The organism is Rhodococcus sp. 4CII, from assembly GCF_014256275.1.
GTDB lineage: Bacteria > Actinomycetota > Actinomycetes > Mycobacteriales > Mycobacteriaceae > Rhodococcus_F > Rhodococcus_F wratislaviensis_A.
Genome location: NZ_JACCFE010000002.1, coordinates 115,344 through 172,147, shown reverse-complemented (window position 1 = coordinate 172,147; position 56,804 = coordinate 115,344). Strand labels below are relative to the sequence as shown.

At 66.1% G+C, this 56,804-nt stretch carries 50 protein-coding genes and 4 pseudogenes (2 of these 54 cut by a window edge); 26 read left to right on the top strand and 28 right to left on the bottom strand.

Annotated features, from left to right (window positions below; genetic code table 11):
- Nucleotides 1-1,202 carry the 5' portion of a PP2C family protein-serine/threonine phosphatase gene (locus H0B43_RS01635; RefSeq protein ID WP_185729584.1) on the bottom strand. The gene continues 22 nt to the left of window position 1, outside the view, so 1,202 of the gene's 1,224 nt are visible here — the first part of the coding sequence; the start codon lies at nucleotides 1,200-1,202; its stop codon lies off the left edge, out of view.
- A 1-nt stretch (nucleotide 1,203) separates the two neighbouring features.
- Entirely contained in the window at nucleotides 1,204-2,082 is an 879-nt protein-coding gene (locus H0B43_RS01630; protein WP_185729585.1) for a glycoside hydrolase family 26 protein, read from the bottom strand.
- A gap of 548 nt (nucleotides 2,083-2,630) precedes the next feature.
- Between H0B43_RS01630 and H0B43_RS01625 the strand changes: the two genes are divergently transcribed.
- The 4 genes from H0B43_RS01625 to H0B43_RS01610 all read left to right on the top strand — a co-directional run bounded on the left by H0B43_RS01625 (nucleotide 2,631) and on the right by H0B43_RS01610 (nucleotide 6,310).
- On the top strand, nucleotides 2,631-2,963 hold the full coding sequence (locus tag H0B43_RS01625; RefSeq protein WP_185730145.1) for a hypothetical protein: 333 nt from the start codon (nucleotides 2,631-2,633) through the stop codon (nucleotides 2,961-2,963).
- Nucleotides 2,960-4,828, top strand: a complete 1,869-nt coding sequence (locus H0B43_RS01620; protein ID WP_185729586.1) for a hypothetical protein — start codon at nucleotides 2,960-2,962, stop codon at nucleotides 4,826-4,828. Before H0B43_RS01625 ends, H0B43_RS01620 begins: the two co-directional genes overlap by 4 nt.
- A complete protein-coding gene (locus H0B43_RS01615) occupies nucleotides 4,828-5,625 on the top strand; it encodes a hypothetical protein (RefSeq protein ID WP_185729587.1) in 798 nt (265 codons plus the stop codon). The genes H0B43_RS01620 and H0B43_RS01615 overlap by 1 nt, the downstream gene beginning before the upstream one ends.
- A 310-nt stretch (nucleotides 5,626-5,935) precedes the next feature.
- Complete coding sequence (locus tag H0B43_RS01610; RefSeq protein WP_252189879.1) at nucleotides 5,936-6,310, top strand: hypothetical protein; 375 nt, start codon at nucleotides 5,936-5,938, stop codon at nucleotides 6,308-6,310.
- 60 nt (nucleotides 6,311-6,370) lie between these two features.
- Here H0B43_RS01610 and H0B43_RS01605 read toward each other — a convergent pair whose 3' ends face one another.
- From H0B43_RS01605 to H0B43_RS01595, 3 genes are all read right to left on the bottom strand, one after another.
- Complete coding sequence (locus tag H0B43_RS01605) at nucleotides 6,371-7,489, bottom strand: NDMA-dependent alcohol dehydrogenase (RefSeq protein WP_185729588.1); 1,119 nt, start codon at nucleotides 7,487-7,489, stop codon at nucleotides 6,371-6,373.
- A gap of 37 nt (nucleotides 7,490-7,526) precedes the next feature.
- Nucleotides 7,527-9,011 carry an aldehyde dehydrogenase gene (locus H0B43_RS01600; protein WP_185729589.1) on the bottom strand — a complete coding sequence of 495 codons (1,485 nt, stop codon included), beginning with the start codon at nucleotides 9,009-9,011 and terminating at the stop codon, nucleotides 7,527-7,529.
- Between the two features lie 836 nt (nucleotides 9,012-9,847).
- Nucleotides 9,848-10,651 carry an SDR family oxidoreductase gene (locus H0B43_RS01595; protein ID WP_185729590.1) on the bottom strand — a complete coding sequence of 268 codons (804 nt, stop codon included), beginning with the start codon at nucleotides 10,649-10,651 and terminating at the stop codon, nucleotides 9,848-9,850.
- Nucleotides 10,652-10,901: 250 nt separating this feature from the next.
- On the opposite strand from H0B43_RS01595, the gene H0B43_RS01590 reads away from it, so the two are divergent.
- Complete coding sequence (locus tag H0B43_RS01590; RefSeq protein ID WP_213015028.1) at nucleotides 10,902-11,891, top strand: alpha/beta hydrolase; 990 nt, start codon at nucleotides 10,902-10,904, stop codon at nucleotides 11,889-11,891.
- Here H0B43_RS01590 and H0B43_RS41245 read toward each other — a convergent pair.
- Nucleotides 11,877-12,151, bottom strand: a pseudogene (locus tag H0B43_RS41245) (hypothetical protein); the annotation flags it as partial. The gene H0B43_RS01590 and the pseudogene H0B43_RS41245 sit on opposite strands and share 15 nt — an antisense overlap.
- 475 nt (nucleotides 12,152-12,626) lie before the next feature.
- Here H0B43_RS41245 and H0B43_RS01585 point away from each other — a divergent pair.
- A complete protein-coding gene (locus H0B43_RS01585) occupies nucleotides 12,627-12,776 on the top strand; it encodes a hypothetical protein (RefSeq protein WP_185729591.1) in 150 nt (49 codons plus the stop codon).
- A gap of 343 nt (nucleotides 12,777-13,119) precedes the next feature.
- A pseudogene (locus H0B43_RS01580) lies at nucleotides 13,120-13,567 on the top strand (Tn3 family transposase); the annotation flags it as partial.
- Here the strand turns inward: H0B43_RS01580 and H0B43_RS41240 are convergent.
- The 12 genes and pseudogenes from H0B43_RS41240 to H0B43_RS01525 form a co-directional block, all read right to left on the bottom strand.
- A pseudogene (locus H0B43_RS41240) lies at nucleotides 13,567-13,683 on the bottom strand (twin-arginine translocase subunit TatC); the annotation flags it as partial. The pseudogenes H0B43_RS01580 and H0B43_RS41240 sit on opposite strands and share 1 nt — an antisense overlap.
- A 70-nt stretch (nucleotides 13,684-13,753) precedes the next feature.
- A complete protein-coding gene (gene tatA / locus H0B43_RS01575) occupies nucleotides 13,754-14,020 on the bottom strand; it encodes a Sec-independent protein translocase subunit TatA (RefSeq protein ID WP_185729592.1) in 267 nt (88 codons plus the stop codon).
- 69 nt (nucleotides 14,021-14,089) lie between these two features.
- Nucleotides 14,090-14,665, bottom strand: a complete 576-nt coding sequence (gene tatB / locus H0B43_RS01570) for a Sec-independent protein translocase protein TatB (RefSeq protein ID WP_185729593.1) — start codon at nucleotides 14,663-14,665, stop codon at nucleotides 14,090-14,092.
- Entirely contained in the window at nucleotides 14,662-15,057 is a 396-nt protein-coding gene (locus H0B43_RS01565; protein WP_213015357.1) for a hypothetical protein, read from the bottom strand. The genes tatB and H0B43_RS01565 overlap by 4 nt, the downstream gene beginning before the upstream one ends.
- A 101-nt stretch (nucleotides 15,058-15,158) precedes the next feature.
- Nucleotides 15,159-16,076, bottom strand: coding sequence for a metallophosphoesterase (locus H0B43_RS01560; RefSeq protein ID WP_185730147.1), 918 nt, complete (start codon nucleotides 16,074-16,076; stop codon nucleotides 15,159-15,161).
- Between the two features lie 44 nt (nucleotides 16,077-16,120).
- Entirely contained in the window at nucleotides 16,121-16,627 is a 507-nt protein-coding gene (locus H0B43_RS01555) for a cupredoxin family copper-binding protein (RefSeq protein WP_185729595.1), read from the bottom strand.
- A 201-nt stretch (nucleotides 16,628-16,828) separates the two neighbouring features.
- The gene (locus tag H0B43_RS01550; protein WP_185729596.1) at nucleotides 16,829-17,035 is read right to left on the bottom strand and encodes a hypothetical protein; all 207 of its coding nucleotides are present in this window, start codon (nucleotides 17,033-17,035) and stop codon (nucleotides 16,829-16,831) included.
- A gap of 86 nt (nucleotides 17,036-17,121) precedes the next feature.
- A complete protein-coding gene (locus tag H0B43_RS01545) occupies nucleotides 17,122-17,823 on the bottom strand; it encodes a Rieske (2Fe-2S) protein (protein ID WP_185729597.1) in 702 nt (233 codons plus the stop codon).
- Nucleotides 17,820-18,398, bottom strand: a complete 579-nt coding sequence (locus H0B43_RS01540) for an RNA polymerase sigma factor (protein ID WP_185729598.1) — start codon at nucleotides 18,396-18,398, stop codon at nucleotides 17,820-17,822. The genes H0B43_RS01545 and H0B43_RS01540 overlap by 4 nt, the downstream gene beginning before the upstream one ends.
- A 159-nt stretch (nucleotides 18,399-18,557) precedes the next feature.
- A complete protein-coding gene (locus tag H0B43_RS01535) occupies nucleotides 18,558-18,920 on the bottom strand; it encodes a Tn3 family transposase (protein ID WP_185729599.1) in 363 nt (120 codons plus the stop codon).
- A gap of 508 nt (nucleotides 18,921-19,428) precedes the next feature.
- Nucleotides 19,429-19,935 carry a hypothetical protein gene (locus H0B43_RS01530; protein ID WP_185729600.1) on the bottom strand — a complete coding sequence of 169 codons (507 nt, stop codon included), beginning with the start codon at nucleotides 19,933-19,935 and terminating at the stop codon, nucleotides 19,429-19,431.
- A 292-nt stretch (nucleotides 19,936-20,227) separates the two neighbouring features.
- Nucleotides 20,228-21,280 (bottom strand): hypothetical protein, encoded by a 1,053-nt coding sequence (locus tag H0B43_RS01525; protein ID WP_185729601.1) that lies wholly within the window; start codon nucleotides 21,278-21,280, stop codon nucleotides 20,228-20,230.
- Nucleotides 21,281-21,953: 673 nt separating this feature from the next.
- Here H0B43_RS01525 and H0B43_RS01520 point away from each other — a divergent pair.
- The 7 genes from H0B43_RS01520 to H0B43_RS01490 all read left to right on the top strand — a co-directional run bounded on the left by H0B43_RS01520 (nucleotide 21,954) and on the right by H0B43_RS01490 (nucleotide 31,056).
- The gene (locus H0B43_RS01520) at nucleotides 21,954-22,877 is read left to right on the top strand and encodes a LysR substrate-binding domain-containing protein (protein WP_185729602.1); all 924 of its coding nucleotides are present in this window, start codon (nucleotides 21,954-21,956) and stop codon (nucleotides 22,875-22,877) included.
- A 208-nt stretch (nucleotides 22,878-23,085) separates the two neighbouring features.
- The gene (locus H0B43_RS01515; protein WP_185729603.1) at nucleotides 23,086-24,273 is read left to right on the top strand and encodes an acyl-CoA dehydrogenase family protein; all 1,188 of its coding nucleotides are present in this window, start codon (nucleotides 23,086-23,088) and stop codon (nucleotides 24,271-24,273) included.
- Nucleotides 24,270-25,526, top strand: a complete 1,257-nt coding sequence (locus tag H0B43_RS01510; protein WP_185729604.1) for a CaiB/BaiF CoA-transferase family protein — start codon at nucleotides 24,270-24,272, stop codon at nucleotides 25,524-25,526. Before H0B43_RS01515 ends, H0B43_RS01510 begins: the two co-directional genes overlap by 4 nt.
- Complete coding sequence (locus tag H0B43_RS01505) at nucleotides 25,523-26,704, top strand: mandelate racemase/muconate lactonizing enzyme family protein (protein WP_185729605.1); 1,182 nt, start codon at nucleotides 25,523-25,525, stop codon at nucleotides 26,702-26,704. Before H0B43_RS01510 ends, H0B43_RS01505 begins: the two co-directional genes overlap by 4 nt.
- A gap of 85 nt (nucleotides 26,705-26,789) precedes the next feature.
- Nucleotides 26,790-27,977, top strand: coding sequence for a CaiB/BaiF CoA-transferase family protein (locus H0B43_RS01500; protein ID WP_185729606.1), 1,188 nt, complete (start codon nucleotides 26,790-26,792; stop codon nucleotides 27,975-27,977).
- 239 nt (nucleotides 27,978-28,216) lie between these two features.
- Nucleotides 28,217-29,677, top strand: coding sequence for a benzaldehyde dehydrogenase (locus tag H0B43_RS01495; protein WP_185729607.1), 1,461 nt, complete (start codon nucleotides 28,217-28,219; stop codon nucleotides 29,675-29,677).
- Between the two features lie 53 nt (nucleotides 29,678-29,730).
- Entirely contained in the window at nucleotides 29,731-31,056 is a 1,326-nt protein-coding gene (locus H0B43_RS01490; RefSeq protein ID WP_185729608.1) for an MFS transporter, read from the top strand.
- Between the two features lie 562 nt (nucleotides 31,057-31,618).
- On the opposite strand, the pseudogene H0B43_RS41235 reads toward H0B43_RS01490, so the two are convergent.
- Nucleotides 31,619-32,057 (bottom strand): annotated as a pseudogene (locus H0B43_RS41235) (amidohydrolase); the annotation flags it as partial.
- A gap of 295 nt (nucleotides 32,058-32,352) precedes the next feature.
- Complete coding sequence (gene ygiD / locus H0B43_RS01480) at nucleotides 32,353-33,198, bottom strand: 4,5-DOPA dioxygenase extradiol (protein WP_185730148.1); 846 nt, start codon at nucleotides 33,196-33,198, stop codon at nucleotides 32,353-32,355.
- Between the two features lie 74 nt (nucleotides 33,199-33,272).
- Between ygiD and H0B43_RS42765 the strand changes: the two genes are divergently transcribed.
- The 3 genes from H0B43_RS42765 (at nucleotide 33,273) to H0B43_RS01465 (ending at nucleotide 37,590) form a co-directional block, all read left to right on the top strand.
- Nucleotides 33,273-33,542 (top strand): hypothetical protein, encoded by a 270-nt coding sequence (locus tag H0B43_RS42765; protein ID WP_185729610.1) that lies wholly within the window; start codon nucleotides 33,273-33,275, stop codon nucleotides 33,540-33,542.
- 1,333 nt (nucleotides 33,543-34,875) lie between these two features.
- Nucleotides 34,876-36,501 carry a Na+/H+ antiporter gene (locus H0B43_RS01470; RefSeq protein WP_185729611.1) on the top strand — a complete coding sequence of 542 codons (1,626 nt, stop codon included), beginning with the start codon at nucleotides 34,876-34,878 and terminating at the stop codon, nucleotides 36,499-36,501.
- Nucleotides 36,502-37,209: 708 nt separating this feature from the next.
- Nucleotides 37,210-37,590 (top strand): hypothetical protein, encoded by a 381-nt coding sequence (locus H0B43_RS01465; protein ID WP_185729612.1) that lies wholly within the window; start codon nucleotides 37,210-37,212, stop codon nucleotides 37,588-37,590.
- Nucleotides 37,591-37,751: 161 nt separating this feature from the next.
- Here H0B43_RS01465 and H0B43_RS01460 read toward each other — a convergent pair whose 3' ends face one another.
- From H0B43_RS01460 to H0B43_RS01440, 5 genes are all read right to left on the bottom strand, one after another.
- The gene (locus H0B43_RS01460; RefSeq protein WP_185729613.1) at nucleotides 37,752-38,294 is read right to left on the bottom strand and encodes a DUF3887 domain-containing protein; all 543 of its coding nucleotides are present in this window, start codon (nucleotides 38,292-38,294) and stop codon (nucleotides 37,752-37,754) included.
- 52 nt (nucleotides 38,295-38,346) lie between these two features.
- Nucleotides 38,347-39,507, bottom strand: coding sequence for a glutamate--cysteine ligase (locus H0B43_RS01455; RefSeq protein WP_185729614.1), 1,161 nt, complete (start codon nucleotides 39,505-39,507; stop codon nucleotides 38,347-38,349).
- Between the two features lie 250 nt (nucleotides 39,508-39,757).
- A complete protein-coding gene (locus H0B43_RS01450; protein ID WP_185729615.1) occupies nucleotides 39,758-41,227 on the bottom strand; it encodes a class I adenylate-forming enzyme family protein in 1,470 nt (489 codons plus the stop codon).
- Between the two features lie 11 nt (nucleotides 41,228-41,238).
- Nucleotides 41,239-42,186 (bottom strand): alpha/beta hydrolase, encoded by a 948-nt coding sequence (locus tag H0B43_RS01445; protein ID WP_185729616.1) that lies wholly within the window; start codon nucleotides 42,184-42,186, stop codon nucleotides 41,239-41,241.
- A gap of 5 nt (nucleotides 42,187-42,191) precedes the next feature.
- The gene (locus H0B43_RS01440; RefSeq protein ID WP_185729617.1) at nucleotides 42,192-43,160 is read right to left on the bottom strand and encodes an enoyl-CoA hydratase/isomerase family protein; all 969 of its coding nucleotides are present in this window, start codon (nucleotides 43,158-43,160) and stop codon (nucleotides 42,192-42,194) included.
- A gap of 206 nt (nucleotides 43,161-43,366) precedes the next feature.
- Between H0B43_RS01440 and H0B43_RS01435 the strand changes: the two genes are divergently transcribed.
- The 4 genes from H0B43_RS01435 to H0B43_RS01420 all read left to right on the top strand — a co-directional run bounded on the left by H0B43_RS01435 (nucleotide 43,367) and on the right by H0B43_RS01420 (nucleotide 47,619).
- Nucleotides 43,367-44,080 carry a TetR/AcrR family transcriptional regulator gene (locus tag H0B43_RS01435; RefSeq protein WP_185729618.1) on the top strand — a complete coding sequence of 238 codons (714 nt, stop codon included), beginning with the start codon at nucleotides 43,367-43,369 and terminating at the stop codon, nucleotides 44,078-44,080.
- Nucleotides 44,081-44,180: 100 nt separating this feature from the next.
- Nucleotides 44,181-45,089, top strand: a complete 909-nt coding sequence (locus H0B43_RS01430; protein WP_185729619.1) for an SDR family oxidoreductase — start codon at nucleotides 44,181-44,183, stop codon at nucleotides 45,087-45,089.
- Between the two features lie 119 nt (nucleotides 45,090-45,208).
- Nucleotides 45,209-46,210 carry an NADP-dependent oxidoreductase gene (locus tag H0B43_RS01425; RefSeq protein ID WP_185729620.1) on the top strand — a complete coding sequence of 334 codons (1,002 nt, stop codon included), beginning with the start codon at nucleotides 45,209-45,211 and terminating at the stop codon, nucleotides 46,208-46,210.
- 797 nt (nucleotides 46,211-47,007) lie between these two features.
- Nucleotides 47,008-47,619, top strand: a complete 612-nt coding sequence (locus H0B43_RS01420; RefSeq protein WP_185729621.1) for a hypothetical protein — start codon at nucleotides 47,008-47,010, stop codon at nucleotides 47,617-47,619.
- Between the two features lie 186 nt (nucleotides 47,620-47,805).
- On the opposite strand, the gene H0B43_RS01415 is transcribed toward H0B43_RS01420, so the two are convergent.
- On the bottom strand, nucleotides 47,806-48,870 hold the full coding sequence (locus H0B43_RS01415) for an IS630 family transposase (RefSeq protein WP_185725958.1): 1,065 nt from the start codon (nucleotides 48,868-48,870) through the stop codon (nucleotides 47,806-47,808).
- Between the two features lie 227 nt (nucleotides 48,871-49,097).
- Between H0B43_RS01415 and H0B43_RS01410 the strand changes: the two genes are divergently transcribed.
- The 4 genes from H0B43_RS01410 (at nucleotide 49,098) to H0B43_RS01395 (ending at nucleotide 52,682) form a co-directional block, all read left to right on the top strand.
- On the top strand, nucleotides 49,098-49,736 hold the full coding sequence (locus H0B43_RS01410; RefSeq protein WP_213015027.1) for an SDR family NAD(P)-dependent oxidoreductase: 639 nt from the start codon (nucleotides 49,098-49,100) through the stop codon (nucleotides 49,734-49,736).
- A 167-nt stretch (nucleotides 49,737-49,903) separates the two neighbouring features.
- The gene (locus H0B43_RS01405) at nucleotides 49,904-50,932 is read left to right on the top strand and encodes an alkene reductase (protein WP_397517498.1); all 1,029 of its coding nucleotides are present in this window, start codon (nucleotides 49,904-49,906) and stop codon (nucleotides 50,930-50,932) included.
- 67 nt (nucleotides 50,933-50,999) lie between these two features.
- Nucleotides 51,000-51,851 (top strand): alpha/beta fold hydrolase, encoded by an 852-nt coding sequence (locus H0B43_RS01400; RefSeq protein WP_185729624.1) that lies wholly within the window; start codon nucleotides 51,000-51,002, stop codon nucleotides 51,849-51,851.
- A 159-nt stretch (nucleotides 51,852-52,010) separates the two neighbouring features.
- Nucleotides 52,011-52,682 carry a helix-turn-helix domain-containing protein gene (locus tag H0B43_RS01395; protein WP_185729625.1) on the top strand — a complete coding sequence of 224 codons (672 nt, stop codon included), beginning with the start codon at nucleotides 52,011-52,013 and terminating at the stop codon, nucleotides 52,680-52,682.
- A gap of 657 nt (nucleotides 52,683-53,339) precedes the next feature.
- Here H0B43_RS01395 and H0B43_RS01390 read toward each other — a convergent pair.
- Nucleotides 53,340-54,923, bottom strand: a complete 1,584-nt coding sequence (locus H0B43_RS01390; protein ID WP_185729626.1) for a long-chain fatty acid--CoA ligase — start codon at nucleotides 54,921-54,923, stop codon at nucleotides 53,340-53,342.
- Nucleotides 54,924-54,937: 14 nt separating this feature from the next.
- Nucleotides 54,938-56,179 (bottom strand): NADH:flavin oxidoreductase/NADH oxidase family protein, encoded by a 1,242-nt coding sequence (locus H0B43_RS01385; protein WP_185729627.1) that lies wholly within the window; start codon nucleotides 56,177-56,179, stop codon nucleotides 54,938-54,940.
- Nucleotides 56,180-56,743: 564 nt separating this feature from the next.
- Between H0B43_RS01385 and H0B43_RS01380 the strand changes: the two genes are divergently transcribed.
- Nucleotides 56,744-56,804, top strand: the start of a protein-coding gene (locus tag H0B43_RS01380; protein ID WP_252189881.1) for a helix-turn-helix domain-containing protein. 410 nt of this gene lie beyond the right edge of the window; the window shows 61 of its 471 coding nt (coding positions 1-61); the start codon lies at nucleotides 56,744-56,746; the stop codon falls past the right edge of the window.

Here is a 56,804-nt window from a genome sequence, read left to right as displayed (position 1 = left end):
GCAACGACGGTGATGTCGTCGAGGGGCGGGGTGACAGCGGCGAGTTCGTGAACGGCCGCCAGCAACCGTGTCGGCGACGGGTGCGCAGCGGCGAACGCGGGCACCGAGTCCCATTCGCCGTCGATGTCGCCGAGGTGGTCGAGCAGGCCGTCGGAGCAGATCACGAGCATGTCGCCGGGGTGCAGTGTGCTGTGTTGCGCCGCCCAGGAGTCGTTGTCGATCACTCCCAGCGGGAGTGCGGAGCTGCGGAGCTGTTCCACGGTGCCGTCCCGCCTGACGATCATTGCGAGACCGTGTCCGCCGTCGACGTAGTCCAGTGCGCCGGAGTCGACGTCGATCCGCGCGTGGAACAGCGTCACGAACGTGCCGGTGCGGTCGAAGTCCTCGGCGAGTTGTGCCGCGACAGCAGCCACCGTGCGTCCGAGGTCGGGGCGACCCTCACCGTACGCGGCCAGCGCGTGAGTGACACCGCGCAACGCCGACCGGACCGACGCCGTGAGGATCGCGGCGCCGAGGCCCTTTCCCATGACATCCGCGAGGCTGAACATCGCGCCGGGGCCGACCCGGTAGTAGTCATAGAAGTCACCACCGACAGCGAAGGCCTGCACGCACGCCGACTCCACTTCGTACCCCGGCAGATCGATCTCGTGCCGAGGGAGCAGTTCACGCTGAATCCTGGCGGCACGCTCGAGCTCGTCGGAGTGCTCCAGTTCCCGCTGCGCCCATTCGGCGAGTTCGACGAAAGCGGCCAACTGCGTCGAGTCCAGCGTCCGGGGTTCGGTGTCGTAGATGCAGAACGTCCCGACAGGGTGACCACCGGGCCCGTACAGCGGATAGCCCGCATAGAACCGCACCCCTCCGTCCGCCGCCACTCCGGGCAGATCCGCGAACGCCGTATCGCGACGCGCGTCCTCGAGAATCACCATCGGATCCTCCGGGTGGTGATACGCCCGGGCGATCGTCGTCTGGCACACGGTCTGCGATCGCGGAATGTTCTGCATGTCGAGGCCTTGCGTCGACTTGACCCACTGCCGATCCCGATCGAGTAGCGACACCGTTGACATCGGAACCCCGAAGAGGCGGCGCGCCATTCGGGTGATCTGGTCGAAACGCGCCTCGGGCAGTGTATCCAGGATCGTCAGCTGTTCGAGTGAACGTAGCCGCGCGATTTCGGTGTCTTCGGCAATGATCGGGATGTTCATGTCAGCGGTACTTCCTCCCCAATGCGTCCGCCAGAGCGGCAGCCGATTCCGGTGTGCTCGTCAGCCGCCAGTCGGCCTCCTTGTCGTGATCGAACCATATGAAACCGGACACGTCGTCCTGCGCTGTGAGGAAGTCGACGAGCGCGCCGATCCAATCGGCCTTCGACCCTCCGGTGTCAGTGCTTCCTACCTCGGTGACCAGGATCGGCTTACCCGGCGCCAGGTTCCGCAGTTCGTCCAGGCTCGGACCGAAGAGCTCGGCCGGTTCCACCCACGAACTCGACGGCTGCGTCGTACCCCAGTTGTATCCGTCCACACCGAGAACGTCGACGTAATTATCGCCGGGGTACAGGTGGGCTATCGGGCTGCTGCCCTCGAACCGAACGTTGGGCGCCCATACCCAGAGCACGTTGTCGGCGCCCTTCGAAGCGAACAGGTCGTGGATGTGACGCCAGGCGGTGACATAGCTGCTCGGCTGCGTTCCCTGGGCCACACTCCACGGGTACCAGGTTCCGTTCGGCTCGTGGGCGAAACGGAGGTAGACCAGTGACTTCCAGGCGATCAGTTCATCCGCCCACCGGTACAGGTAGTCGTCGTGGACACCGGCGGCGATCCCCGACATCGAGAACTCACTCGACCCGTACCGCCCCTCGTCGAACCACCGCCAGGGTTCCCAGGTGATCACCGGCACGGCGCCGAGGTCCCGCACTGCCCGCAGGCCGTCGATCGGGGGCGGCGAGGTGAAGTCGGAGTACGACAAGACCACAGTCGGTGGTTCACCGACCACGTTCGCGACACCCTCAAATTCCTCGACGGCCGTGGGACCGCCCGGTGTGCTGACGCCGAACCGCAGGCAGGCTCGTACATCCAGTGGGATCATCGGCCCACGGCACCCGGATTGATCACCCCCACAGGCGAACACCACGATCGCCATCACCACCGCAGCCAAACACAACCGAATCGGCCCCATGACGCTTATTCTCATCATCCGCCCCGCATTTGCTGCTGCAGCATTACCCCGGCACAAAGCAGAATAGTCCCACTTTCAGGGACGCAGTGCCCGATGACGTGCTCGAGTCCCTCCCTCGACTCCGCCGATGTCCACGTCGGCACCACCCATTACCGGTGGTGTCGCCCCGCCCACCATCTGCCTCGTCGTCGCTCGCCCACTCGTCCTCTACTGCTGCCAGATTGACGACGGACGAGGCAGCGAAAGCCGCTGTAGCACGGTGCAAGCAATACGACCGCGTGCTGCTCCGGCCCCGGCGTGCGGTGATGTCACCACCAGTGGTGTCGCTTCCGCCGTCGCATCTGTCCGCATGAAACTTTGCGCGCATACACGCGAGCGAATATGCGTGCACGAAGACATGCATGGGGTAAGTTGATTACCCGGGGTACATGCGCGGCAGGCTGGAACACGAGGTGGATATGGCGAAGGCAAGAGATTTCGCAGACGGTCCCCGGTCCGGGGGCGCACGCGGAGGTGCCGCTCACTCAAGGGGAAACGGTCCGGGAAGTGTCTCCGGCACGGTTACGCCGAGTCCGGAGTTGACGGCGAAGTTGGAACCGCGGAAGGGGCCGACAAAGGTGCCGCTCAATACCCGGGTATTGGCCTCGACGGAGGCCCGGTTGAACTGGCTGGTGAGAGATCGCCAGTCCACGGTTACCAACGTCGTCGACGTTGCCTTGCAGGAATTCTTCGACCGCTACAGCGTCCCGCAGGTAGATGTCGACGGTCGGATCGCCGAGCCGGAGTCATGAGCGGGGCCGGGGAGCAGATTCCTCTGTTCGGACTACCCGAGGAGACTCCGACAACGTCACCAGAGTCTGCCGATGTCGCTGTCGCCCACACCGCCGATCAGGCGGATCCGGAGCTGGTCGCTCCCGCAGAACCCGAACCGCACCACCACTCGGACGTCGCCGACGACGCCCCGATCTCGCAGTCACCCGAGACGCAGTCACCCGAGACGCAGTCACCCGACGACGCAGCTGAGGCACCCGCACCGCCGACGCCGGTGTGGGAGGCGTTGCCGGCCGGTGACGAGGCCGACGGCCATGCGTTGATCGTCACCGCTGCGGGAACGTATACGCCGTCGGGGCGGGAGCTGACTGGTCCGGTGGATTCGGTCGAGAAGCTCGACCAGCTGATTCGCTGGGCCGCCCTGACCCCGCTGGGTGCTCCTGCGCAGGTGTGGATCGTGGGCCAGGGCGCGTGCGAGGCGTTGGGGTGGGTTATCGATCCCGGCTCCGAGGACGACTTCGAGGACATGGAGACGTTGCGTACCCGGGCCGCCGAGGAGTTGACCGCGGTGCTGCAGGCCACTTTGACGCCGATGCTCAGCGCCGGGTGGGAACTGCGCGGCGACCCGGGGCATGTGGTGCGCCTGGCGCGGTCGATCGGGAAGTTCACGACGATGATCGATGTGCTGATCGAACCGTATGTCTGGACGTATTGGAACAAGGACTTCGGCTGGAACAACCGGGTCGGTGAGATGGGCATCCTCGGCTCACCGGCGGCCGGAACGTATCTCCCCGACGACGACCTGTCCGCCGCACGGGAACTCGGTCGCCGGGTCGCGTGGTCCGTGAAGCATCTCGGGGTGCTGCCGGGGCCGACACCGGCCCGGACCGGTGCCGCGGTCGTCGACAAGATCAAGCGGGAACGCACCCGAACGGGCAAGGGTCTGCTGGTCGCGACCGCGGGCCCGGTCCCGCCGCTGGACGGGGCCCCGCGCGGAGACCTCGAACCTGCCGCCGGCTGGACCCGCATCCCCCAACCCGACGACATGGACGGCACCCACCGGTTGGTGTCCCTCGACCAGCGCGCCGCCTATCTCGCCTCCGCTGGAATGCTCGAATTCGGGTACGGGCAACCCACGCATCTGACCGGTGACGGGGCGGCCGCGGCGGCGGTGGGGGACAAGGGTGCCCCGTTCGGGCTGTGGCGGATCACCCTGCCACCCGGGCAGACCGTGGCGCTGCCGGAGAAACTCCCGTTGCCGCACCCGCGGATGCTCGACGATCAGCCGGTGCAGACCTGGGTCACCTCGGTCAGCCTCGACGGATTGTGCGCACCGGTCGCCGACGGCGGGATCGGCGCCGACCTCGACGACCTCGACATCGCCGAGGCGTGGGTGTACCCGCAGCAGGGCCGGGCGCTGGACAAGTGGGCCAAAATCTTGCGCGAAGCGCGGAAGACGGCGGTCGACACCGGCGACGACGCGACGAAACGGTTCATCGGCTCCTGCTACAAGGGGTACATCGGGCGGATGGTGAACCCGGACATGTGGACCGCGACCCGGATGCAGCATCATCACCAGCCGGTGTGGCGGGCGGCGATCATCGCGCACTGCCGGTGGCGCGGCCGCCGGGTGGCGATGCGGATCGCCCGCGAGACGGGGCGGTGGCCGGTCCGCACCGTCACCGACTCCTGGGTGTACCTCCTCCAAGAGGGCGAGGACCTCGCCGACCCGAGCGAGGCGCTGGGGAAGATGTCGGTGGAAAAGGACATACTTCTCACCGACACCCAGCTGGCCGAGTTGGCGTCGGCTCAGGATGTGCACGAGGTGAATCTGGTCATCAGGTCGGCGTTCGCCGACGACGACGAGGACGAGGACGCGAACTGATGGCCCTGCACCTTCCCAAGCCGCGCACCACCAATCCGCCGCAGCAGGCTGTCGGCCTCGACGGCCTCAAGGTGTCCGTTGCCGGTGCCGCCACCAGTGGTGTGGAGAAGTCCAAGCAGGTCAAGAGCGGGGGACTGGCCGGACTGACCAGCAAGGTCTCCGTCAAGCAGCTGCGTACGGAGCTCGGCAACGATGGTCTGCGGCAGGCGGCGATCGACGCGGGCCGCACCCCGCCGTCGGACCGGACGTTGCGGCGGTGGGCGCAGCAGGGCCGCATTCCGCACCCGGACGTGCTGGAACGGGCGCAACGGCGGGCGGCGATCGAACGCCTCGGCGGTATCGATGCCGTCGCAAAGAAGATCGGGCGGTCGCGTTCCGCGGTGTCCCGGTACCGGTCCGGGGAGACGAACGAGTTGCGGGCCGACGCCAGCAAGAAACTAAAAAACGTCAAGGCGCAGGACATCATGAGACGCGCTGGGGTGTTGCGGCCGGACGGCACACCGAAGAGGGCGGTGATCCGCGTCAAGGGTGGTGTGATGGTCCGCAACGGCGCCGACGTGGGATATGACTACCGGGTCCGCACCCTGGATTTCGCGAACTCCGACACCCCGTTCAGCAGTGACGAGTCCCGCGAACTCGCCGCCGCACTGGCCAACGACGATCACGCCCGAGTCGTCGCCCTGCTCGAGCGGCACGCCACCCTCGACTACCCGGAGAACAAGGGCTTCGACACCTACAGCGACCAGTTCGGTTTCCATTTCGACCACATCGACTCCGTCCACATCGACTGGATCTGACCCCGCGGACACATGTCGAATCTGTATGTCAGCGAACGGAATCGACGCTCCCGCATCGCATGTCGACGACACGTATCGTCTCGACGAGGGAGTCGCTTGTGGTGCGGTCGCGGCTGCGATTCGGGCCGCTATAGGCTGGCTCCGAGCCGCGGCTAGCGGCGTAATGATGCGGATTGTCTGGCGCGACAGAGACAGCCTGTTTCAGTGCTGTTCGAACAGTGCCTCGACGAGCGCGGTGGCCGATGCGGTTTTCGCTGAGGTCTTGGTGGTTGCGTCGGCGGTCGCGGTGTGGCCGGCGAGGTGCACGGCCGTGTCCGCCGCGGCGATCGCCGGGTTCGCGCTCACGCTGCAGGGCCCGTTTGCGCTGGCCATGGCCGGGCTTCTCGGCGCAGGCACCTTCGCGGCCATGTCCGGGTTCACGTCCACGTCGACGACAGCGTACCCGGTGCTCGCACGTGCCAAGGGCTACGGAGCGATGATGGGCGTGGCCCGCGCGGGTGCGATTCTGTCGCCGATCGTCGCGGGGTACGCGCTCAGCGTCATGACACCGCGCGCGATGTACCTCGCGGTCATCGTCCCTATCGTGCTCGCGGCCGTCGCGGCGATGGCTCTCACCCGCATCACCCGTACCGTCGTGGTCGGTGAGCCGAGCCGGACTGCCCCGGCGTTCGCAGGTACCGAGTAGTCGCAGGACCAGGAAGGGCCGCTCGGGAGTTCCCGAGCGGCCCTTCGTGTGCGCGGGTGGTCAGTCGAACAGGATGACGCCGCGGATGTTCCTGCCGTCCTTCAGGTCCTGGTATCCCTGGTTGATCTCGTCGAGCCGGTAGGTGCGCGTGATCATGTCGTCGAGGTTGAGCTGTCCGGACCTGTACATGTTCAGCAGCCGGTTGACGTCCCACGTGCCGTTCGTCGAGCCGAAGACGCAGCCCTGCAGACGCTTCTGGGAGAGGGTGAGGTCGGCGACCGGGATCGGAAGACCGATCCGGGAGTGTTCGCCGACGGCGGTGACGACGACGGTGCCCGCCTTCCGGACCGAGGTGAGAGCCTGAGCGACGTGCTCGGGTTCGAGCACGCCGACGGTGATGACGAGGGCGTCCGCGCCCTGACCGTCGGTGTACTGCTTGGCGAGTTCGGCGCCCTCCTCGATAGTCGCGACGGCGTCAGTGGCCCCGAACGTCTTGGCGCTGTCCCGTTTGAAGGCGACGGGGTCGACGGCGATGACGTGGGTTGCGCCGGCGTGCCGGGCGCCCTGCAGCGCGGCGGAGCCGAGCCCACCGATGCCCATCACGATGACGGTCTGACCGGGCTCGACGTTGCCGAGGTTCACCGCCGATCCCCAGCCGGTGCTCACCCCGCAGCCGACGAGGCAGGCCTTGTCGAGCGGAATGTCCTCGTCGATCTTGACGACCGAGTTGATGGAGACCGTCGTCGTCTCGAGGAACGTGGAGATGCCGCACATCTGCCCGACCGGAGTTCCGTCGGTCGTGCGCACCCGGAACGTCCCGTCCGTCCAGCGCGGGCCGGCGAGGATGCCGGCGGCGAGATTGCACAGGCTCTGCAGGTTGGACGAGCACCAGCGGCAATGACCGCAGGACGGGATCGCGGAGAACACGACGTGGTCGCCGACCTCGATGCCCTTGTAGTTGGGAGACGCCTTCGTCACGATGCCTGCGCCCTCGTGGCCGAGCGCGAACGGGTACATGCCGACGGGGATGTCCCCGGTCACGTGGTGGTCGTCCGAGTGGCACATGCCGCTCGCGACGAGCTTGACCTGGACCTCGTCGTCGCGGGGATCTTCGAGTTCGAGGTCGATCACCTCCAGTTCGCCGGGGACCTGCCGGATGACTGCGCCGCGAGTTCTCATGCTTCTCCTTGGGGTTGGTGAATGGGATGTGCTGGTGTCAGTCGGCGAGCCGGGTGACCACCGACTTCGTCTCGAGGTATTCGGCGAGCGCCTCGGCACCGTTCTCGCGGCCCCAGCCGGACTGCTTGTATCCGCCGACCGGCATCTGTACACCGCCCGCACGGTGGACGTTGATGCCGATTCGGCTCGCCCGCAGCCGATGCGCGATCGAGTGGGCGCGGGCCACGTCGCGGGTCCAGACGCTGCCCGCGAGTCCGTACTCGGTGTCGTTGGCGGCGGCGACCGCGGAGTCGAGGTCGGTGAATGTCACGACGCCGAGCACCGGGCCGAAGATCTCTTCGCGGATCATCGCCATCGACGGGTCGGCGTCGACCACCACGGTCGGCTCGTAGAAGTAGCCGGTGTCACCGATTCGGTTGCCGCCGGCGATAACCCGCGCTCCGGACGCGACGCCGCTCTCGACGTATCCGTGCACCCGGTCGAGGTGCCGCTGCGAGATGAGGGGCCCGAGGTCGGCGTCCGGGTCGGTGCCGTAACCGACCTTCAGGTTGCGAGCGAACTCGGCGACCCCGTCGGCCACCTCGTCGGCGATGTCCCGATGGACGAACAGCCGGGAGCCGGAGGTGCAGATCTGTCCGGAGTTCCAGAAGATTCCGGTGGCGACGCCGGGGATCACGGTGTCCAGGTCCGCGTCCGGCAGCACGATCATCGCCGACTTGCCGCCGAGTTCGAGTGACACCTTCTTGAGGTTGCCCGCGGCGGCGTGCACGATCTGCCTGCCGACCTGGGTCGACCCGGTGAAACTCACCTTGTCGACGTCGGGGTGGGCGGCGAGTGGAGCGCCGACCCGCGGCCCGAATCCGGTGACGACGTTGACGACGCCGGGTGGCACTCCGGCATCGAGGAGCAGTCGGCCGACGGCGAGCGCGCTGAGGGACGCCTCCTCGGAGGGCTTGAGCACACACGAGCATCCGGCGGCCAGCGCCGGTGCCAGCTTCTGCGCGGTCGCGACGACGGGTGCGTTCCACGGCACGATCAACGTGGCCACCCCGACTGCCTCCTTGCGGGTGTATCCCTGGAATCGCATGTCGGCAGGGCCGATCTCGACGCTCTTGCCCTCGACCTTGTCGGCCCAGCCGGCGAAGTACCGGAACTGATTGACGGCCTCACCGACCATGAGGCGCGCCTGGGAGACCGGCATGCCGGCGTCCATGCTCTCCAGCGCTGCGAGGTCGTCGGCCCTGCTCTCCAGCAGGTCGGCGATGCGCCACAGGATCACCGACCGCTGCTGGCCCGACAGTCGGAGCCAGCGCCCGTCGTCGAACGAGCGGCGCGCGGCGACCACCGCGGCGTCGACGTCGGCCTCGGTGCCTTCGGCCACCCGGGCCACCTGTTCTCCGGTGCCGGGATCGATCGCGGGGAACGATGCGCCCTCGGCCGCGGGCACCCACGAACCGTCGATCAGCAACCGGTCCGGCTCGACGAGTTCCTTCAATGCCTGAACGCCGGTGGTCGGTGTCATCTGCTACCTCCGAGAGACTCTGCGGCCGACGGTCTTTGTGGGTGTCAGCGAATGTGCGGGAATGTAACTGAGCGCGCCCTGGACTCTATACTACATAGTACAGAATATATAGATGCGATGTGTTGCATGGCGCTTTTTATATCATGCGTGATACGGCGCATATCGACGCCGCGATTCTTCCCTTGCCCGGCCCGGAGGAGGTACGGCGTGACCGCTTGCGGCACCATCAAACATTTGTAGGTGCTCGATGCGCCCATGCTGAAGCAGTGGGTGGTCTTCGATCGACACCACCGGGCCGGACATCGACGCGCTATCGAGTTGATTCGTGCTGGTGGAGGGCACCGCAGTCAATGCCTCAAAGCCGAGATCAAGGGTAAGACAAGGGACTTGCGGACAAAGGCGCCATGATCTTGGGCGCGTGCGGGGAGCGGTGTCTCTGCCTCGCACCATCTCAGCAATCACTCCGCCAAAGAACTGTTCGATCGGGGCGCGATCCATCCCGAGTCGGAATCCAGTAGATGGACGATCGGAACGAGCGCCTCGCGTTCGGACCGCTCAGGAAGGTTCGGAGCATCTGATCGCAAACCCCGATTCGACACTGGATACCCGACACGTCAGCCCTCGCTGCCGACAGTCGGAGCTAGCCGCCTATGTTTCCCAAGTATTACTGTCTCAGCTTCGTTCGATGATGTTCCGCTTCGCGTCGTCGCCCCACTCTCAGATCAACGAGCCCTGCCGGTGCGGTTCGCTTGGGGGCGAGCGAGGGACAGCTGGATCCGAGGGGCGCTATGCTCCAGCCAGGGGCGACGGGGTCCGCAACTCTGCTGAACAGGCGCTTACAGGGTGCCGCGGGTGAGATGTTCCGAGGCTGCCCATCCGTCGAGGCGTTCGTGGTAATGCCGGCGCACATCATCGAGTCCGTGTCCCACGTACAGGCGTAGTGGCGCGCCGGGCCGAGCGGCGATTGACGCGATGGCCCTCGCCGCACCTTCGAGGTTGCCGGGGGTCCAGTCGTAGAGTCCTGGTAGTTGGTCTGCGGCTGGCGCGTACGCCTCGATGGGGTGCGCCGGCTGCACCGCCGAATCGCCGAGATCGGTGTGGAAAACCCCGGGTTCGACGATCGTGACCTGAAGGCCGAGATGGGAAACATCCCGCGACAGAGCCTCGCTGAGTCCCTCGACCGCGAACTTGGATGCGACGTAGGCATCGAGCCGCGGCACACCGACGAGGCCGCCACCGGAGGAGAAATTGATAATGTGACCGCTGCGACGCTGCCGCATCCCGGGCAGCAGGGCCTTCGTCACTGCCGCGACGCCGACGACGTTGGTCTCGAGCTGAGCTCGGACCTGATCTATCGAGAGTTCTTCGAGGGTGCCTTGGACGACATTGCCAGCAACGTTGAGCAGTACGTCGACCGGACCGAAGCACGATTCTACTGCCGCGACGGCGTCGCGGATCGACGTCTCGTCGGTGACGTCGAGGCACTGGGTGCGGACGTTCGGCAGCGCGTGCAGACTCGCCGGCATCTTGGCGGGATTGCGCATCGTCGCGGCAACGTGCCACCCCGCGTCTGCGAAAGCAGTGACCAGAGCTGCTCCGAAGCCGGACGATGCTCCGGTGATGAGGACGGTCCGGGCCATGAGATATTCCCTTCGTAGCGTGCTTGGGACGGATCTGATCGTGCTTGGTGTCGTTCACCCACGGTTCCGGGCGAACACCGCACCATCGTGCACAAACCCGGCCGGATCTGACAGATGCCGTCGAGAGGGGGGACGGACAGCCCCTGGCTCCGGCATTGCTCCAGCGTTACGTTCGATGGCAGCGGCGACAAACACTCCGTAGACGAAGGCATCAGGTTTCTCTGTCTGGTAACGACGAAGGGTGAATGAGATGACCGAGAGCAAGAAGACCGGAAGCAACCGCCACGTCGAGACCTATGATCCCGGCTATGACGGAGAGATCCGCAGCGTCCGGGTGCCGGCTCTGGCGTGGGAGATCGCAGCAAATCTCTTGCTCCCCTCCGGATTCGACGAGAACAAGAAGTACCCGGCGGTGGTGTGCGGCCATCCGATCGGCAGCTGTAAGGAACAGACCGCCGGCAACATCTATGGCGCCGCGCTGGCCAAAGAGGGTTACGTCGCGATCGCGTTCGATGCCAGCTTCCAGGGCGAATCCGGAGGTCAACCGCGCTTCATCGAGGATCCGACGCAACGCTCGGCGGACTTCAGCCACGTCGTGGACTACCTCGTCACCCAGGACTTCATCGACGCCGACCGCATCGCCGTGCTCGGCGTATGCGGCAGCGGCGGCTACTGCATCAACTCCGCGATGACCGAACGCCGCTTCAAGGCGATCGTCAGTGTGACCGGCGTCAACTTCGGGCGCCTGATGAACGAGGAATTCTCTCAGTTCGACCCGGTCGCTGCTCTCGAGCAAATGGCCGCGCAGCGCACCGCCGAGGCCCGCGGCGGAGAAGCCAAGGTCAACAACTACCTGCCGGACTCGCCCGACGATGCCGAGAAGTCCGGCGCGACCGAGGTCGACCTCTACGAAGCCACCCTGTACTACCGCACCCCACGCGGCGAACAGCCCAACGGGTGCACCCGAGCATTGTTCTCGTATCAATCCAAGGCCGTCGGTTGGGACGCGTTCCACCGCGCCGAAAAGCTCCTCACACAACCGCTGCTGGTCGCCATCGGGGATATCCCTGGTGCTTTCGGCGCCTACCGCGACGGCCGCGAGATCTACAGTCGCGCCGCGTCCAAGGACAAGGAACTGGTGGAGATTGCCGGAGGCACCCACTACGACCTCTACGACAAGAAGGAGGCCGTCACCCAGATCCTGGATCGAGCCATTCCTTTTCTTGCCAAACACGTCTGATCGACAGGGAATGACAATGTTGCGGCGCCGCAGGTCGTACTCGCTGCGGCCGGCCGCAGGTGTTGGGGGTTGGTGCAGCCGGCGAAGTCGCACTGGTGGCACAACACCGCGTCGTTGGCGCCGGACCCACCCCAGCCCGGGGGATGATCCCGTGGTCGAGTTGGTAGGGAACAGGTGCGGGCACCGTGCCGTGTTGCGAGGGTCCGGGCAGGCTGGTGGCTCTGAAGGACCCGGTGTCCGGTTGATGAAACGCCGCCGAGTCAAGGTGCGCAACGGGTTCGCGATGCCGAGTCGGCCCGCCGGGACGCGTCCGTGAAAGGTTTGAGTTCGCAGATTCCGCGATTCGATATCGGGACTGCATCAGCGCTTTGTAAACCCCCATCCGCAAGATGTCGTCGAGGGTGAGTTCGGTACCGCGCCGAACATCACATGCGTGCTGTGCGGCGGTGCGGTACACGCAGTCGCAATGTTGACCGCGGGGACGGTGATCGTCGCTAGTCCATCGATGATCGTCTCCCGGATCTGTCGTGGTGCTCGAGGTGGCAAGGGGTCGTCGCCCTGGCCATGGTGCTCATAACCCCCCGTGCCGGAACTTTGCTGGATAACAGCTTTTATGTAGCAAAATGACGTGAGCATGCGGAGCACTTCCCACTGCCACCGATAGGAGATCGACTCGTGCCGACTCCCCTCGACGTCTCCTTCGAATCATTCATGACTTGGCCCAGGGGCGGTACCATGTCCGCCCACACCGCCGAGGCATACCGGCACGACTTCACCGGTATCGCCGATGCGCTCGCGGCCGACATCATGCGCGCAAGCATCGCATATGGTGACCGCGCAGCCATGGCTAGTCGCGAAAGTCGACGCTCCCGGCGGCGTAGTTGACATAACATAAATTATCGGCACTTCGAAAAGGATTGCTTGCCAGCATCTTTGGCGTAAACCGCCGATCCGATCGCTGTGGGTCGTGGGGCGAAGCCACTTTCGGGATCAGCCCTTCGCGCAGTCAAGGGTGTTCGCGATGGGTCGTCGGGAACCGCCCGCAGGCCCGAGCCGGACCGCCGGCCCCGTCCGCTGTCGGCCACGGTGCCCGTAGCCGTTGAAGCCCACGACGGACTACCATCGGTGGTCCTTTTCGTCGGGAAGGTCCTGCTGCTCGGAGAGGTTTCGTCGAGCGCAGTGGTCAGTTTGTTGTCGGTGGGTACGACATCCCGGAGCTGGTCGGGCGCTCTACACCGCGGGCAACAAGCACTCCACCGCCGACAAGGTGCATCGGTGCTCGGCCGACGTGATCAACGCGTTCATCACCTTGGACGTGGCCGGGATGGGGGGCGACGGACAGATCGTCGCCGTCGACGGGTCGCAGATGGACACCTGGGAGAACAACCTGCTCGCCGAGTCTCACATCCGCTGCGGCGGTTATGGCGGGCTGGCGATCCGGTTCGTTCCGATTCCTACATTGCGCTGTTCAGCCACTTCGTGCCGTGCGGGGCGTGGGAAGCGTCTACATCGTCGATGGGTTGCTGCGCAACGAGTCCGACGTCCAACCGGACACCATCCACGGCGACACGCAAGGCCAGTCGCTGCCGGTGTTCGGGCTCGCCGCGCTGCTCGGGTTCGAGCTGCTGCCGCGCATCCGCAACTGGCACGATTTGAACTTCTACCGCCCCGACCCGGCGCCGAGCGAGATCAACAGCCGGATGCGCAGTTCGTGCAGATGCTCGACGAACGACATGGCGCCGTCGGGATTGGTTCTGCGCCTGCTGCGGCGTGGATCGAACGGGATGCGCATTTCGCCTCACTGCTGACAACGACATCGCCGGCCGGGTGGGACCTCCATTCCGGGACGGCGCCGGATCGTGCTACGAACGACCGAGGTCGACGTCGGGGCCCGTGGGTTCGGTCGTCGGTACGGGCTGCGTAGGCGGACGTTGCGGCGAGGATCCGGCTGTCGTCGGCGGGGTCGCCGTAGCGGCACGCGGATCGGCGTGCATCTCCTTCATCTCGCTGGTGAAGATGTGCAGCGACTGTCCCAGGCTGCGGGCCGCCGACGGCAGTCTCTTCGAACCGAACAGCACCACCAGAACCAGGATCACGATCGCCCAGTGCCACGGGCTCATTTCACCCATTTGTCTACCTCCCAGAATTTCGGCCGCCGGTCGACGGTTACGACCCTCACAGGTGAATAGGGGCGCAGGTTACAAGCGACTCGGGACGGTGCGCGGTCGACGAGGCCAACCGATCGGCGGGTCACGACGAAAGTCGCGTTCTCGGGGTTCCGCTCCGAGTCCAGGACTTGCGAGGGCACCGGCCTCATGCCGGTGTCGCTTTCGGCGGGTGTCGCCGGACGCGGGCGCTGTTGTTTCGGTCTGAGGGTCGTGGCCGCCGGCGATTCCCGTCTCGTCCTCGTCGCTGGGCGCGGTGAAAACGACGCGCGGTGCGCTATCGGGTGGTCTCCCGGAGTGCGGGAACATCTGCCCGACATCGTCGAGGGCAGGCCGGAACTCGCCGAAGGTGGGTCGGAGTTCCTCGCGCAACGCTTCGGTGGCGCCGCTGGCGTAGTCACGCGCCCGGTGCAGGAATTGCAGGCACTGGTGCAGCGCGCCGGGTAGCCGTTCCGGACCGAGTACGACCAGGGCAGCGACGAGCAGGACGAGCATCTTGTCCCAGCCGATGTTGCTGAACACAACATCAGCCTCCCCACGAATTCGGCGGATCACCGCGAGCCGGATCCCGGCCGTCGTCACGCGCCGGCGGCGATCGACACGACTCATCTCACCCACCCCCAACTCCGCCGCCGTCGCGGGCGCGACCGCCATCGTAGTAGCAGCGAGGCCGCGCACAGCACGATCGTGGCGACTTCGGCGGCGACACTGACCGCGGCCTGCGGCGCGGGTTGCCAGCCGATCTCGATGAATCCGAAGACCCCGACGGTGCGCGACAACACGAACCCCACCAGCGCGCCACCGGCGACGGCGGCCGCGGCCAGGCGCAACAGAAACGGCCCACCGAGCAGCAGCAGCACAGCGATCGCGAACGCGGCGGCGGCCTGCAGCAGAAACGACGGCCCGACGACAGGGATGTGCCGGTCGCCGTGGCGGTACAGATCGGCGTGGATGTAGCCACTGACCGCGAGGGACGCACTGATCCCGATGCGCAGCAACAGATCCGGCCAGGACCTCGATATCCACCGGCGTGGCGCGGTGTCGCCTGATTCCGCTGCCCGGTCGGGGGAGGCCGGTGCATCAGGCCCGGATGTGTGCGCGGTCATGTCAGGGCCTGGTCCTTGACCGCAAGGGTCTGTTGTCCCTGCAGGTAGCTGACTTCCCGGATGCCGAGAGCGGCGTGCAGTTGCCCGGCGGGCAGCGTGCGCGGCGTCGGTTTGGCGTCCGGGCCGCCCTCGCCCGGTTTCGGCAGCGGGTACGCGGTGGTGGTGCCGCTGTAGAAGGTGATGTTGCCGTCGGTTTTGGTGAACAGTTGGTGGACATGTCCATTGAGGCAGGTCACCGAGGAGAAGCGGCGCAGGTAGCTCAACGCCTGGGTGGCGTCGTCGGTGCCCCACCCCCATTGCGGGTACATCGCGAACAACGGGATGTGGCTGAACACGACGATCGGGGTGTCGGCCGAGAGGCTGGCGACGTCGTGTTTCACGAAGTCGAGTTGGTCCAGGCCGAGGTGGCCGAGTTGTTTCAGGTTCAGCGTGTTGACCAGCGCGATGACGTGCACGCCGGCGACGTCGAAGCTGTACCAGCCGTCGCCGCGGCTGCCCGTGCCGAACGCGTCCCGATACCGTTGACCGCCGTCGTCGGTGGAATCGTGTTCGCCGGGCACGGTGAAGATGTGCGGGGTGTTCAGACCGGTCATCATCTGCTTGACCTGATCGAACTGTTCCGGGGTCGCCAGGTGGGTGAGGTCCCCGGTGTGGACGACGAAGTCCGGCGTGTAGCCCAGCGAGTTGACCTGCCGGATCGCCTGATCGAATGTGTCGACGACGTTGCTGTTCGCGGTGCCCTGGAATCCGATATGACTGTCGCTGATCTGCGCGAACCGCAGCGTCGGGCGGGCCGGGGCGGCCGAGCCGACCGCGGTGCCGGCGACGTGGGAGATGACCTCACCGCCGACGACGGTCAACCCGACCGCGGCGCCGAACCAGGCGGTGTGCCGGAGCAGTTGGCGGCGGGTCATCGCGTGCGGGTCGCGCGGGTCGGTGTGTTCGGGCTGCTGGGTGCTCACGGTGTCACCACCACGGTGGCGTGCATGAACGGGTGGATCGAGCAGGTGTAGTCGAAGCTGCCCGCCTTGGTGAAGGTGAACGAATATGTTGCGTCGGTGCCCATCCCGGGGGAATGGAAGCTGCCGTCGCCGCTGGCGACGGTGTGCGGTTCCTCGTCCTTGTTGGTCCAGGTCACCGTGCTCCCGACCGGGACCGTGAGCGCGGCCGGCGCGAACGCGAAGTTGTCGATGTCCACCGCATTCGCCGCCGCCGGCGCGGCAGGCGCCTGCGCGGGAGCCGTCATGCCCGTCATGTCCGTCATGTCCGTCATGTTCGGGGCCGCGGCGGGTGCCGTACCGCCGGACATACCGGGAGTCTCGGCACCGGAAGCGAATACGAACGTCGGTGACGCAGTGTCGTTCGACGTGGCATCCGAGCCCGAGGTGCCGCACGCGGCCGCCGTCAGCAGCGCTGCGGCCATGGCGGCTGCTATCGCATGCCGCCGTCCAACGAAGAGTCTCATCGATCCAGGTCCTTTGCTCCGGGTGGGTCCGCCCCACGGATACGGGTCGGTCACCAACAGATACGGACCGGGGTTACACGACGAATGTGTGTCTCGACGGTGCGAGGACCGGACGGCGACGAAAACGGCGATGCCTCGCCGTTTCCCCGATCCGGGCGCGGGCGGCATGCCCCGGTCTCGACGGGTACACGTCGACGGTGCTCACGCGGCGCCGACTTCGCCTGACCCCAACAACGATCGGGCCTGCGCGTAGGCAACCGCGGCGTGCCTGGCGGTGCCGGGTGCGTCGTCGCCGAGGTGCTCGAGCAGCCGCCCCTTGGCCCGATACCATGCGGCCCGCGCCTCGACAGTCGTGTCCGGGCCAGGGCGTCGCATCGCCAGCCGAGACATCTCGATGAGTGCGTTCATCACTGGTCGCCGTTTCCCTGTTGTGCCGGTCCGTGGGTGCGGATCGTCTCACTAGCAGGTAGCGGGAGGGGTTACACGGTCGGCGGTCAGGCCGGTTCGGTCGGTGCGAATACCTCGATGGTGCCACCGTTTTCGCGGATTTGCAGGTGCGGCAACGGTGCGGGGGTGACCGGCAGCTGGTGGCTGAGCACTTGTCCGGCGATCGAGAACGAGGTCGAGTGGCACGGGCAGCGCAACCGCTCGGCGGGTGCATCCAACCACAATCGGCAGCCCTGATGCGTGCAGATCCCGGACACCGCCTGCGGTTGCCCGTCGACGCGGTGCACGAACCCGCTGATGGTGCCGACATCGAACGCGACGGTCGCGCCCTCGGGGACGTCGGCGCTCGCGGCGACCGCACGCCACGCACCGGTGGTCGGCTCCAGTGTCGCGTCTGCGGCCGTCTCGTTCCTCTCCGCCTGAACCCCGCCCACGAAGGCATGGTCGACGACAGCGCCAACGGCAGCGGCGGCCGCCGCGACCGAGGTGCCGATCAGTATCTGCCGCCGCCGCGTCGAGTGCGCGCCGATACCGGGACCGTCGGGCGCGGGTTCGTCGATCTCGGCGGCGAGGCGCTGCTGCAGATCGGTCAGGAACGACTCGCTGGGCGTGTCGGCGCCCAATCGTGCGGAACTCAGCGTGATGGCGGCACGCATCTGCTCGGCGTCGTCGTCGTCGGGCCGGAACGACCGCGGCCGACGACCGTTGAGCAGGTCGTCGACGTATCGGCGTACATCCCTGCCGGTCATCGTGCACCTCCTTCGCTGAACTGGGCGGCCATCTGCAAGGCCCGGTGCTGTAATACTTTCGCATTCGCGACGCTGACACCGAGGTCGGTGGCCGAGTCCCGCACCGACAGTCCCTGCAGAAACCGTAGCTCCAGGATCCTCCGGTACCGGTCCGGGAGCCGGTCCAGCAGTGCACGCGCCCGGGTTACCGCGATCGCGTTCTCGGTGGGTTCGTCCGCGGGGTCGTCGGCGATATCGTCGACGATGGTGGTGATTTCCCGGCCCATCCGTGTACGCCAGTAGCCTGCCAGGACGGTGCGCGCGGTGGCGCGCAGGTATGCGCGCACCTCCGCGACGCCGGCCGACATCCGCAACGGTCGCAGCGCCGCCATGAACACCTCCGCGGTCAGATCCTCCGCGTCGGCCCGGTTGCCGACCTTCGAAAACATGAGGCCGTACACCCAGCCCACGTTGTCTCGATACACCGACTCCCAGCCGCTGTATCCGTCACCGGACACGAGCTGCAGCCCCCGCCGCGGCGTCGGATCCTGGATATCGGTGGTGCGTCGGCGCTCTGATTCCGGCCGTCCTTCCATGACCTGCTGCCTTCCGAGTCTGCCGCAGACGCATCGCCACGCCTACAAGTAGATACCGCCGGTGGTTACACCACCTCCCGATCCAGCAAATCCCGGATCCACCGCGGCCCGGACGGCCCCGCCCAAACCGGAACAAACCAGACTTGCCGTTTTGCGAAGTCACCTCGGCGCCGACCTTGCCGAACGTGCGGGTTCAGCTGCCGCCGCTCCCGATCGGCACGTGACCGACACCCATGCTGTGGTGCCCACTACCTGGATCAGACTGGCCGGACCCGCCACCCCGGGTGGGGAACCGCTGCCCATCGAGGAGGACAGGGTGCCGGTGCCGAAGATCGGGGTGAGCGGCCGCAACGTCTGGTGGTAGCCGATGATCGCCAGGTTCGCGCGCGCAACCTCTCCCGCACGTACCACTCGGCGGTCCAGGACAGCACGTCGTAGGAGATGCCGCAGGCGTCGGCCATCCTTGGTCAGTCCCAGGTTGGTCGAGTGGGCGAGCAGCACCGCGATCAGGTACTGCTTCAACTCCGATGAGCTGGCCTGCTTGCCGCTGGGCGGGGACGGGCAGTCCGCCGGCCCGGTAGGCGGGATGGTCCGCCCCCGGGGGTGGAACCGCGAGTGCTGTTCGGATCACGCGCGTGAGCGCCCGACTTCGGGGCAGGGGGTAGTTGCCGGTGGTGAAGATTTCCGCGGTCACCCCGAACCGGGCGGCGGCGTTCGACGTCAGATCCGCCCCTCGGTGGTCGGTGATGACCTGCATCCGGGATAGTGCCCGCCGGGGTCGGTGCTCGGGATCACCCGCATGCCACCTCAGGTTTCGAGCAGGGTGATCTGCTCAGATTCGGCGGTGTGGCAGGTCCCGTGCGGTGGCGAGGTCGAAGCGGCCGTGACCGGTGCTGCCGAACCACCACGGTCCGAAACCGGCACCATGGCACCGGAACACCGGTATTCCGGCGGGCAGGAGCCGGGTGGGGAATCGGTCGCGGAGTTGGTCGGGGGGGTGCGAGCAGGTGCAGGGCGGAGCGGGGTGCACTCACGCGGCGAGCCGCCCGGTGGCCGCGCGGGCGACATCGACCACCGCCGGACCATCACCGTCGAGCAGGGCGTGGCGGGGGGTGCGCCCCTCCAGTTCGGGTTGCTCGGTGCTCAGCCACGACGCGGTCATCCAGCCGGTCGGGTCCGCGTCCGCCCACACCCGGAGCACGTCCTTGACCCCGAGGATCGGGCGCGCCGGGTGCTCGTCGTTCAACCCGGTGACCGAGTAGCCGGCGGAGCCGTCCTCGGCCTCCAAGCGGAGCACGCGGTGCTCGCGGACCGCCTGGCTCAGGGCCTGCTTGCTCCAGCCGGTGACCTCGAGGACCTGCTTGTGCGTGAGGATCGGCCCGATGTGGTTCTCCCACACCCGCCGCGCCTTCAGCCCGGACAGCACCCCCCGGATCCCGTTCTCGACGTACGAGGCGTCGGCCGGGTTCAGAACCTCCTGCTCGAGACCGCTCGCAGCGAGCGCGGCGGCCACGACGTCGTGCAACGGGGTGCTCATGCACCCATCGTCCACCGGTCAAGCAGGTCAAGTCAATCAGGTCAGGTAAGCCGTCTCGGTGCGGACCGCACCCGAGGCGGTTCCCGGGCGGACACGCAGCGTATTGGAGCTATCCCGGGCGGCATCGCGTCATTGGCACAGACAGTGACTGGCACCATCGGTACGTTCAGCGAGGACAACACGCGAGGGAGGGCCGCATCTCGTCAGCGGGGTACGCAAGGCTCTTGATGATCGAGGGCGAGGTCGCAGGAAATTCGCCACGAGCGGCGCGAGTTCGAGGTAACGCGCGCGCCTAGCGAGAAGAGAACAGGTTCAAAAGTGATGGGGTTAAACCCTTTCGGGATACCCGGGGCGGTCGAAGAATCCTTTCAGGATACTCGGGGCGGTCGAAACGTCGGAGAAGGTCGTTGAGAACGCGTACCTCCTTCGGCCGAAGTGCCAAAGTGCCCGGTCTCGGGTGCGCAGCTGGGAGAGTGAGATCATGGGGCCCGACATGTATCTCGACCACACACGGTTGCGATTGGGATCGGACGGTTCGGACGAGCAGATCGTGACGGCGCAGACCGAACTGTGTAAGAGTCGTTCGCACGTTCTCGTTGTTGTCGTCGGTAGCAGATATCAGGCGCAGATTGTGTTGTTGCGCCCAGGGCTCAACGAATGTGAGCGGATCTGGTTCGAGCCTGAAACATGCCACTTCGCTGTCCGAACGTCTCTGCTTGATGTCGACGAAGTCCTGCGGCACCGGGATTTTCCCGCGCCCTCTGTGATCCGGAAAGCGTATCCAGTCGGGGTCGAGAAAGTTTATGAGATCGATGAGCGCCCGCTGGATCAGTACCGTTCGCACACCGGGGCGTTTGCCTCCCATCAACGCCTCGACGTTACGATCGAGCGATGAGAACCACTCCTTGAACGTGTCGTCCGTTCTCAACCTGTATGTGAACTCGGCATATCCTGCACTATCGTTGCGACTCTGACCCGCCGCGAGTCTTTCCACGACCATTACCTCGCCAATCGCACGTTGCTCGGCGCGAAACATCCGAAAGACGGGATCGTCGAGCTCATCGCTAGCCAGGATGTCGGCGACATCGAAGAGTTGGCGCTGCAGCTCAGTCGTCTTTTGAATGTCGCCGAAGTCGATGACCTGGATCTCTCGGCGAACGATCTCAATCCACGCGAGAAACTGCCCGAACAGCCAGAGCGTGCTGCATCCGCGGTACTGCCTTGGAAGGCGTGAAGAGTGCATAAAATCCTGGCTGTAGATGTTGTACAGCCGACTTTGCAGTTCGAAGGCCGCGCGGGCCAAGGGTTCGGAATACTGCGGGTTCGGAATACTGCGCGATGACATGATCTGATCGTTGACGTGTGGCCCGGCGGGCGTCCAGCCGATCCTTCCACGCGGGACCGAAGAACACCGCCGCAAGCGTCGACACGACGCTGACTACCGCAGTGATAATGACGGTTACGAGCTGCATACTGCCACCCGTCTCACTACACGAATCGTCATCACAGGTTTCCCAATGGTATTTGCAGACTACTAAAACGGACACTGCTGGGAGGCGGAAAGCTGCGGCTCGTAGAAATAACGCTGGTCGTCGATCTGCAGGTCGTGGAAGGTCGAGACCCCGAGACTCGCGAGCGTGTCCTGGAGCCATTGGTGGACACGATCGCCTCGGTAGAGTCCGGTGCCCCGCAGCAGTGCCCACGACTGCCCGACGATCGGGATGCTCTCGAGCAGGCGCGGATCGAGAAACTCGCGATAGTTCAGATGGTGAGCTGCTTCAGCTGCTCCCCGGTCACCGGTTCCCCGCCGGCGGTGGCGGCCGCGAAGATTTGGTTATGGCCATGGAGTGTTCCGAGATGAACGCCGGACAGTCTTCGAAGGCGCGCCCGCGGTGCCGAGCATCTGTGCAGCCAGGACGAGTCCCCGGATGATGCTTCGCCAGCCGGTGATGTTGGTCGGCATCGGGTGGAGGTGAGACTGCCGAGGAGCCGCCTCGAGGCGCCCATATGATCGGACCATGAGCATTGACCGGGCGCCGGGTTTCACCATGCGGCAGCTCGTCGCCTTCGTCGCGGTCGCGGAGACCGGCACGATCAGTGCCGCAGCCGGACGGTTGCTGGTATCGCAGTCCGCGGTGTCGCTTGCGGTTACGGAGCTCGAGAAGGCGCTTTCGGCGCAGCTGTGCGTGCGTCGCCGCGCCCACGGGGTGCAGCTCACGTCGGCGGGGGAGTCGTTGCTGGCCCGGGCGCGAGCCTTGCTGCAGCAGGCGAGTGAGATCGAGAACGAGATGCTGGGAGCAGGCGGCGATCTTGCCGGCAGGCTCGCCATCGGCTGTTATGCGACCGTCGGCCCGACGATCCTGCCGCCGCTGTTGTCCGAGTTCACCGACTTACATCCGCGAGTGTCGCTTACGTTCCGGGAGGCTATGGCCGACGAGCTGGCTGCGCGGCTCGAGGGTGGTGCGCTCGATGCGGTGATCACCTATGACCTGGAACTGCCGCCGACGCTGCGTACGGCGACGTTGATGACGCGTCGACCGGCGCTCGTCGTGCCAGCCGGGCATCGGCTCGCTACAACACCAGGCCGGGTGGAACTCGCCGCGGTAAAGGATGAGCCGATGGTGTTACTCGATGCACCACCGGCATCGACGCATGCGTTACAGGTGTGCGCCCGCGCCGGGTTTACGCCGCGGATCGGGTACCGGTCGGCGAATTACGAGACGGTGCGAGCATATGTCGGACGGGGACTGGGGTGGACGATCATGCTGCACCAGCCGCAGCTCAATCGCACCTATGGGGGAATGAAGATCGTCCTGCTGCCGATCGATGACCCGGACCTGGATCCAGTCCGCCTGGTCATAGCCTGGCGGTCCGATGTGGTGCTCAGCCGGGTGGTGCGGGAATTCATATCCTTTGCAACGCACCGCGTCGCGCGTCTGTAGCGCCGGGCCGGGGGTGTGACCACGGCATATGGTCGCACCGGACTCATTCTTGAGTTTTTCTCATGATAAAGCGTCTATTCCTGTTCTTTTCTGGGGTTGTGACTGCAGACATACTCGATTGCAACGCGCTGAAGAGGCGCTGAGGTCCGGCTTCACGCCGGTTTTCAGCCCACACGGTTCAGCCGCCACAACGTCGAGGAGCCTTCATATGTCATCCCCGGATGCCAACCACCCGCCGGTTCTGTTCCGGCCGGAGCACGAGGAGTTCGCGCAGTGGGTCCGCGAGTTCGCGGCACCGCACGCCGAGAGTTACCTCGTCCGCGCGCACAGCGAGGAGTTTCCGTGGGATCTCGCCGAGAAGATGGCGGCACAGGGTTTGCTCGGCCTCGGTGTGTCGGAAGAGAACGGTGGCATGGGCCGTATCGGTGACGTACTGACCAAGACCCACCTCGGCATCGCACACGAGGAGCTCGCCTACGCGAACTTCTATGCGAGCCAACTCGCCTACACGAACAATCTCACCGGCCCACTGCTGGAGAAGTTCCTCGCCCCCGAGGTCGCGGAGGGGTGGGTGCGCGGAATCGTCGAGGGCCGCCACGTGGTGGCACTCGGCCTGACCGAACCGGGCAGCGGGTCAGACGCGATGGCCATGCGCGCCAAGGCCGACAGGGTCGACGGCGGCTGGAAACTCAACGGTGAGAAGACCTCCATCACTTTCGCTCCGCACGCCAAGGCGATGATCACGTTCGTCAAAGCCCGCGGCGCTACGCCCGAAGAGTCCGGCGTCACGGCATTCCTCGTCCCCCTCGATGCACCCGGGGTGAGTATGCAAAAGTTCCCGGACGCCGGGTGGAAACCCCTCGGCCGCGCCGGGGTGTTCCTCGATGACGTCTTCGTCCCGGACGAATACGTCATCGGTGGTGTCGGCAACGGTTTCCGGCTGGTGATGAGCGAATTCGACTACACTCGTTCGGTCATCGGCCTGATGTCCACAGGCGTGGCACGCAAGGCCCTCGACCTCACGATCGAGTACGTCAAGAGCCGCAAGGCGTTCGGCAAGCCCGTCGCCTCGTTCCAGGGCGTGTCGTTCCCGATCGCGGAGAACGCGACGAAGCTCGAGGCTGCCCGCTGGCTCACCTACCGCGCCCTCTCGCTTGCCGATGCCGACAAACCGTTCACCAAGGAGGCCGCGATGACCAAGCTGTACGCCACCGACATCTCACTGCAGACCCTCCGCGACTGCGTCATCGCACACGGACACAGCGGATTCGCCGAAGAGCTTCCCCTACAGGCGATGCTGCGCGACGTTTCCGGACTCGAGATCGGCGAGGGCACCCCGCAGATCCAGAAAGTGGTCATCGCCCGCGCCCTGCTCGGGCGGGAGGCCACCTCGTGAGCGCCGCGAAGACGGGTCGCCGCGCCCTCGACGGTGTCCGTGTCGTCGACCTCACCCAGGCGCTCGCCGGGCCGTTCTGCACGTCGCTGCTTGCGGATCAGGGGGCAGACGTGGTCAAGGTGGAGCCGCCGCGCGGTGACTTCCTCCGCTACACCGGGCCCTTCGCCTCTGCTGACGAGCCCCGCGACTACGGCGGAGTATTCCAGTCGGCCAACCGCAACAAGCGGTCGCTCGTGCTGGACCTGAAGAAACCCGAAGCCAGGGACGTGCTGCTGCGGCTGATCGACGACGCGGACGTCCTCGTCGAGAACTTCAGTGCTGGTGTCATGGAACGCTTCGGACTCGACTACGACACCCTGATTGCCCGGAACCCCCGCCTGGTGTACGCGTCGATCCGTGGCTTCGGTGACAAGGCCGGCGGCGTGAGCCCGTATCGGGACTGGCCGGCGTTCGACATCGTCGCGCAGGCGATGGGTGGGTTGATGTCCATCACCGGTGCCGATTCCGATCATCCTGTACGCGTGGGTTCCGGTGTGGGGGACACTGTTCCAGGCCTGTTCGCCGCGTTCGGGATCCTCTCCGCGCTGCGCGATGCCGAACGCACGGGCCAGGGGCAGTATGTCGACGTCGCGATGGCCGACGCGGTCCTGGCGATCTCCGAGGTTGTGGTCAACACCTACGGCCATACCGGTCAGGTTCCCGGGCCGATCGGCAACCAGTTGCAGGGCTTCGCGCCGTTCGACACCGTCCGCGCCAAGGACGGCGTCGTCGCGCTCGGCGCCCCGCACAACCCGCAATGGACCAAGCTCGCCGCGGTCATGGGACAGCCGGAACTCATCGACGACCCTCGGTTCGCGACCGACCACGACCGGTGGATCAACCGTGACGCCGTCTACGAGGTGGTCAATGCCTGGACCGAACGGCACACGGTCGCCGAACTGATCGAACTGCTCGGCGGCACGGTACCGCTGGGCCCGATCCTCGACGCCGCCGACATCTTCGCCGACCCGCATTTTCGAGCCCGGGACATGCTGCCAACGGTCACCCATCCCACCAGCGGCCGCACCGTCACAGTTCCCGGCATCGCAGCCAAGCTCTCCCACACTCCCGGCGCCATCGACCGTCGCGCCCCCCTCATCGGTGAGCACACCGTCGAGATCCTCCGCGAGTCCGGTCTCGACACCGCCGACCTCACCGTCCTGGTCGACGCCGGTGCCATCGTCATCCCTTCTTCTCAGGAGCCCGTTGCATGATCATCACCAAGATCGAACTGATCCCCGTCTCGACGCCACTAATCAAACCGTTCCTGATGCCGGGAACCAGGATCACCCACATCCACTCGGTGCTCCTGAAGTTGCACACCGACGAAGGCATCGTCGGCTACGGCGATTCCGGCGACACCTCCACCTGGTATCGCGGCGAAACACAGGAATCCATGATCGCGATGATCGCGCATCACATCGCACCGGCGTTCCTCCTCGGCCAGGATCCACTCAACATCGAGAAGATCGTCGGCCAGATGGACACCTTCGTCCGCGACAACAACCAGGCCAAAGCCCTCGTCGACTTCGCGCTGCACGACCTCAAGGGCAAGGCCTTCGGGGTGCCGGTGTATCAGCTGCTCGGCGGGAAGAATGCCGACGCGTCGGTGCAGGGCTGGGTCGCGTCGGCCGGCCCCGTCGACCAGGTCGTCGCCGAGGCCGTACAGGCCCACGAGCGGGGATTTTGCCTCATCAAGCTCAAGTCCGACGGAAACGCCGACCACGATGTCGACAACGTGCGTGAGGTCCGCGCCGCACTCGGCGACTCCGCACGGATCGTGGTGGACGCGAACGGTTTCTGGAACTATGACCAAGCACTGAAGGCAATGCGCCGACTCGACCGGTACGGCATGGAGTGCATCGAGCAGCCGGTGCCGCATTGGGACATCGAAGGAATGGCCCGCCTGCGCACCCGGATCGACACCCCCGTCTTCGCCGACGAGTCCGCGCAGGAACTGCACAACATCCGGGAGATCATCGAACGCCGCGCCGCCGACGGCCTGTTCATCAAGATGCAGAAGGCGGGTGGTCTGCTCAAGGCGCAGCGCTGGCTGACCATGGCCCGCCTGGCCGATATGGCAGTCATGAGCGGCTGCATGATCGGCTCGGGCCTCGAGGCCAGCCCGTCGGCACACCTGATGATCGCCAACAACTGGGCGTCGCAGTTCACCCACGAGAACCTCGGCCCGCTGATCATCAACAACCAGTGGGAAAACGATCAACAAACGATCACCCAGGACATCGCGCGCAACGTGCCGATCTTCAAGGACGGCAAGCTCTACCCGAACGAGGGTCCGGGCTACGGCATCGAATTGAACCAGGACTTCATCGACACGCACATCACCGCCGGCAAACAGACAGTCACCATCGGCGACCTCGCGCGCGTGTAACCCCTCTGCCCGCCCCCGGCTCGGTGTGCCGCGGGCCCGTGTGTGTCGGCGGCACACCCCGAGAATGCTGTAGGAGACGCTGACGATGACCGAGCACCGCACAGGACCCTTAGTGGGACTGAAGGTCGTGGAACTGGCCGGGCTGGGCCCGGCGCCGTTCGCCGCCATGTTCCTCGCCGACCAGGGCGCCGACGTCGTGCGCATCGAACGCACCGGCGCAGGGTTCACCATGCCGATAGACACGTCGCTGGACACTCTCCAACGCGGCAAGCGAATGATCAGCGCCGACCTCAAGGACCCCGCCGGATTGGACATGGTGCTCGACCTGATCGGTAAAGCCGATGTCCTTGTCGAGGGCTACCGGCCCGGTGTGACCGAACGACTCGGTCTCGGGCCAGACGACTGCTGGCAGCGCAACCCCACGCTCGTCTACGGCCGCATGACGGGCTGGGGTCAGACCGGGCCGCTCGCGCAGCGCGCCGGCCACGACCCCACGTACCAGGCACTGGTCGGATCGTTGCACGCCATCGGCCGGGCCGGCGGACCACCGCAGCTGCCACTGAGCCTGGTCGGTGACTTCGGCGGCGGGGCGATGTATCTCGTAGCCGGGATCCTCGCCGCGTTGTGGGAGGCCAACAGATCGGGCCGCGGCCAGGTTGTCGATGCCGCGATCGTCGACGGCGTCGCGCACCTCATGGCCAACCCGTATTCGATGCTTGCCGGTGGTGCCTGGAACGATGAACGGGGGACCAACCTCATCGACACCGGCGCCCCATTCGTCGACGTCTACTCGACCTCGGACGGCAAGCATGTGGCCGTCGCGGCGCTCGAGCCACCCTTCTACACACACCTTTTGGCCGGTCTGGGATTGGACCGATCCGGCGACCTCCCTGACCAGTGGGACCGCCGACGCTGGCCGGAGCTGCGCGAGCGTTTCGCGGCCGAGTTCGCCACCCGCACCCGCGACGAGTGGACCTCGGTCTTCCGCGACACGGACGCCTGCGTCGCACCGATACTGTCGATGACCGAGGCGCCTGCAGACGAGCACCTCGTCGCGCGCGGCACGTTCCTCGATCGAAACGGAGAGCCGGAACCTGCTCCGGCACCGAGGTTCTCACGCACACCCGCAGGAATCCCGACGCCACCGCCCGTTCCGGGACAGGACGACCGAGCCGAGATCCTGGCCGCCTGGGGTCTCGGCGGGATGCCCACGTCCTCCCCGGCGACCGGCGTCACGGTCCAGAAGCCGCCAAATCCGTCTCACCCGCGGTGACCCTCACCATCGCTGAGTAGAACCGTGGAATATCAACGACTAATAACGCTTTTCACGGCATTGTGATGTGCCCCATACTTCGTGGGCCCCATCCGATCGACCTTCTGCGCCCGGAATGATCGCCCCCTCATGCCCGGCCGACGCCCACGCACGGTTCCCTCGCCCGACAACGGCGGCGACCCGCCCGCGCGACCATCACTTCGCTTCCCCTCATCCCAAGCCCCACACAAGGAGTTCTGATGGCACTTCTCGACGAATCCATCTGGCAAGGAAAGATCTTCGCCGGCGACTGGCTCCCCGGCGGGGCGGGAGAACTCAAGGTGGTCGAACCCGCCACCGGTGCCACTCTCGGCAGCGTCGGCCTCGCCGATATCGGTGACCTGGGTACCGCCGTCGACCGTGCTGTCGCCGCACAACGCGACTGGGCCGCGCGTCCGCACACCGAACGTGCCGCCATCATGCGCCGCGCCGGGGATCTGTGGCAGCAGCACACCGACGAGATCGAGCGGTGGATCATGCGCGAGTCCGGATCACTGCGTCCGAAGGCGCAACTCGAAACCCACGTGGCGGCACAGGAATGCTTCGAGGCGGCGGCGCTGCCCGGGCACGCGATCGGCGAAGTCCTGCCGAGCGAGGCACCGCGCCTGAGTATGTCCAGGCGAGTGCCGGTCGGCGTCGTCGGGGTCATTGCCCCGTTCAACTTCCCGCTCATCCTCGCCATCCGCTCCGTCGCACCGGCCCTTGCCCTCGGCAATGCTGTGGTGCTCAAACCGGATCCGCGCACCGCCGTCTGTGGCGGTGTCGCGCTCGCCCGTATCTTCGAGCAGGCCGGCCTACCCGCAGGCGTGTTGTCTGTATTGCCTGCGGGCGCCGACGTCGGTGCCGCCCTGGTCGAGGACCCGCGGGTGCCGGTCATCTCCTTCACCGGCTCCACCCAGGCCGGCCGGGCCGTCGGTGCCGCCGCGTCCGGCAACCTCAAGAAGGTGCACCTCGAGCTCGGCGGCAACTCCGCGATCATCGTCCTCGGCGACGCCGACCTCGACGCCACCGTGTCGGCCGGGGCCGCCGGGTCCTTCCTGCACCAAGGGCAGGTGTGCATGACCACCGGGCGGCACATCGTGCACGAATCCGTCTACGACGAGTACGTGGCCAAGCTGGCCGCCAAGGCGGAGGCGTTGCCGGTCGGTGATCCGGTCACCGAACAGGTCGCACTCGGCCCGATCATCGACCAGGCCCAGCTCGCGAAGATCCACGCGCTCGTCACCACCTCCGTTGACGCCGGCGCGCGCCTCGTGACGGGCGGCACCTTCGAGCAACTGTTCTACCGGCCCACCGTTCTCGCCGACATCCCCACCCACGCACCCGCGTACACCCAGGAGGTGTTCGGCCCCGTCGCCCCCGCCGTGAAGTTCTCCACGCTCGACGAGGCGGTGGCGCTGGCCACGGACACCGAGTACGGCCTGTCGCTGGGCATCTTCACCCGCGACATCGGCAAGGGCCTCGACCTCGCCGACCGGATCCCGACCGGCATCGCCCACATCAACGACCAGACCGTCGGCGACGAGGCGAACATCCCATTCGGCGGCCTCGGTGCCTCCGGCAACGGTGCCCGATTCGGCGGCCCCGCCAACAGCATCGAAGCCTTCACCGAGTCCCGCTGGATCACCGTCAGCCGCGACGTGCCCGCCTACCCCTTCTGAGCACCCGTCAGCAACCGGCCTAACATCGACTTCTTGCACAGTAAGGACCCACCATGACCCTGGCAGACCCAGGACGCGACCTCGACGCCGCGCCCGCGCAGCGGCAGAAGGACATTCGCCGCGTCGTTCTCTCGAGCTACCTCGGAAGCACCGTCGAGTTCTACGACTTCATCCTCTACGCCACCGCCTCCTCACTGGTCTTCGGCCCCGTATTCTTCGCCGATCTGAACCCCGGGGTGGCGCTCATCGCCTCCTACGCGACGTTTGCAATCGGCTACATCTCCCGCCCGCTCGGGGGGATCGTGTTCGGACACTTCGGCGACCGCGTCGGCCGCAAGAAGATGCTCATGTGGTCGATGTCGATCATGGGTATCGCGTCCTTCCTGATCGGGCTGGTCCCCGCCATCCCCACCTGGGGTGCGGTAATGCTGATCGTCCTGCGCGCGGTGCAGGGCATCGCGATCGGCGGAGAGTGGGGTGGCGCCGCCCTGATGTCGCTCGAACACGTCAAGGGCCGCAACCGCGGGTTCGCCGCCGCATTCACCAACGCCGGCGGCCCGACCGGCGCCGTGCTCGGCACCATTGCGCTCTCCCTGGTCGCGCTCATGCCCGAGGACGACTTCCTCGGCTGGGGTTGGCGCATCCCGTTCCTGTTCTCGGCGGTCCTGCTCGCTGTCGGTCTGTTCGTGAGGGCTCGCATCGCCGAGAGCCCGGTCTTCGAAGAGGCCCTGCACGCGGCCAAGGAGAGGACATCACAGGCGAAGGAATCCATTCCGCTGGTGACGATCCTGCGTGCACCGCGCACCCTGATCCTGGCCGGTCTGGTATGCACCGCGCCGTTCGTCATCCAGGCCCTGTTCTCGACATTCGTGATCACCTTCGCCGCACAGAACGGTGTCACTCGATCGCAGGGTCTCACCGCGTTCGCGGTCTGCCAATTCTTCGCCATCTTCGGCATCCTCGGCGCGGCCAAACTCTCAGACCAATTCGGCCGCAAGCCGATCATGCTGACCGGATTCACCGGCATGGTCGTGCTGGCATGGCCACTGTTTCAGCTCGCGTCCTCCGGTAACTTCCTGCTCGTCGTGCTTGCCTTCCTGATCGCATGCTCAGTGCTGCAATCGCTTACGTTCGGACCTATGCCGGCATTCCTCGCCGAACAGTTCGGCACCCGAGCCCGCTACACCGGCGCGTCCCTCGGCTACCAGATCGGCAGTCTGCTCGGTGCAGGATTTACCCCGGTCATCGTCGCCTCCCTGTTCGCCGGGTCTGGCACGATCACCAGCGTCATCGTTTATCTCGTCGCCCTGTGCGCCATGAGCGCCGTGATCCTCATTCTGTTCGTCAGCGAGAGCAAGCACGTTGACCTGAGCGCGTGACGACACTTTGGCCACGGCACGCCGGGCACCCCGATCCGGGGTGCCCGGCCAACCACCGCTACAGCGGCCTCATGATGGCCGTGGTCGAGCGCCACGTGTCCGCGCCCGCCGAGCAACACCGCCCGGACATTGACCAACCGCGAACGGCGGAGGTCGAACACTCGGTCACCCAAGCCCTACGGGGCACGAGGCAAAGATGAGTCGATCTGCCGATCGTCACCGCCTGATTCCAGCACTTTCCGAGCATGACTGGCGATCGGACGGCCAGAGCTGGAACCACCGAAAACCTGTCGCTCCCGGAAGCTTCGGTCAGGTTTGGGATTCGTGCAACGACTCTCGGCTCGCTGACCGGTTCCGTTCGGCGGATCCAGCACCGTAGAGCCTCGAGGTGCACGTTCAGCTGTGAAGTACCGGCTTCGGCTCAGACGTCCACGGCGGTTTCCTTGCGATTGGGCGCCCGTGCGATGCGGCGGGAACGACCCGGCTACCGCGAACCGGACTGGTGCAATACACACCCGCTCACGAGGATCAGCCTGTCAGGAGGCGGCCTTCGTCTGTCCTTTCATGCACGATCCGGTGGCAGTGATCGGGGCAGGGCGAGCCAGGCGAGTGCGGCGACGGTGAGGGTCTGGGTTCCGGTGTCGAGGGTGGGTTGGATGACGGGTGCGAAGTGGGGGAGTGGTTGACCGGGATGTCGTCGTCGACGCGTCCGGCGGTCTCGGCGTTGCGGTAGGTGTCGGGGTCGATGCCGCCGATGCCCCAGTACGTGGAGGGGGCGCCGAGGGCGGTGGGGATGTCGCTGAAGTCCTCACTTGCGGTCTGCAGGGGGAGGTCGAAGGTCCGGTCGCCGCCGAAGTGGTCGTCGAATGCGCCGCCCGCGCGGTGGTGGCAGGGTCGTTGTCGGTGGCGGGGAAGTGGTCGACGACGTCGAAGTCGGGATCCTTGGGTGACCTGGAGGCCTGGCATTCGGCGGTGACGATGCGGCGGATGGCATCGAGGATGGACGCCTGAGACGTGCAGCAGCGCAGCAGGATCCTTCGCCCCACCTCGCCGACTCATCTCCTGCAGACACGGTGGAGGGTGACACCGTGCGGATGGGCAACCCGGACATGTGGACTGCGAAGCACACGTACCGTCACCACCACCGGTTGCGGCGCGCGCCGATCACCGCGCGCTGCCGGTGGCGTCCGGGGCGACGAGTACTGAGATGGGTGCCAGAGGCGGTGCGGCGGCAGCGATCAAGGCGGGGGCGGTGGCGGTCCGCCCCGGCGCCGTCCGGTGGGTCCGGGGCAGGAGTCAGATGTTCGACGAGTCTGGTGGGAATGTGCCCGGTGGCAGGGATGATCCGGTGGGGCCGGGGATGGTCGGGCAGGAGAGTCCGAGGGTGAACGCGGTCATCGACAGAGAACCGTATGCGTAGCCGTCGACCAGAATATCGACGCCGGGGTGCGCGGACTGGTCCGCGAGCCCCGCGAGGTAGAGGGCGGGAATGAAATGATCCGGCGTGGGTACGGCCTTGGCGAAGTCACGGTGGGCGTCGAGCGAGGCGAATTCGGTGGGGTCGGTCAGCATGGCGGCCTTGGCATCGTCGTTGAAGCGCCGGGCCCAGTCGTATCCGTCATCGGCGAGTCTCCAGTTCATGCTCCGCAGGTTGTGGACGACGTTGCCGCTGGCCACCACGAGCACACCGCGCTCGCGCAGAGGGGCCAGTTTGGCGCCGAGCCCCAGGTGGTAGTCCAGGGGTTTGTCGGCGTTGATGCTCAGCTGCACGACGGGGATGGTGGCGTCGGGGAAGGCGTGCACGAGTACGGACCAGGTGCCGTGGTCGATGCCCCAGCTGTCGAGGTCGGCGCCCACCCAGGTGGGGTGGACGACGTCGCTGATCTCGGTGGCCAGTTCGGGCAGCCCGGGTGCGGGGTATTGCACGTCGAACAGTTCGTTGGGAAAACCGTAGAAGTCGTGAATGGTCCGCGGGCGGGGCATGGCGGTGACGGCGGTCGCGTTGATGTACCAGTGCGCGCTGACGACCAGGATGGCGCGGGGGCGGGGCACCGCATTTCCGAACGCCTTCCATGCTGCGGTGTAACGATTGACGTCCAACGCGTTCATCGGGTTGCCGTGGCCGATGAACGCGGCCGGCATGACAGATGTCGAACCCCTGGTGGTCTCTGTACTCACGGTCGTGGCCTTCCTCGTGGGGTTCGGTGCGCACGGTAATGGTGGTGTCGGCAGGAAGTGAGGATGGCGCGATCGTACGCGCACGCGACGGTTTCGGCATGGTCTTCTCGCTGACCCAGACCGCGCTGGCTCGCACGGTGGCGGTGAATGTCACCGTCGAACTCGACAAGGAGAGCCGGGCACCGTTCTTCCGGAAACAGTGTGCGATGGGCTGGGTGACCGGGCGTCAGAACTTTGTAATGCCCTATCACCCAAAGGATTCCATCGATGTTCTATCGCCCCTGGGCGAGGCGTACGGCTCGGGGTAACGATGGACGGCGCGGGGGAGACGGCGCATCGATTCGGAACCGTCATCGCGACGTCACACCGGCGACTATCCTGCTTGACCGACTACGGCGAGCCCGAGTTCACCGACTGCGGGATCGGGCACGTCGTGGGCAGGCTTCGCGACCGCCACCGGCATCCTCACCGGATCAGCGGACTACACCCCGCCTGAGGTGCTCGACGGCGGTCTGTGCACCCGGCCGTCGACATCTATTCCCTGGACGCCACCCTGTTCGGTGCCCTTACCAGTGTCGCCGCGTTTGAACGTCGAGACGGTGAGCAAGTGGTCACGCAGTTCCCGCGGCTCACCACACGGGAGGTGCCAGATCTGTGTGAGCGCGAGGATCCCCGACGCTGTGTCAGCGACGATCGCCCGTCGGCGACCGATTCTACGGCGCGACGGTACAGTAGAGTACGCGACAGGGGAATTTCTGATTTCCCGGCGATCTCGCCCACACCGGACACTCGTCTCGGTGATCGAGTACATGAGTGAGCCGCGCCGCATACGGGTGTCGGGCAATAGCCCTCGCGCGGAGCTGCGCCAGGGCCGGCCGGGGGCTGCCGCCCAACGTGATACCGACAAGTAAGGACCCGCAGTGAAAATTGAGCATGATGCCATACACGGACGACTCTTCTCCGACCCGCAGGCGGAGGCCGACTGTGTGAACAGCAATCCCACACGAGAACTCATCGACCCGTTAACCCGCCTTCCCGGACCGGAGCGGAAGACCGGTGAGGAGATTCACCGCGCACTCTTCAGCACGCAGTAGCCTCCTGCGGCCCGCTTGTGGAGGCCCATACAGCCCCCGACTCGGCAACGCTGCGCTGACAGGCGCGCGATTTCCCGCAAGCCCGATGTGGGTGACGAGATCTGCGACCCCCGGGCGAAAATATGTCGCCGTTGATATTCAGGTCTCCGGACACATGAGCGCGCACAAGACCCAGTTCGTTCGGCGACCGCAAGACACGGTGTAGTGCTCGATGACTCCGAAATGCCACCTACGCTGCATATTCGGGCGGTCCCGCTTCGAAGCCATCCTCACCCCGGAACATGGATTGGCAATGGAACGCTCGTCAAATCCTCGAGCGTAGCCGACGCACGATTCTCCGCCGACGAGGTTCATATCCAAAACATGACCCGGCAGCCGTTACGGGGGCGCCCTCTGCACGTTCGATCTCGGCGGTGAGCGATCGGCAGCGCCGAATCCGAATCGTCACAGGCGCTCGTCGGCCTGCCTGACAGAATCAAGGTATGGCTAAGTATCTGTGGGACGCGACGATTGACAGCACCTTCCAAGGTCGAGGGTAGAACCCGCAATGCTGGGCATTCTCGCGTTCGTGCTCTTGGCGATTGCCGTCATCATCGTCGTCCATCTCGTTGCCGACAAGACGGGGTTACCTGCTGCGGCGCTCCTGACACTTGCAGGACTTGCGGGGGCGGCGTTGCCGATACCCGGTATCGAGCTGGAGCCGGAGGTGATTTTGACCTTCGTCATACCCCCGCTGCTCTACAGCGCAGCACTGAACTCCTCACTGCTCGCCATCCGTAAGAATCTTCGCTCGGTGTTCAGCTTGTCCGTGGCGTTGATTGTTGCCACCGCGGTGCTGGCAGGTGTGGGCATCGATCTGCTGATACCTGGTGTGAGCCTTGCAGCCGGCATCGCGTTCGGCGCTGCGGTTGCTCCGCCGGATCCGGTGGCTGCACTCGCGGTGGGCAGGCGGGCTGGGTTGCACCCGAAGATCATCACCCTTGTCGAAGGGGAAGGCCTGCTCAACGACGCGACTGCACTGACGATGTTCAGTGTGGCCGTCGCTGCCGCGACCAGCGGCGGTTTCTCGCTCGGCCATGCCGGTGGTCTGTTTCTGCTGGCGGGGATCGGCGGAGTCGTTGTGGGGGCAGTCGTGGCGTTCGCCGTTCGGCTGGTGCGTTCGGTGGTCCGAGAACCGTTGATGCTCAACTCGATTTCGTTGGCAACGCCGTTTGCTGCGTACCTGTTGGGGGAGCAGTTGCACGCCTCGGGAGTGCTGGCAGTGGTGGTGGCTGGCCTGCTCGTGGGGCATGACACACCCCGCGCGGTCTCGGGCGCGAGTCGCCTGCAGACCGGTGCGGTATGGCGGCTGGTCGATTTCTTGCTCGAGGGGTTCGTATTCCTGTTGATCGGTGAGCAGCTGCCGACGATCTTGACCGGACTCGACGCCTACGCCACCGGCACGATCGTCGTCGCGTCCGTGGTGAGTGTAGGAATCGTTCTGCTGCTCCGGCCGCTGTGGCTGACGTTGACCGAATACCTACCGCGACGACTGCACATGCGCCTGGGTGCAGAGGGCGCCGACGGCAGTCGGCGCTTGAGCGGCAAAGAGGTGTTGGTGCTCAGCTGGGCCGGCACCCGAGGCGTCATCACGCTTGCTGCCATCTTTTCCCTGCCCCTGGTCACGTCGACGGGAGCGCCGTTCCCAGGCCGCGATCTGCTGCAGTTCTGTGCCTTCGTGATCGTGCTCGTGACATTGGTGGGCCAGGGAATGACGTTCGGCCCGCTGGTCCGGGCGACGGGCTTGCAGGCCGACGCCGCCGACGAGGCGCGGCTGCGGAACGAAGCGCGCGCCGCATCGGTGAACGCGGCGCTGGCGGGACTGGACCAGATCGCTCACGACGAGGGACTCGAGCCGGGCGTCACCAACGCATTGCGAACGAGCTTGGAACAACGCGCCGCCCGATACCGACGTCGGCTCGAGGCACTGCAGGATTCCGCGGACGGCACGATCGTGCTGTCGCCGGCTTTGGAGTCGGCACTGAGTGCACGCCATCTGGTCATCGACGCCCAGCGCGAAGAACTGCTGCGCTGGCGCGATGCCGGTCGACTACCCGACGCCAGCCTGCGCATCCTCGAACGCGAACTCGATCACGAGGAGTATGCCCTGGGGACAGGAGCGGGCCCGCGATGAGCGAACCGGAGGTTCCTCCTCGATATCTTCGGCGGCGTTCGACGTCAGATCCGCCATGTGGCGATCGGTGGTGACCTGCATCCGAGCGAATGCCCGCCAAGGAGTTCGGTGCTCGGGATCACCCGCATGCCACCCCACGTTTCGAGCAGGGTGATCTGTTCGGATTCGGCGATGTAGCAGTTCCTGGACGGTCCGGCGAGGTCGAAGCGGCCGTGACCGGTGCTGCCGAACCACCACAATCCGAAACCGGCGCCACGGCAACGGAAGACCGGTGTTCGCGGCAGGAGCCAGGTGGGGAATCGGTCGACGACGATGTGACCCGAGGGTCCGGCGTTCGCACCGCCGAATCCCTCGCGCCACGGGAGTCAGACGCCGGTGTGCTGGTGCGGCACCCCGGCCAACAGGAAATGGCGTATGACGCACCCGGGTATCGAGCCGGCAAGACGCAGTCCAGTACAGATCTCAGCGATCGCAGACGGAGTCGCTTCACGGTGGCGGGCGAAAATCGTTCGTGTTGTGACTCGACGACGAATGGGAAACCGAGTGAGTTCGTCCACACAGTGGAGATCTGGTGCAATGTCTACATTTCGGCGGTCGCCGTGTCGGCTTCACGTGTGCGGAGCTCGACGCAGCAGTGCCCGGCCAGGGGACGAGGACCGCGACTACGCTGCGGGAGCCGAGCCCGGTAAGGACCCCGGTCACGAAGGCATGGTTGATGCCGCAGACCAGGTCGGGGGCCTGGCCCGCGAGCGGATGAAACGGGCAGTTCCACAACCGGACACAGCTGCTGGTGTCGCGGACCGGTTCGAAACCGAGGCCGGCGAGGGTGCGCTCGGCTGCATCGAGGGCGGATTCACTACTCTGCGGACGGGGGCGCTTCAAGGGTCGTTGGACAGCGCCGAGGTCGCGGCCACGGTCGGCAGCCACCTGCACCGCCCGACCCCGCTGGCCCTGAGAGTCGGAGTCGGCGAGGACGACGCCCAGCAGGATCTCGGCGAGCACATCGGGGCGGCGGGCTGGGATACTGATCCGGATATCGGTGCCGGACGGCTCGTACACTTCGGTTTGCGACCCACCGCGTGTCGGTAATGAACCCTCCCACGGCAACAACGTCAGAGGAATCGACGTGCCGTACCACCGACGAACCCGTGCGTGCCGTTGGCCTGTACCGGACGCTATTCCACGTACGTACAGCGCTATTCCACCTACGTACAGTTGGTGAAAGATCTCGGATGCTCGGTGGAATGGGCTCACGGAATCGGAACGCCGGTCTGAAGGAAGTACAGTCCCGCTATTGTCTCGTTCGGGTGGAAGCTCACACGGAACTCGCCTGGAGCGTATTCCATCTGCAGGGGCACGCTGACCACGGTGATTTGTCCCCGGGCAGTGTCCTGTGGGTCTGTGTGTGATTGATAGCTGCCGAACTGTTCTTGATAGGTGGACCAACTCGATTCGAGAAGGTCGGGAGGCAGATTTTGGTGCATGACATCATCAAAACGAGCGGTGGCGGAGTCGAAGTCTCCTTGCACGACGGCATCGAGAGTCTCCAGGGCGAGTTGGTCGTAGTGGCTCTGGGCGGTGGCTGTTGTCGCTTCGGTCCCGGTGGGCATAGTTGCTTTCTCGTCGGAGGCGGCTGTTGATTCGGTGGTAACGGGTGCGCTGCGCTCCTCCGCGGATTGGGTCTTCGTTCCGCAGGCGCTCACCAGTGTCAGCGCTCCGACAAACGCGAGGATCAGCAGGGCGGTGGTGATGGTCGATCGATTCTGGGCGCCGTTGGCGGTTATGTTGTTCACGGGTTCTCCTGTGCGGTTCTGTCTCCCGTGCCTCCGTGCCGGTGGCCGGGTATCAGTTCAGTTCGCTCGGCGGCGTGCAGCCGCCGATGGTGCTGCGGGCGAGCATGTCGACGAGGTCGTGTGTGGTGCCCGCCGCGAAGGCGCGTCGCTGCCGGATGGCGCCATTGCCGCAGGTGAGGACGGTCCGCACGGCCCGCTGGGTGTCGCGGTAGTCGCCGGTGCGTTCGAGGGCGGGCCGGACGTGCTCGAGCAGGTGCCGGATCGGTTCGGTGGCCGGGACCAGCCGTCCCGAGCGCATGTCGACGGCGTGCCCGGTCATCCCGTCGCGGGCGGCACGCCAGTACCCGGCCCGCAGTCGGTGGCCGTACACCGGCGCCGCCGACCGACCCTGGCGCACATCGGTCAGGGCGGTGCTGACCAGTCCGCGGATCAAGGTGGCGAGCAGCACGGTCTCCTCCACGGTGGCCGGCACGTCCGCGACGCGGACTTCGACCGTCGGCAGATGCGCCGACAGGCGCACGTCCCAGTAGATCATCGCGGGATCGAGAATGGCCTGCTGCGCGAGCAGTTCCGCCACGACGGCGTCGTAGTGCGCGGCCGACTCGAACACCGGCGGTGGTCCCGCGCTGGGCCACCGCGCCCACAGCACCTGCCGCCAGCTGGAGTACCCGGTGTCGACGCCGCCGATGATGGGAGAATTCGCGGTCAGCGCCAACAATGCGGGCAACCAGGGACGAAGGTGGTTGCTGACCTGGACCGCGAGGTCGCGGTCGCAGACACCGACATGGACATGGCACCCACAGATCACCTGCTGGCCGAGAAGCCCGAAATGCTCGGCCAGGTGCCGGTATCGGGGCACGTCGCTGATCGCCCGCGGCGCGGGCCCCACAGGCGGAACCCCGGCGGCCAACAACCGCGCCCCCACTCGGGTGGCCGCTGCGGCGGCCCGCCCGCGGGCCCGGCACAATTCCGCACGGAGCTGGGTCGTTCCGGTGCACACCGGAGTGGCCGTCTCGATCTGACACTGCGACAGCTCGAGCTGCAGGTGGACATCGAGCGCCCGCCCCTCGGCGGCGACGACGGCATTTCCCGGAAACGGGGCATCGGTGACCGGGTCGATCAGGACGAACTCCTCCTCGACGCCAACGGTCGGCAGGATGCTGTAATCGTCGAGCCGCGTCGGAGCGGGATCAACCCATTCGGTGGACACCATGCTCTGCTCCTGACCAGGATCGTCTACGCCGCTGGGGCGTTGTCTGCGTCACGAGTCCGTGTACCCGTAGCCGGGCATATCGATGCACTCCAGCCCAAAGGTCTGCCACCACAATGGCGGTCTCGCCGACTGGTCCCGGAGCCGCACGGTGGCGTGCCTGAAGCCGGCGGCCCGGATCGCCTCGAACTCGGAACGCGCGGGTTCTCGACGCGCTGAATTCGCGGCGGTTCGCCTGCAGGACATTCGGCTGCTACGGCACTGCCTGGTCCGCGACGTGGGTGGCGCGCAGCGTGGTCTTGTCGATCTTGCCGACGGCGTTCTTGGCGATGGCGTCGACCACGACGATCGAGGTCGGGCGTTTGTAGTGGCTGAGGTGGTGCGCGCACCGTGCGGTGAGCGCGGTGGGATCCACGGCCCTGCCGGGTCGGGGTTGGACGTAGGCGATGACGACCTCGCCCCATTTGTCGTCGGGGACGCCGATTACGGCGGCCTCGAGGACATCCGGGTCGCCGGCGAGGACGTCCTCGATCTCCTTGGGATAGATGTTCTCGCCGCCGCGGATGATCAGGTCTTTCGATCGTCCGACCAGGGTCAGGTAGCCGTCCGCGTCGAGGTGGCCGACGTCGCCGGTGTGCAGCCAGCCGTCGACGACGGTGCGGGCGGTCTCGTCCGGGCGGCCGAGGTAGCCGCGCATGATGTTGGGGCCGCGCACCACGACCTCACCGTCCACACCGGCGTCCATCTCGTCGCCGTTCTCGTCGACGATCCGTATCTCCTGACCCGGGAAGGCAATGCCCACGGTGCCGGGGCGCCGCGGGCCGGTGACGGGGTTGAGGGTGGTGGCGCAGGTTCCTTCGGAGAGTCCGTATCCCTCGACGAGGGGGAATCCGTAGCGGGCCTCGAACCGGGTCAGCAGCTCGGGCGGGGCGGGGGCGGCGCCGCAGACCCCGAATCGCAGGGACGATGTGTCGGGGCGGACGTCGCCGGGGAGGGCGGCGAGGATGTTGTAGATGGTTGGGACCGCGCTGAAGTAGGTGGGTCGCTCGGTTTCGACGAGGTGGAAGAAGGTGCGGGGGTCGAAGCGACCGGCGATGACGACGCTGGCGCCGGCGAGTAGCGGGGTGAGGACGCTGACGACGATGCCGTTGACGTGGAAGAGCGGCAGGATCAGCAGGCATCGGTCGGCCGGTCCCACCCCCAGTGCGTGGACTCCCATCTCTGCCATGGCGTCGATGTTGGCGTGGTCGAGCATGACGCCTTTCGGTACCCCGGTGGTGCCGCTGGTGTAGATCAGCAGGGCCAGTGCGGACGGGTCCGTGGTCGGTGCGGGCTCGGATTCCACCGGACCGTCGGGCAGTGTGCCGACGGCGAGTGTGGCGAGGCCGGTGATCGGGGTCGCGTCGGCCTCGGTGACCAGCAGGCGTGCGCCGGCGTCGCCGAGTTGCCGGGCGACCTCGGCGTCGGTCAGGGCCGGGTTGACCGGGGTGATGGTGGCGCCGAGTCGCCAGGTGGCGAACAGCAGCACCACGAACTCGGCGCGGTTCGTCAGTCGCAGGGCCACGACGTCGCCGGGCCCGATTCCGAGGCCCCGGAGGTGGTGCGCGGCCGCGCGAACCCGGGTGAGCAGTTGAGCATTGGTGAGTGACTGTGAGGCGTCGGAGATCGCGGGGCCGTGCGGATCGGACTCGGCGCGCAGGTCGGGCAGCGATGCGAAGTTCATGGTGGGCGTACTCACCTTCGGTGCGGTGCGATTCGGCCAGGGGCGGCGGTGGCGGGTGCCGGGGCGAGGTGGCGGGTGAGGAATTCGATCTGGTCGCGGGCCAGGGCCTCGAAGGGTTCGCCGAGGTAGAAGTCGAAGTGGCCGGCGTCGTAGGTCTTGATCTCACCCCGCGGTGCGGTGCGCGCGTATCGGAGGGTTTGGGCGGGTGGGGTGACGGTGTCGGTGGTGCTGATGCAGAACAGGATCGGGATGTCGATGTTCTTGGCCACGCGCCCGGGCCGGTAGGTGACGAGGCTGGGAATGACGCGGGCGGCCACCTCGTTGCGGAACGTTGTGCGGGCCGGGACGATCGCCCGGTAGCCGGGCAGCGCGTCCGGGGCGTTCATCAGTGCCAGCGAACCGGGGGCGCCGGCGAGGGGAATCGTCACCGGTGCTCTGCGGCGGCCCTTGGCCACCAGGTCCCGGGCGATCACGGGGGCCGCCTTCAGGCTGGCGGTTGGGCCGAGTGCGAGCGCGGAGGCGAGCCCGTCGGTGAATGGGCACTGCGCGATGGCGGCGCGCAGTTCCGGGTGGCGTGCGGCGACGGTGATGGCGTGGCCACCGCCGAAGGAGCTGCCCCAGATCGCGATGCGGGTGTTGTCGAGGCCGGGTCGAGTCTTCACCCACGCGATGGCGGCATCCCAGTCGGCGAGCTGTTTCTTGATCGACAGGAGCTGACGGGGTTCACCGCCGCTGTCGCCGAAGTGCCGGTAGGTGAAGGCGAAGGCGGCAATGCCGGCCTTGGCGAACTGTTCGGCGAAGGCGTCCAGGCGCATCTCGCGGGTGGCACCGAGGCCGTGTCCGAGGATGACGACGGGGGGCGAGGTCACTCCGGTGGGGAGGTAGAGCCATGCGGCGCAGGAGCTGTCGCCGGAGGAGAAGAGGACGTCGTGGCGGGTGTAGGGCTTCTTGGTGGCCATGGCGGTTACCGTCCGTTGGTCGAGTGAGGCCCGGGGACCCGGCCTGCTTCGAGGGCCTGCTTGTAGGTGTCCGGGTTGTAGAGGGGCAGCTCGCCGGTGGCGGCGGTGGTCTCGAGGTAGTCGAGCATCAGTTGCTGGCCGTCGTCGGACTGATCGGTGCCGAGGAACTCGGTGCGCTCGACGTGCAGGCCTTCCGTCAGTGACATCGAGCCGCCGAAGTACACCGACCGCTTGATCGCGGCGAGCGCCTCTCTCGGCCGTGAGCCGAGGTAGGTGCCGAGTTCGGTGGCCCGGGTGATCACGTCGGCCTCGTCGACGACCTCGTCGACGGCGCCGTTGGCGAGGGCCTGTGCGGGGGTGAACGGCTTGCCCTCGAGGATCGCGACGAGGGATCGGTGGGGTCCGATCAGCCGGGTGAGGCGCTGGGTGCCGCCGCCGCCCGGATTGATGCCCAGGAGCACTTCGGGCTGGCCGATGAAGAAGTCCCCGTCGGCCATGACCCTCAGGTCGCAGGCCCAGGCGAACTCCGCGCCGAGGCCGAGAGCCGAACCATTCAGTGCCGCAACGAAGATGACGCCGCTGGCGTTCATCCGCAGAAATGTCGCGTGCAGCCGGTCGAGCTGGACGGCCCCCCACAGTGGGGTCTTGCGGACCACGGGTTCGAGGAGACGCGCGCGGTCGGCGCCCCTGGCCACCCGCGCGATCGCGGAGGCTCCGCGCCGGCCCAACGGCGGCACCGCGGCCCCCTCTTCCTGCAGCCACCGGACATCGGCGTGGCTGACGAACCGGCCCGGACGCGTCCCGGTGAACACGACCGCGTGAACGCCGGCGTCGCGGTCGACCCGGTCCACCAACTCGTCGAGCTGATTGGCGATGTCGAGACCGAACAGGCTGTGCGGGCCGCCGTCGACCCGCACGATCAACACGTCCCCGCGGTCCTCGACCTCGAGATGGCCCTTGCTTTCGTGTGTCATGAGATTTCTGCTTCCGTGAGGCTTCGGGGGAAGAGGCGACGGTGCGGAGCGCCGTGACCGACACCACTCGCGGTAACTTCGTTATCGGCTTACTATAACGAGGTTATCGAGAGGCGGCAAGAGTGCCCGGACAGTAGTGAGGCGTCCGGGAGGTAACGGACAACCCTCTCGTTCGCGTCGTTGGGCAGCCCGAGTCAGGTGGAGAAATGCAAGACAAATCAGCGGTTTCGGTGTCCGAGAGTGTTCCCGAGAGGCTCATTCGGGCCACGATCGGCCTGCTGGCCGAGCAGGGGCCGGCCGCGATCAAGGCGCGGACGGTGGCCACGGCGACCGGGTTGTCGACGATGGTCGTCTACAGCCACTTCGGGGGCATTCCCGAGCTCATCCGTGCGGTGGTCGAGCACGGCTTCACCGAACTCGGCGACGCGTTCTCCCGGGTACCGGTGACGGAGGACCCGATCGCGGACCTGTTCACGCTGGCCTTGACGTGCCGGCGAATCGCGCGGAAGAGCCCTCACCTGTACGACCTGATGTTCGGGCTGTCCACCCGCGCGACGTACCGACCGCTCGAGTCGGACATGCGCCTGAGCGGGCAGTCACCCGCGTTCCGGGACGCGTACGCGCGGATCACCGATGCCTGCGCCCGCCTGGTGAACTCCGGCCGGGTCCGGCAACAGGAACCGGAGGTCGTCGCCGCGCAGTTGTGGAGCTTCGTGCACGGTTACATCACCCTCGAGCTCGGCGAGCACTTCGCCGACTTCAACGACGCGGTGACCCAGGTGCTGCTGCCGATGGGGGTGAATTTCGCCGTCGGGCTCGGCGACACCCGCAAGCGTGCCCAGTCCTCGCACGACCGGGTCGTGCGCCTGTACGCCGCGGGTGCACTGGAGGGCGCCAGGTCGGCCGGCGCTCGATATTGAGACCGCGGCGCCGCGGCTCGGGAGGCGGGCGGGGTCGGTGAGTCATGTGGAATTGATGCGGGGCATTGCGCCCATCATATAACGAAGTTATATTCGCTTTATGAAACGAGATCTGGTGGGCCGGAAAATAATCGTCACCGGAGCCGCGCGCGGCATCGGCGAGAAGGTGGCCCGCCTCGCCGCGGCCCAGGGTGCACGGGTCGCCCTGATCGGACTCGAACCCGACAGGCTGCGCGCCCTGGCCGAGGAACTCGGTCCGTCGGTGCATTGGTGCGAGGCAGACGTGCGCGACAGCAACGCGCTGAAGTCCGCGATCGACGAGTGCGCCGGCATCATGAACGGCGTCGACCTGGTCGTCGCCAACGCCGGAGTGGCCGCGTACGGCACGATGCGATACGCGGACGAGGCGTCCTTCGAGCGGGTGGTGGACATCAACCTCAACGGCGTGTTCCGCACCCTCAAGCACGCGACACCCCACCTACAGCAAAGCGGGGGCCACGTGCTGATCGTGGCGTCCGCGTTGTCGTTCACCTCGATCGGGGGCCTGGCCTCGTACGGGGCGAGCAAGGCCGGGGTCGAGTCCCTCGCCCTCGCCTATCGCGCGGAGGTGGCCCATCTCGGGATCACCGTCGGCCTTGTCCATCCCTCCTGGATAGACACCGACCTGGTCCGCGGTGCCGAGGCCGACATTCCCTCCTTCAAGCAGATGCGCCGGCGCCTGCCGTATCCGGGCAACGTCACGACCAGTGTCGACCGCGTGGCCGCAGCCATCGTGGACGGACTCGCGTACCGACGCGGTCGCGTCTACGTTCCTCGCGCCGTCGCCATCGCCAACTGGGCCAAGGCACTTCTCAACTCGCCGCTGGTGTGGCCCTGGACGCGGAGGTTCGCGGCCGCGACAATTCCGTCCCTCGAGACCGAAGTCGCCGCCTTGGGCCGCAACGACCAACTCGTTCCAGCATTCACCTCGCCCGAGCGGCAACGAGCGCAGTCACCAGTGCGTATCTGAGTGAAATGATGTCCGGCCGCGATGGCGGCACGAGTACATCCCCGAAGGTGCGGGTCGAAGGACGCGCGAAAAGGCGAAGGCCCTTGTTGGGGATAGTAAGACACGAGATAGGAAAAACGATGAAGGCGTTCGTTCTCGACCGTTACGGGAACAATGACGGGATACGGGCGGGCGAGATGCCCGACCCCTCGTTGCGCGACAATGACGTCCTGGTTCAGATTCACGCCGCCAGTGTGAACCCCTTGGATCTGCGAATCAGAGACGGGAAGCTCAAACCGATTCTGCCGTACCGCCTCCCCCTCGTTTTGGGCAACGACTTGGCCGGTGTCGTCGTCCGGGTCGGACCCGGGGTGCAGCGGTTGAAGGCCGGCGACGAGGTCTACGCGCGCCCGGACAAAAACCGGATCGGTGCTTTCGCAGAATTCATTGCCATGAACGAAGAAGACGTGGCGCTCAAGCCGCGAACGATGAGCATGGAGGAGGCGGCGTCGGTCCCGCTGGTCGGCCTGACCGCGTGGCAAGCGCTGATCGAGCGAGCGAATCTGCAGGCAGGGCAGAAGGTTCTCATCCACGCCGGCTCGGGCGGAGTGGGCACCTTCGCGATTCAACTGGCCAAGCACCTGGGCGCGACCGTGGCCACGACCACCAGCACCGCGAACACCGAATGGGTGCAAGGGCTCGGTGCCGATGTCGTCATCGACTACAAGAAGGACGATTTCGCCGCGATCCTGCACGACTACGATCTGGTAGTGGACACTCTCGGCGGCCAGACCCTCGAAAAATCGCTCCGCGTCCTCAAACCGGGCGGGAAGGTCATCTCGATTGCCGGTCCGCCCGATCGTGATTTCGCGAAAGAGGCCGGATTGAACTGGCTCATGCAACAAGTGATGCGCCTGTTGAGCTTTCCGATCAGACGGAAAGCGAAACGTCACAAAGTCACCTACTCGTTCCTGTTCATGAAGTCGAGTGGCGACCAACTGGCCGAGCTCGCGACCGTCATCGATGCGGGCGTCATACGTCCCGTGGTGGACCGGGTCTTTCCCTTCGAATCGACCAAAGAGGCTCTCGCGTACGTCGAACAGGGCCGTGCAAAGGGCAAGGTCGTCATCAAGATCGGATGAGCGATCCTCCGCGGACAGCGTGGCGATCATGCCAGACGAAGACGAGCATTCTCCGTCCCCTCGGCGAATCGTCACACGTCGCCCACGACCACAGTCGGAGGCCAGCATTCTCCGTCCCCTCGGCGAATCGTCACACGTCGCCCACGACCACAGTCGGAGGCCAGCATTCTCCGTCCCCTCGGCGAATCGTCACACGTCGCCCACGACCACAGTCGGAGGCCAGCATTCTCCGTCCCCTCGGCGAATCGTCACACGTCGCCCACGACCACAGTCGGAGGCCAGCATTTTAGCGGTGGGCCGGATCTGCCCCCAGCACTGTCACTCGGGGACAAGTTCTGACTGCGGAAGTCGTCGGTGCCGGCCGGTGAGGTGCCCCCCGGTGATTGTGTTCCAGGCGATGAGGCCGTCGACCCGTTGATCCCTCCGAATGTCCGAGGACAGTAAGGGACTGGCCTGCGTCCGTCACCCGGAATACGAGGTGATACATGACCACGAGCCGAGCTGTGTCGGCGTTACACACCACGGACCGCTCGGAGTACGGAACGTGAGCCGACAGGTCGCCCACGCGCTGCTTGGTTCCGCCTGTAAGCGGTCAACGTGCCTGTTCCTGGGGGAGTTGCGATACGGCACCAGGCTCGAGACAGACGACTGGCGGTGAACGCAAGTCGCCGTAAAAATCATCCGAAAGGCGAAGCCGTGGACAAGCGCAGAATCGTACTGCTGGGCGCAACGGGGTACACCGGGCGGCGAGTGCTCCAGGAACTGCTCACACGGGGTGAGTCACCGTCCTTGATCGGGTGTATGTGCCGGGTAACCTTGCCGGCGCGCTTGCGTTGACGAGCGCGGGGGAGCGGGCGACCCGACTCGAGGTCGGCTACTTTCTCACGCGTGCGGGCCAGGGTGACGTACTGCGCTACCGAAGCACCCTGCGCGATGTCTTCACCCTAACCACGGGGGGTACCCGGCAGACGCTGGTGGCTGCGGCGACTGATACTGCGTTCGCCTATCGCCGCCCTCACATCGGGGCTCCCGCCCGCCTGGTTGACGAGCGTGTCGGCGAGCGGGTCCGCACCTTCCGCTATGCGGGTGTGAGGCGTGCGGCGATGACCATCGCCGGCTCGGTGCATCTCGGCCTGTCGGAAGTCTCTCCGCAGTTGGAGAGTATCGACGTGTGCATGGGGTGGTTGGGGCGATGGACGCGTCCGATACGCACGGCCACTGCGCTTCAAATCCCGCTCCTGCGATCGGCGCCAGCGCGGACCGCCCTGACGTGGCTGTCCGAGCGGTTACCCCACGCGCACCGCGAGCCGAACAGTGACGGCCGCTCGCCGGTGATCGACGTCGCCCGCGACAACTCCGGCCGGGCACTGGCCACGACGGCCTTCACTGGACCCATCCGTATGAGTTGACGGCATCTCTCTTGGCATGGGGCGGCGCCCACGCTGCGGCACCGGATGCGGTCCTCGAGCCGGGTGTGCGCGGCCCGGTCGCAGTCTTCATCGATACCCTCGGTTGTGAAGTACCGGCTGACGAGGTTATCCCTCTGCGGACTACGAGCCACCCCAAAAGCGCCCCAGACGGTTCAATTACTTAACCTAGTGGCTCGTGATTGAAGTGTCTTGACGGTTCGCTTTGGTTAGTACTTGGTCGGCGGTCTTGGTCCAGACGAACGGCGCACAGCGGGTGTTCCATCCGTTGATGAAGGCACGGATCTTGGTGGTCAGATCCCTAACGGAACCGAAGGTTCCGCGGTGAATGGCTTGACGTTCGATGATCCCGAACCACACCTCCACCAGGTTCATCCACGATGCCGAGGTGGGTGTGAAATGCACATGGATACGGGGATGTTCGGCCAACCACGTGCGGACTTCGGCCTTCTTGTGAGTGGCGTAGTTGTCCATGACCAGATGCAACTCCCGTTCCGGGTAGGCGCGGGCGAGGTGTTTGAGGAAGACGAGGAACTCCTGATGACGGTGCCGCGGTTTGCACAGGCCGGTGACCTTTCCGGTGGCGATGTCGAGGGCGGCGAACAAGGTCGAGGTGCCGTGCCGGACATAGTCGTGGGTGCGCTTCTCGACCGAGCCGACGCGCATCGGAAGCATCGGCGCGGTCCGGTCCAGGGCCTGGATCTGCGACTTTTCGTCCACACAGAGCACGATCGCGTTGTCCGGTGGGTCCAAGTACAGCCCGACGATGTCGGTGACCTTGGCGACCAACTCTGGGTCCGTCGAGAATTTGAACGTCTCACTGCGCCAAGGCTTGACGCCGTATTCGCGCCACGCCGACGCGACCGTGGTGTTACTGATTTTCAACCGGTCGGCGAGCAACCGGCTGCTCCAATGTGTCACGCCGAGATTCTTTGGCGGCGGAGCCAGCGTCGCCGTCACGATGGCGGCGTGGTCGATCTCTCGGGGACGCCCGGAACGCTGTTCGTCCTCGAGGCCCGCGATTCCGAATCGCTCGTAACGCGAGCGCCACAAGATCACCGTCGGTCGCGATACCCCCACTGTCCGCGCGATCCGTGCGTTCGACTCTCCGTCGGCGGCCAGCACCATCATCCGCGCCCGCTGCGCCAAATCCGCGCGCACTGACTTCGACCGTGCCAACGCGGTCAACTCGTCCCGATCTCCGTCACGCAACATCAAAGGAGCAGCTCGCATGCCTTATTGTCGCAAACAAGACCGTCAAATTACTTACCCCACGCCGCACTAGAGTGACTCAGGGGAGACGGCTTTCGCGGCGATACTTGGCGGACTGCTACCGGCAAACCTCGGATAGCGTTGGAGGAACCCGCTGGGTGGGGGAAGCCGAACCGGGAGCGCCACCGAGACTTTCCGTCCGGCCTGTAGGTGAGATCCAGACGGTCACTTCACACCAATTTGCCGCCGTGGAGAAGGTGCTGGATCATTTCGGGCGGATTGACGTCGTCATCGCGAATGCTGGTGTCGCAGCGAGGGGATCGACCGTGCGCGCGTCGTCTAATCATGTCAACGATCGGCTGTGGGACATCAATGTCGGCGGTGTGCTCACCACCGTCCAGGCGTGTCTGCCGTCTGTCATCACGAACCGAGGGCACGTTGTTCTTCTGTCCTCGGTGTTCGCCTTCTTGAACGGTGCCGGCACCCTTCCGAATGCGATGAGCAAAGCGGCCGTTGAGCAACTGGGTCGGGGATTACGAGTGGAGTTTGCTTCTCACGACGTCACGGTGACGACCGTGTACTCGCTCGTTGGCACCGAGATGATTCGACAGAGTGTCGACGGCGACCCCACCGCGCAGAAGCTGCTCGGAACCTTTCCTCATCCATTTCGCAAGCGGATCACGCCCGCGGAGGCCGCGACAGCCATCGTCGGCGGAATCGAACGCAGGCGGGCGCGGGTGTTCCGTCCACGACGATGGGCCGGGGTCTCGGGCTTGCGAGGCGTGGTGGGAATGGTGCTCGACGCGCATCAAGCCTCCGATTGCACGACGCAGACGATGTTGCGCGAGCTCGGCCGGCGCGACGGTGAAGGCCGACTGAGCAGCTGAGTGCGACCACGGCGCGATTGCTCATTACTATAGTGGACGCTATAGTAATTTAAAGTAACAGTTTCTGGGTTCACTCGGGACCCGTCGCCCTTCAGGAGGATCACCGCATGTCCGTCGCATTCAAACCGGTTCGCATCGGATCCTGGGACCTGCCCCAGTCGTTCGTCATGGCGCCGTTGACGCGCAGCCGCGCGGGAGAGGGCAACGCGCCGACCGCGCTGAACGCCGAGTACTACGCCCAGCGCGCCGGGGCGGGGTTCATCGTCACCGAGGGCACCGCGCCCAGCGCGGTCGGGCAGGGCTACCCGGCGGTGCCCGGTCTGTACACCGACGAGCAGGTCGCCGGGTGGCAGCTCGTCGCCGACGCCGTGCACGGGGCCGGGGGAACCGTCGTCGCGCAGTTGATGCATGTCGGCCGTGTCGCTCACGCGAGCAACAAGGGTGGGGTCGACACGGTCGCGCCGAGCGTGGTCCAGGCTCCTGGGCAGATGTTCACCTTCTCAGGCATGGTCGACCACGACGTGCCGCGGGCACTCGAGTCCGGCGAGATCGACGGAGTGATCGCAGAATTCGTCGGCGCGGCCCGAAATGCGATCAGCGCCGGACTCGACGGCGTCGAGGTTCACGGCGCGAACGGCTACCTGCTGCACCAGTTCCTCGACCCCACGGTCAATCTGCGCGAGGACGCGTATGGCGGTTCGCCGCAGGGGCGGGCGCGCTTCGTCATCGAGGTCGTGGCGGCCGTGGCAGACGCGATCGGCGCGGACCGCGTCGGCCTGCGACTCTCGCCCGGCCACCAGTTGAACGGCGTCGGTGAGGTTCCCGGTGAGGATCTGACCGCCACCTACCGGGCGGTTGTCGACGGGATCGCTCCGCTGGGCCTGGCATACCTGAGCATCCTCGCCAGCCCGTTCGAGGCCCTCGAACCGCTCGTCCGGGACCTGCGCCAGCGATTCGGTGGCTCGGTGCTCCTCAACCTCGCTGCTCCTGCTGCCACCTCGCTGGCGACGGTCGAGGAACTGCTGGAGAAGGAACTCGCCGACGCGGTGGCTGTCGGGCGGGGATTCCTGGCCAACCCGGACCTCGTGGAGAGGTGGCGCACCGGTGCGGAACTGAACGAGGTCGACTTCGGCACCCTCTACGGCGGTGATGCGCGCGGCTACACCGACTACCCGGTCCTGGCCGAGATCCCCTGACCCGCTCGTCATCTCACTCACCACACGCAGACGGCCAAGTATCACAACAATCTTCGAGGAAAGAGATATGAGCACCTACACACCGGTCCACACCGCTGAGAACCTTCAGGTCGAGGGGGTTCTGGGGCGGTTCACCTACCGCCGATTCGGCCCGCGCGGCGGTGTCCCCCTCGTGCTGGTCCACCGATTCCGGGCCACCGTCGACTGGTGGGATCCGGAGTTCGTCGACATCCTCGCCGACGATCGTGACGTGATCCTCTTCGACAACATCGGAATCGGCTACACCGGCGGTGATGCCCTGACCACCGTGGAGGGCTTCGTGGCCGGCGCGATCGACTTCATCGACGCTCTGGGGCTGACCGAGGTGGATCTACTCGGATGGTCGTTCGGTGGTGTCGTGGCGCAGGCGATCACCCTGACCCGGCCGAGTCTCGTCCGGAAGCTGATCGTCGCGGGAAGCGGATCCGGCCTCGCCCCCAACATGCCGAGCATCACCGAGCGCGTCCTGGGGATCATGGCGAAGCCGAATGCCGACCTCGAGGACACCCTGTACCTCTTCTACCCGGAGACCGAGGAAGCCCGGAAGCTGGGGCTCGACCACTTCGACAAGGTCTCGGCCGCGATGCCCGCCGACGCTCCGGTCGTCAGCGAGGAGGCCGCGATGGGTCAGCTCCGGGCGATCACCGCGGCCTTGGCGATGCCGTGGGAGCAGGTGGTCGAGAACCTGAAGACGATCACCCAACCCGTCCTCTACGCCAACGGGACGCACGATGTGATGATCCACGCCTTCGCCTCCTACTCGGCGGTCGAGCATCTCCCGGCGGCCAAGCTCGTGCTCTACAGCGACGCCGGTCACGCATTCCTGTTCCAGCACCTCGAGGAGTTCACCACCGAGGTCAAGCGTTTCCTCGAAAGCTGAATTCCGCTGCCGACTTCCGTGACGACGCCTGACGCTGTCTGATGGAGAACCATCGGACAGGGCCAGGCGTCGTCCTGGCTCGCCCTGTCCCGGACGGGTGTGCTCGCACAACCGGAAGCAGCAACGATATGAAAATGAAGTAGCGACTATACTATGGGAATGAATTCTCGAACGTACGGCCAGAACTGTGGTCTCGCTCGTGCGCTCGACCTCCTCGGCGAGCGGTGGACCCTGCTCATCATGCGCGACCTGGGAATGGGTCCGCGCAGATACAAGGATCTGGCGGCGGGGTTGCCGGGCATCGGCACCAACCTTCTCGCAAGCCGCCTCAAGAGCCTGGAAGAGGCCGGGGTGATCGAACGGATCGTGCTGCCTCCACCGGTATCGGTCCCGGCCTATGCACTGACCGGCGCGGGCGAAGAACTGCGTCCGATGTTGGGTCAGTTGGCGGCCTGGGGACTGCGGCACGGGGCGGGGTTCGATGATGCGGACATGACTCGTGCGGAGTGGATCATCCAGGGCATTTTCGCGCGCGCCGACCCAGACGCCGTCGCCCGCTTCGGTGGGGTGGTCCAGTTCGACGTCGGCGAGGAGTCCGCCTGGATCGGTCCCTCATCTAATGGCGTGGTGCTTCGGCCGGGTGCCGCTCCCACAACGCCGAAAGTGCGGCTCGCGACCGATCTCTCGACATTACTGTCCGTGGTGAACGAGGAGACCACCGTGGCCGACGCCATGGCGTCCGGCGTCCTCGTCGTCGACGCCACCGCCGCGGATCTGGACGAGTTCCTTCGCGTGTACGCCCTCGACGGCGTAGGAGTGTCGGCGAGCTGATTTCAGGCCCGCTAGCAGAGACTACCGGCAACAATACGCCCACGTGGTGTGGTGCGGTGAACCAAGTCGGCACTGGTCGCGAGAATGATGACGGTGACCTCGCCGCCGTTATTCGGTGGGAACTTCCCAGTGCCAGGTGACACGTCGGTGACTCACCCGCGGAATGCTGCGTTCCGCAGCCGTTTCCGTCCCGGACCGCGAGGGTGCCCTGGGGACAGCTCGAGTGTCACCCAGCACGATCCGGACATTCGTCGTCATTGCTCATGAGCGAGTGCGACAAGGTGACGGGCGGCGTGGGCGTCGCCCCGACCGGCGTCTTTCCCGACCGCGAAAGGAGGGCCTCGAGCGCGAACAATATGCCTACCAAACACTTCCATGGCTCGGACCACCGGACTGCACATTAGGGCTTTCAGCCTCGGGATCCGCTCATCCATCCCGCTTGGGTGGATATTTGATCTGATCCTGAAGGCGACCGCGCCCCCTACAGATCCCACCTACGACGCGTTCATGGAGAAGGGCTCCGGAAAGCGCCGCTGCTCCGAGATGGATGCATTCGACCCCAGAGTGATCCGAAACAACTGGATCGGGCGAACGGTGCGGCACCGACGGAGGTCGTCTCGCTTCTGGTCGACCTCCTTCGCTGGGTAGCGCGCTAATCTAGTGGGCGGCACGGTCGCTGGTAGGGCGCGAGCTGAGATCGCGCTTGAGAATCTTGCCGGTGGCGGTCATCGGTAGCGACGTCACGATCTCGACGATGCGGGGGTATTTGTAGCCGGCCATCTGTTCTCGTCCCCAGGCGACCAGTTCGTGGTCGGTGGTGTGAGCGCCGGGATTGAGGATGACGAATGCCTTGACCTCCTCGCCGTGGCTCTCGTGCGGTACGCCGACCACGGTCGCGAGGCTGACGTCGGGGTGGGTCATCAGCACCTCTTCGATCTCCCGCGGATACACGTTGAAGCCTCCGCGGATGATCATGTCCTTGGAGCGGTCGACGATGTAGTAGAAGCCGGCCGCGTCTCTGCGGGCGAGGTCGCCGGAGCGAAACCAGCCGTCCCTGATCACTTCGGCAGTGGCCTCGGGGCGTCCGTAGTAGCCCTTCATGACGTTGTGGCCCTTGATCGCGATCTCCCCGATCGCACTGTCTGAGCCGTCGTCTGTGATCTCGTTCCAATCGTCGTCGACGAGTTTGCATTCCACACCCCAGATGGGGACGCCGATCGAGCCCGCCCGCGGTTCCCGGCCCGGGTCGCTGAACGTCACGACCGGGGAGGTCTCCGAGAGGCCGTAGCCCTCGAGGATCTGGACGCCGAGCCGCTCCTTGACCCGGGTGATGATCTCGAGTGGAAGGCTGGCTCCGCCCGAGACTCCGACGCGCAGATTTCCGGCGATCCGGTCGACGTCGACCTCGTCGGTGAGCGCATCGAGCAACGCCCACCACATGGTCGGTACCCCGGCGAAGAAGGTGACGTCCTCCTTCTGCATGAGTCCGATCACCTGCTGCGCGTCGAAACGTGGAACCAGGAGCAGCGTCGCCGCCATGGAGAAGCCGGCGTGCATCTGCACCGTTGCGCCGAAGGTGTGGAAGAGCGGGAGGGTGAGGACGTGGGTGTCGCCGGCGGGTTGGTTGTTGAAGAGTCGGTTGAGGGTGAGGGTGTTCAGCATCGTGTTCGCGTGCGACAGTTCGGCGCCCTTGGCCTGCCCGGTGGTCCCACTGGTGTACAGGATGATCGCGGTGTCGGTGGGCTCGGTGACGACGGACTCGAAGGACGTGGGCTGTTCCGCGAGCGCCTGGCCCAGTGTCTCGACGCCCTCGATCGGGCTCGGTGCCGTGGGGTCCGCGGTGATCAGGAAGAAGTGCTCGGCGGCCGACTCCCGGAATCCGGTGTGTCCCTCGGTGCCGATAGGCAGGTCGGGTGTGCCTTCGAAGCAGAAGTACGCGACCGCATCGGCGTCGGCGAGGTGGTAGGCGACCTCGCGGCCCTTGAGGAGGATGTTGAGGGGGACGACGACCGCACCGGCCTTGAGGACGCCGTAGTAGACGATCGGGAACCAGGGCTGATTCGGGCAGCTCAGCGCAACCTTGTCGCCGGGCTGGATGCCGCGTTCGACCAGGAGGTTGGCGACCTGGTTGGCGGCGGCGTCGACCTGCGCGTAGGTGAACCGGGTGTCGCCGAGCACCAGTGCGTCACGGGCGGGATACCTGCGGGCGGAGTCTTCGAGAAGGATCGACAAGTTCAACATGACACTCCTCTGCGTCATCCGCGCCTGGACCGGAAGGGCGTCCGGCCGTTGCGTCGCACCATGGCGACGGTGGTGGTGAGACGTCCACGGTTCGGGTCGGGCGCGAGTCCGGCGCCGAGGCGGTGCAGCTGGTCGGTGTGCCAGCTCAGGTCGAGCAGGCCGTCGAGCGCTTTGAGGTCGGCGATTTTGCCGAGCACACGGCGCATGCCGAAGCGCACCTGGTGGGCGACGAGGGCAGGTGCGCGTCCGGCGAGGATCACCTCTGCGGAGCCGGGGGTGGTGGCGGTAGGGCGGCCGATGCCGACGACATCGCATTCGCCGCCCTCGATGGCGTTGTCCATCGCGGTCCGTGACCGGAAGCCGCCGGTGACCGCCAGTGGGATGTCACCCACCAGGGTGCGGACGGTGCGGGCGTATTCGAGGAAGTAGGCCTCGCGGGCCCGGGTGGACGCCGCCGCGGTGCCCATCATCGCGGGAGATTCGTAGCTGCCGCCGCTGACCTCGATCAGGTCGATGCCTTCGAGGGCCAGTGCGGCGAGGACGCCGCGGGATTCCTCCTCGGTGAAGCCTCCACGCTGGAAGTCGGCCGAGTTGAGTTTGATGCCGACTGCGAAGCCGGGCGAGACGCGGGACCGGATGCGGCGGACGACCTCGAGCACGAAACGCATGCGGCGGTCCGGGTCGCCTCCCCACTCGTCGGTCCGCTGGTTCGACAGGGGCGAGAGGAATTGTGCGACGAGGTAGCCGTGGGCGCCGTGCACCTGCACGCCGTCGAAACCGGCCTGTTCGCACACAGCGGCCGCGTTGGCGAAGCGCTCGATGATGTCCTCGATCTCGGTGGAGGTCAGCTCGCGCGGGGTGGTGGCGCCGGGGAAGTCGAGCGGGATAGGGCTCGGGGCCACGGGGGTATGGCCGAGGGCGAGCGGGTTGGACTGGCGGCCGGGGTGATTGAGTTGCACCCAGATCGGGACGCCGGCGTCCTGGGTGGTCTTGGCCCACCGCGACAGTGCATCCAAGTCCCGGTCGTCCTCGATCGCGACGTTGCCAGGCTCGCCGAGCTGCCGGCGATCGATCATGACATTTCCGGTGACGATCAGTCCGTATCCGCCCTCACTCCACGTTCGGTAGAGCTGTTCGAGCCGGTGGTCTGGGGAATTGGTCTTGTCACCGAGCGCCTCGCTCAACGCGGATTTCATGATCCGGTTGGGCAGCACCTGGCCGTTGGGCAGGGTCAGGGGTTCGTGCAGGGAGGTCACGGTGTGCTCCTTCGGGATGCGGACTCGACAGCACACTACTTTAAAATAAAGTAGTAATCAATACTATTATTGCAACTCGCGCGTCCCGTTGGAGCTGCGGCGCGACCGGCCTAGACGGTTACGTGGGGGCGGGCGCGGGCGGTGGCCCGGATGGGCCCGGCGCCTCGCGGACGTCGATGCCAGGTCGAAACACCGGCCCGATCATCGGCCGGCATGGCGCGCCGTCTCGTTACGAGTAGGCCGGCGGTGGCACGTAGCCGCCCACCTCCGGCGTGGGTGTGACGAACTCCCTCGTGGTGAGATCACCCCTGGCAGGGCCCAATACCTGCAACCCGACCGGCACCAGTTCGGCAACGCCGCCCGCCTGCATGAGGCTGTGCGCCCTACCCCGGCGGACCGGATCACGGTGGCCGATCCCCCGAGATGTACGCCAGGGCGCTCGGCTTGACTTGGTCCCGTGGGATGTGGGGTGGACTGAATGGGTCGTCACCCTCGGGCATGGAGTGGGCAGCCAGCGGACCCCGGCGGTATACTTCTATTATGGAACGTACCAGTTTCCGGGACATGGATTGCCCGATCGCGCTCTCGCTCGAGCGGGTGGGCGACTGGTGGAGCATTCTCATCC

Excerpts from the sequence above, each read along its gene's own strand:
- H0B43_RS01630 (WP_185729585.1), bottom strand. The coding sequence starts at position 2,082 with ATGATCCCACTGGATGTACGAGCCTGCCTGCGGTTCGGCGTCAGCACA.
- H0B43_RS01625 (WP_185730145.1), top strand. The coding sequence starts at position 2,631 with ATGGCGAAGGCAAGAGATTTCGCAGACGGTCCCCGGTCCGGGGGCGCA.
- H0B43_RS01620 (WP_185729586.1), top strand. The coding sequence starts at position 2,960 with ATGAGCGGGGCCGGGGAGCAGATTCCTCTGTTCGGACTACCCGAGGAG.
- H0B43_RS01615 (WP_185729587.1), top strand. The coding sequence starts at position 4,828 with ATGGCCCTGCACCTTCCCAAGCCGCGCACCACCAATCCGCCGCAGCAG.
- H0B43_RS01605 (WP_185729588.1), bottom strand. The coding sequence starts at position 7,489 with ATGAGAACTCGCGGCGCAGTCATCCGGCAGGTCCCCGGCGAACTGGAG.
- H0B43_RS01600 (WP_185729589.1), bottom strand. The coding sequence starts at position 9,011 with ATGACACCGACCACCGGCGTTCAGGCATTGAAGGAACTCGTCGAGCCG.
- H0B43_RS01595 (WP_185729590.1), bottom strand. The coding sequence starts at position 10,651 with ATGGCCCGGACCGTCCTCATCACCGGAGCATCGTCCGGCTTCGGAGCA.
- H0B43_RS01590 (WP_213015028.1), top strand. The coding sequence starts at position 10,902 with ATGACCGAGAGCAAGAAGACCGGAAGCAACCGCCACGTCGAGACCTAT.
- H0B43_RS01585 (WP_185729591.1), top strand. The coding sequence starts at position 12,627 with ATGTCCGCCCACACCGCCGAGGCATACCGGCACGACTTCACCGGTATC.
- tatA (WP_185729592.1), bottom strand. The coding sequence starts at position 14,020 with ATGGGTGAAATGAGCCCGTGGCACTGGGCGATCGTGATCCTGGTTCTG.
- tatB (WP_185729593.1), bottom strand. The coding sequence starts at position 14,665 with ATGAGTCGTGTCGATCGCCGCCGGCGCGTGACGACGGCCGGGATCCGG.
- H0B43_RS01560 (WP_185730147.1), bottom strand. The coding sequence starts at position 16,076 with ATGACCCGCCGCCAACTGCTCCGGCACACCGCCTGGTTCGGCGCCGCG.
- H0B43_RS01555 (WP_185729595.1), bottom strand. The coding sequence starts at position 16,627 with ATGAGACTCTTCGTTGGACGGCGGCATGCGATAGCAGCCGCCATGGCC.
- H0B43_RS01550 (WP_185729596.1), bottom strand. The coding sequence starts at position 17,035 with ATGAACGCACTCATCGAGATGTCTCGGCTGGCGATGCGACGCCCTGGC.
- H0B43_RS01545 (WP_185729597.1), bottom strand. The coding sequence starts at position 17,823 with ATGACCGGCAGGGATGTACGCCGATACGTCGACGACCTGCTCAACGGT.
- H0B43_RS01540 (WP_185729598.1), bottom strand. The coding sequence starts at position 18,398 with ATGGAAGGACGGCCGGAATCAGAGCGCCGACGCACCACCGATATCCAG.
- H0B43_RS01530 (WP_185729600.1), bottom strand. The coding sequence starts at position 19,935 with ATGAGCACCCCGTTGCACGACGTCGTGGCCGCCGCGCTCGCTGCGAGC.
- H0B43_RS01525 (WP_185729601.1), bottom strand. The coding sequence starts at position 21,280 with ATGTCATCGCGCAGTATTCCGAACCCGCAGTATTCCGAACCCTTGGCC.
- H0B43_RS01520 (WP_185729602.1), top strand. The coding sequence starts at position 21,954 with ATGAGCATTGACCGGGCGCCGGGTTTCACCATGCGGCAGCTCGTCGCC.
- H0B43_RS01515 (WP_185729603.1), top strand. The coding sequence starts at position 23,086 with ATGTCATCCCCGGATGCCAACCACCCGCCGGTTCTGTTCCGGCCGGAG.
- H0B43_RS01505 (WP_185729605.1), top strand. The coding sequence starts at position 25,523 with ATGATCATCACCAAGATCGAACTGATCCCCGTCTCGACGCCACTAATC.
- H0B43_RS01500 (WP_185729606.1), top strand. The coding sequence starts at position 26,790 with ATGACCGAGCACCGCACAGGACCCTTAGTGGGACTGAAGGTCGTGGAA.
- H0B43_RS01495 (WP_185729607.1), top strand. The coding sequence starts at position 28,217 with ATGGCACTTCTCGACGAATCCATCTGGCAAGGAAAGATCTTCGCCGGC.
- H0B43_RS01490 (WP_185729608.1), top strand. The coding sequence starts at position 29,731 with ATGACCCTGGCAGACCCAGGACGCGACCTCGACGCCGCGCCCGCGCAG.
- ygiD (WP_185730148.1), bottom strand. The coding sequence starts at position 33,198 with ATGCCGGCCGCGTTCATCGGCCACGGCAACCCGATGAACGCGTTGGAC.
- H0B43_RS42765 (WP_185729610.1), top strand. The coding sequence starts at position 33,273 with ATGGTGGTGTCGGCAGGAAGTGAGGATGGCGCGATCGTACGCGCACGC.
- H0B43_RS01470 (WP_185729611.1), top strand. The coding sequence starts at position 34,876 with ATGCTGGGCATTCTCGCGTTCGTGCTCTTGGCGATTGCCGTCATCATC.
- H0B43_RS01465 (WP_185729612.1), top strand. The coding sequence starts at position 37,210 with ATGGTTGATGCCGCAGACCAGGTCGGGGGCCTGGCCCGCGAGCGGATG.
- H0B43_RS01455 (WP_185729614.1), bottom strand. The coding sequence starts at position 39,507 with ATGGTGTCCACCGAATGGGTTGATCCCGCTCCGACGCGGCTCGACGAT.
- H0B43_RS01450 (WP_185729615.1), bottom strand. The coding sequence starts at position 41,227 with ATGAACTTCGCATCGCTGCCCGACCTGCGCGCCGAGTCCGATCCGCAC.
- H0B43_RS01445 (WP_185729616.1), bottom strand. The coding sequence starts at position 42,186 with ATGGCCACCAAGAAGCCCTACACCCGCCACGACGTCCTCTTCTCCTCC.
- H0B43_RS01440 (WP_185729617.1), bottom strand. The coding sequence starts at position 43,160 with ATGACACACGAAAGCAAGGGCCATCTCGAGGTCGAGGACCGCGGGGAC.
- H0B43_RS01435 (WP_185729618.1), top strand. The coding sequence starts at position 43,367 with ATGCAAGACAAATCAGCGGTTTCGGTGTCCGAGAGTGTTCCCGAGAGG.
- H0B43_RS01430 (WP_185729619.1), top strand. The coding sequence starts at position 44,181 with ATGAAACGAGATCTGGTGGGCCGGAAAATAATCGTCACCGGAGCCGCG.
- H0B43_RS01425 (WP_185729620.1), top strand. The coding sequence starts at position 45,209 with ATGAAGGCGTTCGTTCTCGACCGTTACGGGAACAATGACGGGATACGG.
- H0B43_RS01415 (WP_185725958.1), bottom strand. The coding sequence starts at position 48,870 with ATGCGAGCTGCTCCTTTGATGTTGCGTGACGGAGATCGGGACGAGTTG.
- H0B43_RS01405 (WP_397517498.1), top strand. The coding sequence starts at position 49,904 with ATGGCGCCGTTGACGCGCAGCCGCGCGGGAGAGGGCAACGCGCCGACC.
- H0B43_RS01400 (WP_185729624.1), top strand. The coding sequence starts at position 51,000 with ATGAGCACCTACACACCGGTCCACACCGCTGAGAACCTTCAGGTCGAG.
- H0B43_RS01395 (WP_185729625.1), top strand. The coding sequence starts at position 52,011 with ATGAATTCTCGAACGTACGGCCAGAACTGTGGTCTCGCTCGTGCGCTC.
- H0B43_RS01390 (WP_185729626.1), bottom strand. The coding sequence starts at position 54,923 with ATGTTGAACTTGTCGATCCTTCTCGAAGACTCCGCCCGCAGGTATCCC.